Source organism: Candidatus Pantoea deserta (assembly GCF_003813865.1).
GTDB classification, from domain to species: domain Bacteria; phylum Pseudomonadota; class Gammaproteobacteria; order Enterobacterales; family Enterobacteriaceae; genus Pantoea; species Pantoea deserta.
In genome coordinates this window covers 56,764-113,879 of record NZ_RMVG01000007.1, presented here as the reverse complement: position 1 = coordinate 113,879, position 57,116 = coordinate 56,764, and the positions used below count along the sequence as shown (strand labels likewise).

At 56.2% G+C, this 57,116-nt stretch carries 53 protein-coding genes, 1 tRNA gene and 2 other RNA genes (1 of these 56 running past the window's edge); 23 read left to right on the top strand and 33 right to left on the bottom strand.

Annotated features, from left to right (window positions below; translation table 11 throughout):
• From dppD to BBB56_RS11270, 10 genes are all read right to left on the bottom strand, one after another.
• Positions 1-827, bottom strand: partial view of a dipeptide ABC transporter ATP-binding protein gene (gene dppD, locus BBB56_RS11320; protein WP_123801059.1) — the 5' portion only. 160 nt of this gene lie to the left of the window's left edge; the window shows 827 of its 987 coding nt (coding positions 1-827); the start codon lies at positions 825-827; its stop codon lies beyond the left edge, outside the window.
• Positions 828-838: 11 nt separating this feature from the next.
• Complete coding sequence (gene dppC / locus BBB56_RS11315) at positions 839-1,741, bottom strand: dipeptide ABC transporter permease DppC (protein WP_123801058.1); 903 nt, start codon at positions 1,739-1,741, stop codon at positions 839-841.
• Positions 1,742-1,750: 9 nt separating this feature from the next.
• The gene (dppB, locus tag BBB56_RS11310) at positions 1,751-2,770 is read right to left on the bottom strand and encodes a dipeptide ABC transporter permease DppB (RefSeq protein ID WP_123801057.1); all 1,020 of its coding nucleotides are present in this window, start codon (positions 2,768-2,770) and stop codon (positions 1,751-1,753) included.
• A 294-nt stretch (positions 2,771-3,064) separates the two neighbouring features.
• Entirely contained in the window at positions 3,065-4,675 is a 1,611-nt protein-coding gene (gene dppA / locus BBB56_RS11305; RefSeq protein WP_123801056.1) for a dipeptide ABC transporter periplasmic-binding protein DppA, read from the bottom strand.
• 1,010 nt (positions 4,676-5,685) lie between these two features.
• Positions 5,686-5,815, bottom strand: a non-coding RNA gene (locus BBB56_RS11295) — RtT sRNA.
• A gap of 34 nt (positions 5,816-5,849) precedes the next feature.
• Positions 5,850-5,979, bottom strand: a non-coding RNA gene (locus BBB56_RS11290) — RtT sRNA.
• A 34-nt stretch (positions 5,980-6,013) separates the two neighbouring features.
• Positions 6,014-6,090: transfer RNA gene (locus BBB56_RS11285), tRNA-Pro, on the bottom strand.
• A gap of 124 nt (positions 6,091-6,214) precedes the next feature.
• The gene (gene eptB / locus BBB56_RS11280) at positions 6,215-7,906 is read right to left on the bottom strand and encodes a kdo(2)-lipid A phosphoethanolamine 7''-transferase (protein ID WP_123801054.1); all 1,692 of its coding nucleotides are present in this window, start codon (positions 7,904-7,906) and stop codon (positions 6,215-6,217) included.
• Positions 7,907-8,156: 250 nt separating this feature from the next.
• A complete protein-coding gene (locus BBB56_RS11275) occupies positions 8,157-8,585 on the bottom strand; it encodes an organic hydroperoxide resistance protein (RefSeq protein ID WP_123801053.1) in 429 nt (142 codons plus the stop codon).
• A gap of 89 nt (positions 8,586-8,674) precedes the next feature.
• Positions 8,675-9,139 (bottom strand): MarR family winged helix-turn-helix transcriptional regulator, encoded by a 465-nt coding sequence (locus tag BBB56_RS11270; protein ID WP_123801052.1) that lies wholly within the window; start codon positions 9,137-9,139, stop codon positions 8,675-8,677.
• A 62-nt stretch (positions 9,140-9,201) separates the two neighbouring features.
• On the opposite strand from BBB56_RS11270, the gene BBB56_RS11265 reads away from it, so the two are divergent.
• A complete protein-coding gene (locus BBB56_RS11265) occupies positions 9,202-9,795 on the top strand; it encodes an HD domain-containing protein (RefSeq protein ID WP_123801051.1) in 594 nt (197 codons plus the stop codon).
• 40 nt (positions 9,796-9,835) lie between these two features.
• On the opposite strand, the gene BBB56_RS11260 is transcribed toward BBB56_RS11265, so the two are convergent.
• Positions 9,836-10,129: an HTH-type transcriptional regulator gene (locus BBB56_RS11260; RefSeq protein WP_033754453.1), complete on the bottom strand. Its 294-nt coding sequence runs from the start codon at positions 10,127-10,129 to the stop codon at positions 9,836-9,838.
• A gap of 524 nt (positions 10,130-10,653) precedes the next feature.
• Here BBB56_RS11260 and BBB56_RS11255 point away from each other — a divergent pair.
• A complete protein-coding gene (locus tag BBB56_RS11255) occupies positions 10,654-12,255 on the top strand; it encodes a gamma-glutamyltransferase family protein (protein WP_123801050.1) in 1,602 nt (533 codons plus the stop codon).
• 39 nt (positions 12,256-12,294) lie between these two features.
• Here the strand turns inward: BBB56_RS11255 and metF are convergent, their stop codons facing one another.
• From metF to metB, 3 genes are all read right to left on the bottom strand, one after another.
• On the bottom strand, positions 12,295-13,194 hold the full coding sequence (gene metF / locus BBB56_RS11250; protein WP_123801049.1) for a methylenetetrahydrofolate reductase: 900 nt from the start codon (positions 13,192-13,194) through the stop codon (positions 12,295-12,297).
• 210 nt (positions 13,195-13,404) lie between these two features.
• A complete protein-coding gene (locus BBB56_RS11245; RefSeq protein ID WP_123801048.1) occupies positions 13,405-15,840 on the bottom strand; it encodes a bifunctional aspartate kinase/homoserine dehydrogenase II in 2,436 nt (811 codons plus the stop codon).
• A gap of 2 nt (positions 15,841-15,842) precedes the next feature.
• Complete coding sequence (metB, locus tag BBB56_RS11240) at positions 15,843-17,003, bottom strand: cystathionine gamma-synthase (RefSeq protein WP_123801047.1); 1,161 nt, start codon at positions 17,001-17,003, stop codon at positions 15,843-15,845.
• 269 nt (positions 17,004-17,272) lie between these two features.
• Between metB and metJ the strand changes: the two genes are divergently transcribed.
• The 3 genes from metJ (at position 17,273) to BBB56_RS11225 (ending at position 21,181) form a co-directional block, all read left to right on the top strand.
• On the top strand, positions 17,273-17,590 hold the full coding sequence (gene metJ / locus BBB56_RS11235) for a met regulon transcriptional regulator MetJ (RefSeq protein ID WP_123801046.1): 318 nt from the start codon (positions 17,273-17,275) through the stop codon (positions 17,588-17,590).
• A gap of 220 nt (positions 17,591-17,810) precedes the next feature.
• Positions 17,811-19,529, top strand: a complete 1,719-nt coding sequence (locus tag BBB56_RS11230) for a ShlB/FhaC/HecB family hemolysin secretion/activation protein (RefSeq protein WP_123801045.1) — start codon at positions 17,811-17,813, stop codon at positions 19,527-19,529.
• A gap of 74 nt (positions 19,530-19,603) precedes the next feature.
• A complete protein-coding gene (locus tag BBB56_RS11225; protein ID WP_123801044.1) occupies positions 19,604-21,181 on the top strand; it encodes a filamentous hemagglutinin N-terminal domain-containing protein in 1,578 nt (525 codons plus the stop codon).
• Positions 21,182-21,348: 167 nt separating this feature from the next.
• Here the strand turns inward: BBB56_RS11225 and rpmE are convergent, their stop codons facing one another.
• Positions 21,349-21,564, bottom strand: a complete 216-nt coding sequence (gene rpmE, locus BBB56_RS11220) for a 50S ribosomal protein L31 (RefSeq protein ID WP_123801043.1) — start codon at positions 21,562-21,564, stop codon at positions 21,349-21,351.
• Positions 21,565-21,795: 231 nt separating this feature from the next.
• Here rpmE and priA point away from each other — a divergent pair, with 231 nt between their 5' ends.
• The 6 genes from priA (at position 21,796) to rraA (ending at position 28,859) form a co-directional block, all read left to right on the top strand.
• A complete protein-coding gene (gene priA / locus BBB56_RS11215) occupies positions 21,796-23,991 on the top strand; it encodes a primosomal protein N' (protein WP_123801042.1) in 2,196 nt (731 codons plus the stop codon).
• Positions 23,992-24,136: 145 nt separating this feature from the next.
• Positions 24,137-25,174: a DNA-binding transcriptional regulator CytR gene (cytR, locus tag BBB56_RS11210; protein ID WP_123801041.1), complete on the top strand. Its 1,038-nt coding sequence runs from the start codon at positions 24,137-24,139 to the stop codon at positions 25,172-25,174.
• A gap of 154 nt (positions 25,175-25,328) precedes the next feature.
• Complete coding sequence (gene ftsN / locus BBB56_RS11205; protein ID WP_123801040.1) at positions 25,329-26,252, top strand: cell division protein FtsN; 924 nt, start codon at positions 25,329-25,331, stop codon at positions 26,250-26,252.
• A gap of 90 nt (positions 26,253-26,342) precedes the next feature.
• Positions 26,343-26,873, top strand: a complete 531-nt coding sequence (gene hslV / locus BBB56_RS11200) for an ATP-dependent protease subunit HslV (RefSeq protein ID WP_071997483.1) — start codon at positions 26,343-26,345, stop codon at positions 26,871-26,873.
• A 9-nt stretch (positions 26,874-26,882) separates the two neighbouring features.
• Entirely contained in the window at positions 26,883-28,214 is a 1,332-nt protein-coding gene (gene hslU / locus BBB56_RS11195) for an ATP-dependent protease ATPase subunit HslU (RefSeq protein ID WP_123801039.1), read from the top strand.
• A gap of 159 nt (positions 28,215-28,373) precedes the next feature.
• Positions 28,374-28,859 carry a ribonuclease E activity regulator RraA gene (gene rraA / locus BBB56_RS11190; protein WP_123801038.1) on the top strand — a complete coding sequence of 162 codons (486 nt, stop codon included), beginning with the start codon at positions 28,374-28,376 and terminating at the stop codon, positions 28,857-28,859.
• Between the two features lie 55 nt (positions 28,860-28,914).
• Here the strand turns inward: rraA and zapB are convergent, their stop codons facing one another.
• On the bottom strand, positions 28,915-29,154 hold the full coding sequence (gene zapB / locus BBB56_RS11185; protein ID WP_123801037.1) for a cell division protein ZapB: 240 nt from the start codon (positions 29,152-29,154) through the stop codon (positions 28,915-28,917).
• A 419-nt stretch (positions 29,155-29,573) separates the two neighbouring features.
• On the opposite strand from zapB, the gene BBB56_RS11180 reads away from it, so the two are divergent.
• The 3 genes from BBB56_RS11180 (at position 29,574) to glpX (ending at position 33,069) form a co-directional block, all read left to right on the top strand.
• Positions 29,574-30,422 carry an MIP/aquaporin family protein gene (locus BBB56_RS11180; RefSeq protein ID WP_123801036.1) on the top strand — a complete coding sequence of 283 codons (849 nt, stop codon included), beginning with the start codon at positions 29,574-29,576 and terminating at the stop codon, positions 30,420-30,422.
• A 26-nt stretch (positions 30,423-30,448) separates the two neighbouring features.
• Positions 30,449-31,966, top strand: coding sequence for a glycerol kinase GlpK (glpK, locus tag BBB56_RS11175; RefSeq protein WP_123801035.1), 1,518 nt, complete (start codon positions 30,449-30,451; stop codon positions 31,964-31,966).
• 92 nt (positions 31,967-32,058) lie between these two features.
• Positions 32,059-33,069 carry a class II fructose-bisphosphatase gene (gene glpX / locus BBB56_RS11170; protein ID WP_123801034.1) on the top strand — a complete coding sequence of 337 codons (1,011 nt, stop codon included), beginning with the start codon at positions 32,059-32,061 and terminating at the stop codon, positions 33,067-33,069.
• Here the strand turns inward: glpX and emrD are convergent.
• A complete protein-coding gene (gene emrD / locus BBB56_RS11165; RefSeq protein ID WP_199756231.1) occupies positions 33,059-34,249 on the bottom strand; it encodes a multidrug efflux MFS transporter EmrD in 1,191 nt (396 codons plus the stop codon). The two genes, glpX and emrD, sit on opposite strands and share 11 nt — an antisense overlap.
• 289 nt (positions 34,250-34,538) lie before the next feature.
• Between emrD and fpr the strand changes: the two genes are divergently transcribed.
• The 3 genes from fpr to tpiA all read left to right on the top strand — a co-directional run bounded on the left by fpr (position 34,539) and on the right by tpiA (position 36,879).
• A complete protein-coding gene (gene fpr / locus BBB56_RS11160; RefSeq protein WP_123801032.1) occupies positions 34,539-35,282 on the top strand; it encodes a ferredoxin--NADP(+) reductase in 744 nt (247 codons plus the stop codon).
• Between the two features lie 119 nt (positions 35,283-35,401).
• A complete protein-coding gene (locus BBB56_RS11155) occupies positions 35,402-36,028 on the top strand; it encodes a DUF1454 family protein (protein ID WP_123801146.1) in 627 nt (208 codons plus the stop codon).
• A gap of 83 nt (positions 36,029-36,111) precedes the next feature.
• Complete coding sequence (gene tpiA / locus BBB56_RS11150; RefSeq protein WP_123801031.1) at positions 36,112-36,879, top strand: triose-phosphate isomerase; 768 nt, start codon at positions 36,112-36,114, stop codon at positions 36,877-36,879.
• A 43-nt stretch (positions 36,880-36,922) separates the two neighbouring features.
• Here tpiA and BBB56_RS11145 read toward each other — a convergent pair whose 3' ends face one another.
• The 6 genes from BBB56_RS11145 to cpxP form a co-directional block, all read right to left on the bottom strand.
• Complete coding sequence (locus BBB56_RS11145; protein WP_123801030.1) at positions 36,923-37,669, bottom strand: CDP-diacylglycerol diphosphatase; 747 nt, start codon at positions 37,667-37,669, stop codon at positions 36,923-36,925.
• Between the two features lie 113 nt (positions 37,670-37,782).
• Positions 37,783-38,772 (bottom strand): sulfate ABC transporter substrate-binding protein, encoded by a 990-nt coding sequence (locus BBB56_RS11140; RefSeq protein ID WP_123801029.1) that lies wholly within the window; start codon positions 38,770-38,772, stop codon positions 37,783-37,785.
• A 146-nt stretch (positions 38,773-38,918) separates the two neighbouring features.
• Positions 38,919-39,881, bottom strand: a complete 963-nt coding sequence (gene pfkA, locus BBB56_RS11135; protein ID WP_033754393.1) for a 6-phosphofructokinase — start codon at positions 39,879-39,881, stop codon at positions 38,919-38,921.
• Between the two features lie 206 nt (positions 39,882-40,087).
• Positions 40,088-40,990, bottom strand: a complete 903-nt coding sequence (fieF, locus tag BBB56_RS11130; RefSeq protein WP_123801028.1) for a CDF family cation-efflux transporter FieF — start codon at positions 40,988-40,990, stop codon at positions 40,088-40,090.
• A 208-nt stretch (positions 40,991-41,198) separates the two neighbouring features.
• Positions 41,199-41,378: a con-10 family general stress protein gene (locus BBB56_RS11125; RefSeq protein ID WP_123801027.1), complete on the bottom strand. Its 180-nt coding sequence runs from the start codon at positions 41,376-41,378 to the stop codon at positions 41,199-41,201.
• A 510-nt stretch (positions 41,379-41,888) separates the two neighbouring features.
• Positions 41,889-42,398 (bottom strand): cell-envelope stress modulator CpxP, encoded by a 510-nt coding sequence (cpxP, locus tag BBB56_RS11120; protein ID WP_123801026.1) that lies wholly within the window; start codon positions 42,396-42,398, stop codon positions 41,889-41,891.
• Positions 42,399-42,547: 149 nt separating this feature from the next.
• Here cpxP and cpxR point away from each other — a divergent pair, with 149 nt between their 5' ends.
• Genes cpxR through trmL form a run of 3 tightly spaced genes read left to right on the top strand, consistent with a single transcriptional unit; the run spans position 42,548 to position 45,128 of the window.
• Positions 42,548-43,246: an envelope stress response regulator transcription factor CpxR gene (gene cpxR, locus BBB56_RS11115; RefSeq protein ID WP_123801025.1), complete on the top strand. Its 699-nt coding sequence runs from the start codon at positions 42,548-42,550 to the stop codon at positions 43,244-43,246.
• Positions 43,243-44,622 carry an envelope stress sensor histidine kinase CpxA gene (gene cpxA, locus BBB56_RS11110; protein WP_123801024.1) on the top strand — a complete coding sequence of 460 codons (1,380 nt, stop codon included), beginning with the start codon at positions 43,243-43,245 and terminating at the stop codon, positions 44,620-44,622. The genes cpxR and cpxA overlap by 4 nt, the downstream gene beginning before the upstream one ends.
• A gap of 35 nt (positions 44,623-44,657) precedes the next feature.
• Positions 44,658-45,128 carry a tRNA (uridine(34)/cytosine(34)/5-carboxymethylaminomethyluridine(34)-2'-O)-methyltransferase TrmL gene (gene trmL / locus BBB56_RS11105; RefSeq protein ID WP_123801023.1) on the top strand — a complete coding sequence of 157 codons (471 nt, stop codon included), beginning with the start codon at positions 44,658-44,660 and terminating at the stop codon, positions 45,126-45,128.
• Here trmL and cysE read toward each other — a convergent pair.
• From cysE to BBB56_RS11080, 5 genes are all read right to left on the bottom strand, one after another.
• Positions 45,125-45,946: a serine O-acetyltransferase gene (gene cysE / locus BBB56_RS11100; RefSeq protein WP_123801022.1), complete on the bottom strand. Its 822-nt coding sequence runs from the start codon at positions 45,944-45,946 to the stop codon at positions 45,125-45,127. The two genes, trmL and cysE, sit on opposite strands and share 4 nt — an antisense overlap.
• A gap of 67 nt (positions 45,947-46,013) precedes the next feature.
• The gene (gene gpsA, locus BBB56_RS11095; RefSeq protein WP_199756230.1) at positions 46,014-47,030 is read right to left on the bottom strand and encodes an NAD(P)H-dependent glycerol-3-phosphate dehydrogenase; all 1,017 of its coding nucleotides are present in this window, start codon (positions 47,028-47,030) and stop codon (positions 46,014-46,016) included.
• A complete protein-coding gene (gene secB / locus BBB56_RS11090; protein ID WP_123801020.1) occupies positions 47,030-47,497 on the bottom strand; it encodes a protein-export chaperone SecB in 468 nt (155 codons plus the stop codon). The genes gpsA and secB overlap by 1 nt, the downstream gene beginning before the upstream one ends.
• A 37-nt stretch (positions 47,498-47,534) precedes the next feature.
• Entirely contained in the window at positions 47,535-47,789 is a 255-nt protein-coding gene (gene grxC / locus BBB56_RS11085; RefSeq protein ID WP_123801019.1) for a glutaredoxin 3, read from the bottom strand.
• A gap of 20 nt (positions 47,790-47,809) precedes the next feature.
• Positions 47,810-48,241, bottom strand: a complete 432-nt coding sequence (locus BBB56_RS11080; RefSeq protein WP_123801018.1) for a rhodanese-like domain-containing protein — start codon at positions 48,239-48,241, stop codon at positions 47,810-47,812.
• Between the two features lie 254 nt (positions 48,242-48,495).
• Here BBB56_RS11080 and envC point away from each other — a divergent pair, with 254 nt between their 5' ends.
• The 3 genes from envC to BBB56_RS11065 all read left to right on the top strand — a co-directional run bounded on the left by envC (position 48,496) and on the right by BBB56_RS11065 (position 51,882).
• Positions 48,496-49,797, top strand: a complete 1,302-nt coding sequence (envC, locus tag BBB56_RS11075; RefSeq protein ID WP_123801017.1) for a murein hydrolase activator EnvC — start codon at positions 48,496-48,498, stop codon at positions 49,795-49,797.
• A gap of 3 nt (positions 49,798-49,800) precedes the next feature.
• Positions 49,801-50,697 (top strand): divergent polysaccharide deacetylase family protein, encoded by an 897-nt coding sequence (locus BBB56_RS11070; protein ID WP_123801016.1) that lies wholly within the window; start codon positions 49,801-49,803, stop codon positions 50,695-50,697.
• 108 nt (positions 50,698-50,805) lie between these two features.
• On the top strand, positions 50,806-51,882 hold the full coding sequence (locus tag BBB56_RS11065) for a glycosyltransferase family 9 protein (protein ID WP_123801015.1): 1,077 nt from the start codon (positions 50,806-50,808) through the stop codon (positions 51,880-51,882).
• Here the strand turns inward: BBB56_RS11065 and BBB56_RS11060 are convergent.
• The 5 genes from BBB56_RS11060 to rfaD are packed head-to-tail and all read right to left on the bottom strand — an operon-like array spanning position 51,833 to position 56,900.
• Entirely contained in the window at positions 51,833-53,056 is a 1,224-nt protein-coding gene (locus BBB56_RS11060) for an O-antigen ligase family protein (RefSeq protein WP_123801014.1), read from the bottom strand. The two genes, BBB56_RS11065 and BBB56_RS11060, sit on opposite strands and share 50 nt — an antisense overlap.
• Complete coding sequence (locus BBB56_RS11055) at positions 53,046-53,942, bottom strand: WaaZ-like lipopolysaccharide core biosynthesis protein (RefSeq protein WP_123801013.1); 897 nt, start codon at positions 53,940-53,942, stop codon at positions 53,046-53,048. The genes BBB56_RS11060 and BBB56_RS11055 overlap by 11 nt, the downstream gene beginning before the upstream one ends.
• Positions 53,943-54,905 (bottom strand): lipopolysaccharide heptosyltransferase RfaC, encoded by a 963-nt coding sequence (gene rfaC / locus BBB56_RS11050; RefSeq protein WP_123801012.1) that lies wholly within the window; start codon positions 54,903-54,905, stop codon positions 53,943-53,945. It lies immediately after the preceding gene.
• Positions 54,893-55,951, bottom strand: a complete 1,059-nt coding sequence (gene rfaF / locus BBB56_RS11045; protein ID WP_123801011.1) for an ADP-heptose--LPS heptosyltransferase RfaF — start codon at positions 55,949-55,951, stop codon at positions 54,893-54,895. The genes rfaC and rfaF overlap by 13 nt, the downstream gene beginning before the upstream one ends.
• 16 nt (positions 55,952-55,967) lie before the next feature.
• Positions 55,968-56,900, bottom strand: coding sequence for an ADP-glyceromanno-heptose 6-epimerase (gene rfaD / locus BBB56_RS11040; protein WP_123801010.1), 933 nt, complete (start codon positions 56,898-56,900; stop codon positions 55,968-55,970).
• Positions 56,901-57,116 lie beyond the last annotated feature (216 nt).

Here is a 57,116-nt window from a genome sequence, read left to right as displayed (position 1 = left end):
CCCGGCACCACTCCCGGCAGCGACGCCAGACGCGCCTTATCAGCGGCAAATTCAGGCAGCGCGCGCAGCAGCGCCTGGGTGTAAGGATGGCGCGGCGCCTTAAAGATGTCACTCGCCTTGCCGCTCTCCACCACCTGACCGGCATACATCACGATAATGTGCTGCGCGGCTTCCGCCACCAGCGCCAGATCGTGCGTAATCAGGATCAGCGCCATGTTCTCCTGCTTTTGCAGGTCGAGCAGCAGCTCGATAATTTGCGCCTGAATGGTAACGTCCAGCGCCGTAGTCGGCTCATCGGCGATGAGCAGCTTAGGCCGACAGGCAATAGCCATAGCGATCATCACGCGCTGGCTCATACCGCCTGATAGCTGGTGCGGATAAACGTCCAGACGCGATGCCGGATCCGGAATCCCGACCTGGGTCAGCAGATCGATGGCGCGCTGGCGACGGGTGCGACGGTTGCCGCCCTGATGCACTTTAATCGCTTCCATTATCTGATAGCCGACCGTATAGCACGGATTCAGGCTGGTCATGGGGTCCTGAAAAATCATCGCCACTTCCGCGCCGACCAGCTGGCGGCGCTCTTTTTCAGAGATGCGCGTCAGGTCGCGCTGGTTAAACTCCAGCTTCTCCGCCATCACCTTACCGGGGAAATCGATCAGGCCCATAATCGCCAGCGAGCTGACCGATTTACCGGAGCCGGACTCACCGACGATCCCCACGACCTGACCCTGCTCAACCTGATAGCTGATGCGGTCAACCGCGCGGAACGGTGTCTTATCGTCGCCGAAATGCACCGATAATTTATCTACATTTAATAACGCCATCTCGGTGCCTCTTACTGCTTGAGTTTCGGGTCGAGGGCGTCGCGTAAACCGTCGCCCATCAGGTTGAACGCCAGCACGGTGAGCAGGATAGTCAGTCCAGGGAACGTAACGACCCACCAGGCGCTTTGCGCATACTGCAACACGTCGGAGAGCATCGTGCCCCACTCTGGTGTCGGCGGTTGCGCACCCATACCGAGAAAACCTAACGCCGCCATATCCAGAATGGCGTTGGAGAAGCCCAGCGATGCCTGCACGATCAGCGGCGCCAGGCAATTAGGCAGAATATTGACGAACATCTGACGCAGCGTACCCGCGCCCGCTACGCTGGACGCGGTCACATAGTCGCGGTTTACCTCCACCAGCACCGCCGCGCGGGTCAGGCGGATATAGTGCGGCAGCGCGACGAAGGTCAGCGCAATAGAGGCATTGACAATCGACGGGCCGAAAATGGCGACCAGCACCAGCGCCAGCAGCAGGCTCGGCAGCGCCAGCATAATGTCCACCAGACGCATAATAGTGGCGTCAATGGCGCCGCCCAGATAGCCCGCCATCAAACCGAAAATAACGCCGAGGATCAGCGACAGCACCACCACCAGACAGCCTACCAGCAGCGACAGACGCGCGCCGTACATCAGGCGCGACAGCACGTCGCGGCCAACGTCATCGGTACCCAGGATATAGCTCCAGCTGCCGCCTTCCTGCCAGACCGGCGGATGCAGCAGCGCATCGCGGAACTGCTCCGCCGGCGCATGCGGGGCCAGCACGCCGGCGAAAATGGCGATCAGCAGCATCAGCACTACATAGACCAGGCCGACGACCGCGCCTTTGTTGCGTTTAAAGTAGTGCCAGAACTCCTGAACAGGGGTCATCGGCTTAGGTGCAGCGGGTACGCTTGCGGGATCAACAACAGACATGATCGCCCCTTATTTCTTGTGTCGTATGCGCGGATTGACCACGCCATAGAGCAGATCAACCAGCAGGTTGACCAGGATAATCAGGATCGCCACCAGCAGCACGCCGCCCTGCACCACCGGATAATCACGGCGTTGCAGCGCTTCAATCAGCCAGCGACCAAGACCCGGCCAGGAGAAGATGGTTTCCGTCAGGATCGCGCCCGCCAGCAGCGTGCCGACCTGGAGACCAATCACCGTGACCACCGGCAGCATGGCGTTGCGCAGCGCATGAATGACGATAACGCGCCCGCGCGTCAGCCCTTTGGCGCGCGCGGTGCGGATGTAATCCTCGCCCAGCACTTCCAGCATCGCCGAACGCGTCATACGCACGATGACCGCCAGCGGAATGGTGCCGAGTACGATAGCAGGCAGGATCATGTGCATGACGGCATCTTTAAAGTCGCCCGGCTCGCCCCAGAACAGCGTGTCGATCAGCATAAAGCCGGTCAGCGGATTGCTGTCATCCAGAAACACGGTATCGCTGACGCGCCCGGAGACCGGCGTCAGGTTAAGCTGCACCGACACCAGCATGATCAACATGATGCCCCACCAGAAAATCGGCATTGAATAGCCGGTCAGGGAGATGCCGACCGCCGTGTGGTCGAAGATGGAGCCGCGTTTTACCGCCGCGATGACGCCGACCGGAATGCCGACGGCAACGGCGAAGATCATGGCGCAAATGCCCAGTTCCAGCGTGGCCTTGAAGCGCGGTACGAACTCATCCCATACCGGGATGCGGCTTTTGAGCGACATGCCCAGATCGCCATGCAGCACGCCGTAAATGTAATTGACGTACTGTTTCCACAGCGGCTGATCGAGACCAAAGGCCGCCATCAGCTGAGCGTGACGTTCCGGAGAGATCCCACGCTCGCCCGCCATGATCAGCACCGGATCGCCGGGGATCAAATGGACGAACGCGAAGGTCAACAGGGTAATACCGATAAAAGTCGGGATGACAAGTCCCAGACGTCGGAGTATGAATTGCAGCATAAGCCGGATTCTCAGTCTTTTCCCGCCGTTATCGGCGCGGGATTTATTGCTCACAACTCGCGTCCGGGCAGAGCTTCGGACGCGACGCAAAGTGCGTTTAACCGTCATCCTTTACTGCGCAGGCGCGGTAGCGCTTACCGCCTCTGCGCTAAATGCCAGAGACTGGTCGGCTCGTCGCCTTCCTGCAACGCAAAGATGTTGGGTGTAATTCGAAGAAGTTAGCCGAAAAAGCGGGTGTCCGAGCGGGCCTGCGCCCGCTCAGGGGGCCGAACAGATCGGCCCCGACCGCAGGAATTATTCCTGGATATCGACGTTTTCGAAGTGATGTTTACCTAACGGATCGACCACGTAGCCAGAGACTTTTTTGCTTACCGGCTCATACACCGTGGAGTGCGCAATAATCAGCGCCGGTGCCTGGTCGTGCATGACGACCTGAGCCTGCTTGTAAAGCTCGATACGTTTGTTGTGGTCTGCTTCCGCACGCGCAGGCTGGATCAGATCTTCAAACGGCTTATAGCACCAGCGTGAATAGTTGGAGCCATCTTTTGCCGCCGCGCAGCTGAACAGCGTCGCGAAGAAGTTATCCGGATCCCCGTTGTCGCCGGTCCAGCCCATCATGACTGACTGGTGCTCGCCCGCTTTCGCGCGCTTCAGGTACTCGCCCCATTCGTAGGTAACGATTTTGGCTTTCACGCCGATTTTCGCCCAGTCAGCCTGAACCATCTCCGCCATACGGCGTGCGTTCGGGTTGTACGGACGCTGAACCGGCATGGCCCACAGATCGATAGAGAAGCCATCCGGCAGGCCTGCTTCTTTCAACAGCGCTTTCGCTTTCTCCGGATCGTAGGCGTAATCCTTAATGGCGTCGTTGTAGCCCCACATGGTTGGCGGGATCAGGTTCTTCGCGGCCTGGCCTGCGCCCTGATAAACGGCATCGATGATAGCCTGTTTATTGACCGCCATGGTCAGCGCCTGACGCACCTTCACGTTATCCATCGGCTTTTTCTCGGTGTTAAACGAGAGGTAGCCAACGTTTAGGCCTGGTTGCTCCATCAGGTTGATTTTGGTGTCTTTCTTCATGCTGGCGATGTCGGCCGGGTTCGGATACGGCATGACCTGGCACTCGCCCTTCTGCAACTTGGCGTAACGCACGGAGGCATCTGGCGTGATGGAGAACACCAGGCGGTCGATCTTCGGCTTAGTGCCCCAGAAATCCGGGTTAGCTTTGTACAGGATGCGGGAGTCTTTCTGGTACTGTTGCAGCACAAACGGGCCGGTGCCGACCGGATTCAGGTCCAGCTTCTCTGGCGTGCCGGCTTTCTGCATGTTGTCGGCATACTCTTTTGACAGAATGGACGCGAAGTCCATGCCCAGGTCAGCAAGGAACGGCGCTTCCGGGCGCGTCAGAGTGAAGCGCACGGTATAGTCATCGACCTTCTCGATTTTACTGATCAGCTTCGGCATATCCATGCCTTCGAAGTATTCGTAGCTGCCGCCAGACACGTTGTGGAAGCTGTTGTTTTTGTCCAGCTGACGCTCGAACGAGAACACGACGTCGTCGGCGTTAAATTCACGCGTCGGCTTGAAATCTTTGGTGGTCTGCCACTTCACACCTTTGCGCAGGTGGAAGGTATAGGTTTTGCCGTCTTCGCTAACGTCCCATTTTTCCGCCAGACCCGGCTGCAATTCGGTGGTGCCCGTTTTGAACTCAACCAGACGGTTATAGATCGGCACAGAGCTGGCATCATAAGTCGTGCCTGAGGTAAACAGCTGCGGGTTAAAGCCTTCCGGTGAGCCTTCTGAACAGTAAACGAGGGTTTTTGCCTGAACACCGGCGGCGACGGTCATAGCAATCAGGCTCAGACCGACCTTCAGCATCCTGGATTTGGCCAGGGAGTTGATCATGCTTTTGCTCCATTGTGATGTGTTGTTGTGTGTATTGCCCGACCTCTGTTTTTTTTATGCGGTTCAGGCAGACCACTGACGTGGTCGAAAGTGCGGAGCGGTCTTGTTGTGTTTTTCCGACGCCGTGGAATCTGCCGGATCACGCCGCTTCTGCAACTCTATTGACGCATCAATTTGTCAACAGTTGCAATGAACGTCAATACAGCCGCCAGTTATTTACACAGAGTGTGAGGAGAAGCAAGCAACAGTAAAAAAAAGCTTTTTACGTCGTTTCCCAGATATTGCACAAGGCTTTTATCTTCCACCCCCTATATCTCTCTGAGCATGGCGATAAATAACAGTGATTTTCACCGCTAAAAAACATGTGTGGTTACCCGATAAATGATGAATATCTGAACGATTTAGCGTGCGTTATCGCGTCCAGGCAGTGAAAAATGCTGGATAACAGGCATAAGAAATCGACATGAAGATAAAAAACGTCATAAGAAAAATGCGTTGCGAAATAAGCGTCTGAGCCTGATACAGCAGGCCTTATTAACGGAAAAAAGGGAATAATCGGACGGCCAGGAGTCAGACAAAAGCAAAGCTGGATTTCAGGAAGTTTCGTAGAAATAGAGATTAACCTGGACGTCTGAAAATGGCTGCCATTTTACCCGCAAACGGGTGCGGTTTTCTTTTCCAGCAGATCTTTTGCGCCTTACAAAAAAACTTATGCGAATAACGTTTTTTCTTTTTATTACGGCGCTTAAATTTATTACGCGGATAAACAGACGGAAGCGCAAAGCCTCGCGCGTCAGAGACAAAAACGTCGGGAGCGTTTTCGAACAATGCAGCGCGCTGGCTCGTTTACGGGCGCGCCTTATAGACGAGGCGCATCTGTGCGGGCCGGCGAGCATGGATGTCTGAGCGACGTTGCGAACCGTCTATGCTGCGCGCGTGAGCGTTCAACTTACAGCAGCACTTTTCAGCAGGCGAAAAAAAACCTGCTTTAACAAGCAGGTTTTCTAAACTGGTCGGTGAGAGAGGATGACGCTTGTCGGCGACAAGCGCCCTGCGGGCCGTTGCTGCGCAACCTTGTCTCGCTGGCGCTCGACTCAAACCTCCTTCGGAGGTTCTCATCCTCTTTTTCTACAGGCGAAAAAAAACCTGCTTTAACAAGCAGGTTTTCTGAATCTGGTCAGTGAGAGAGGATGACGCTTGTCGGCGACAAGCGCCCTGCGGGCCGTTGCTGCGCAACGTTGTCTCGCTGGCGCTCGACTCAAACCTCCTTCGGAGGTTCTCATCCTCTTTTTCTACAGGCGAAAAAAAACCTGCTTTAACAAGCAGGTTTTCTGAATCTGGTCGGTGAGAGAGGATTCGAACCTCCGACCCCTTCGTCCCGAACGAAGTGCGCTACCAGGCTGCGCCACTCACCGATGGGGGCGCATGTTACTGCGCCGATTTCTAAGCGTCAACCGCTTTTTTACCATTCAACCGCGATCGCCTGGAAAGCAATCTAACGACAAAATTCTCTCGCCGCTCAGCCAGTTCCAGCACCGGTTACAGCGTGCCGGCATGGGATGAAGCCGGCGCCTGACACCAGTTATTCGCCGCCTTAATGCCGCCGTTCGGCGACGTATAACCCAGACAGCCCAGAATCGAATCGAACAACTCAACGTGACGATGCGTCTTGCCGACGCGCTGCTGCGCCTGCAAACGTTCGAACCTGGCGCGATTAGTGTTATCAGCCAGATACTTATCCGACGCCCATACCATCATCGGCACACGGAACTGCTCCGGCGGCGCCAGCTCGCGCGGCGTACCGTGCAGGTGGGTATTCTCGCTGATTGACTCGCCGTGATCGGCGGCATAGAACACAATGGCTTTCTTGTCGCGCAGCTGATCCAGCACGCTGTCGAGCATAGTATCCACGTACAGAACCGAGTTATCATAAGCGTTGATCAACTGCGCCTTGCTACAGGTCTCATCGACGCCCATACACTCCGGCTGATAGCGCGCAAAGCTGCGCGGATAACGCTGCGAATAAAGATAATGCGACCCCTTGGTATGCAGCACCACCAGATGCTTGCCGTGCGGGTAGCGATCCAGCGACGCCTTCAACTCAGGCACTAACAGCATATCATCGACCGACTTGCCTGCGTTGCGCGGCTCTGAGCCAATCTGCTCGCGGAAGGCGAAGTTGTTCACCTCGGCATTATCGTAAAACCACACTTCGCTCTGCATCGCGAATAGCTCAGAGGAGAAGCCCAGCTCTTTCATAACGGCAAAAATATTCTTCTCTTTCAGCGTGCGGCCTGGGGTCTCCTCCGTGCCGCCTTCACGCACAAACATGCAGCGCAGCGACAGCTTGGTCGCGGTATCGCAAGACTCACCGCGGAACGCCACCAGATTCTTCTCTTTGGAAAGCTTCGGCGTGGTATCACGGTCGTAACCCAGCATCCCCATATGGTCCCAGCGCGTGGTCTCGCCAATTACAAACACCACATAGGTATCATCAATGCCGGGCGGTGCCACATAGGTAAATTTCTTTGCCGGATCGAGCAGCTCCTGACTGTCCAGCGTCTCATCGATACGCGTCCAGGCAAACAGCCCTACCGCCGCCAGCCAGTTCGACGGCAGATAAGAGTGCGCCACTACGCCGCCATAGCTTGGCAGGTCGATATTAGTAATCTCTTCATTGGCCTTTTGCAGCTTGTCGAAATAGCGAATCGGCAGCCACACCAGCGCCACGCACAGCAACAGCAGCAATATCGGCTTCAGACGCTGTCCCGGCGTGCGCAGCTGCTCGATAAGCGTCTGGCTGAGGTTGTTACGCCAGATCATCAACAGCGGCAGCGCGCTGACCGCAACCATCCACAGCACAAAGTGCAGGCCGACCACCTCTTTTGACAGATCGACGTCCGTGGTCATCACCGACGCCACAATGCCGTAGCCGATTACCACGTTGAAAAACGCCATGTAATAGGCCGCCGCGACAGAAATCAGCACCAGCAGCGTGGCCAGAATACGATAAAAACGCTTGCCGCCCAGTGACAGCAGACGCATCAGGAAAAAGGTCAGCACGACGATTGCCATAACTTCAGTGACGGCCGTCAGCCAGTTAGTCAGGGTGGATTTGGTTAAAAAGCCGTCAAAGCGACGGTAAAAGATCGGCAAATTCAGCAAAATGCCGATGTATAACGCCAGCAGCAACGACAGTTTTTGCTGCGTTATCGTCTTTATATAATTCATCTTAAAGGTGTTTCCCGGGGCTGGAGCAGAATATTGAACGCTATTGTGACTATCGCAACGTAGAAGAGTTCGCTTTTTCAGCGCAAAAACGCAGCGATTACTTGATCAACAGGAACAATCTGAGCGGGGGTGGATGGCTCTTTCACGAAGCGGCACAGTAGAACATAAATTAACCAGACTGACCAGTAAAGAGAGAGGCGAGGAGCACGACGGGCAAAAAATAACGGACCCGCGCAGGGGTCCGCAAAACTTAACGAATAATATTCAGCGTCACGTCGATATTGTTGCGCGTCGCGTTAGAGTACGGGCAAACGATATGCGCGGCATCAACCAGCTTCTGGGCTTCCGCTGCGTCCATCTCCGGCAGATGAATATTCAGCTTCGCCTCGATGCCGAAACCGTCCGGAATCGGACCGATGCCAACTTCGCCTTCAATCCACGCGTCTTTCGGCATCGCGATTTTGTCGCGACCGGCTACGAATTTCATCGCGCCGAGGAAACAGGCAGAGTAACCGGCAGCAAAAAGCTGCTCCGGGTTAGTGACTTCGCCGCCTGCGCCGCCCATCTCTTTCGGCACGCCCAGCTTCACATCCAGCACGCCGTCAGAAGAGGTCGCACGGCCATCACGACCGCCGGTTGCTTTGGCTTTTGCGGTATACACAACTTTTTCTAAAGACATAACTTCCTCTCTGTATTATGCGATTTAATCGTACACGATTAATAAAAGTGTAGCAGGTGTTACAGCGGGCGCGAACGCCCGGTAAATCATTAACGCGATCGGTTTAAATTATCGCGCAGTAAATCAAGCTCGTTCTTAAGCGCCAGCAGCGTGTCGTCGTCACAGGCGGTTGCGCACTGGATCGCTTCTGGAATAGCGCTTGCCCGGCTTTGCAGCGCACGGCCCTGCTCTGTCAGCGTAACCACAACCTGACGCTCGTCCTGACGCGAGCGCTGGCGATGAATAAGCCCTGCGCTCTCCAGTCGCTTCAGCAGCGGCGTCAGCGTGGCGGAATCGAGAAACAGCTGCTCGCCGATTTCAGACACGGTGAGATCGTCTTTTGCCCAGAGCACCAGCATCACCAGATATTGTGGATAGGTGATATCGAGCTGCGACAGCAGCTGCCGATACACTTTGTTCATCGCCAGGTTAGCAGAATAGAGCGCGAAACAAAGCTGTTGATCGACCAATAGTGGCGTCGTCTTCACTTTTTTGTCATTTTGATTACTGTTCATGGAAGTGAATATAAATAGCGCGCTAGATAATTGCAAGCAACTTTTCACACGAGGGTTTTTGCATGCTGGAATCTCTGGAAGAGCAGGCACGACGCTATGCGACACGCGCTCATGCTGAAGCCGGTCAACGGCGAAAATATACTGACGAACCCTATATCGTTCATCCGGCGGCCGTTGCGGAACTGGTACGCAGCGTTAGCGCGGACGATGCGCTGCTGGCGACAGCCTGGCTGCACGATACGGTGGAAGATACAGACACCACGCTGAACGATATCGAGGTCCATTTTGGTCCCCGCGTGGCGCAGCTGGTTGAAATGCTCACCGACTGCGCCCAGCCGCAGGCCAAAAACCGCGCGGCGCGTAAGCTGGCGCATTTTCGCCATACTGCCAGCGCCTCGCCCGAAGCGCAAACCATTAAACTGGCTGACATTATCGATAATACGCGCGCTATCGTGCGTTTCGATCCCCATTTCGCGCGTGTTTATCTGGTCGAGAAGCGTATTCAGATTGGTCTGCTGAAGCAGGGAGATGCGCAGCTGTGGCAGCAGGCGAGCACCATTATCGAACAGGGCATTATCCAGTTGAGCGAACCGCCCTACAGCGTGCCGGAAAGCTGGTTCGTCAGACAGGCGGCGAAATATAGCGGCCTGAGTTAAAAAAAAACCCGCCATTGGCGGGTTCTCTTTTTTTCTTTTTTTAGTCCAGTAACTGCCGTCCGAGGTAGGGGTTGGCATGCAGCAATTTCATCAGTTTTTGCGCCGTTGCAGAAGGACGTGTCCGGCGCGCTTCCCAGCTCTTCACTGAGGAGACGCTGACGCCCATTACTTTGGCGAATTCATCGACTTTCATACCGGTTAGTTCACGCAGGCGCTGCGGCTCTGGCATGGCGGGCTGAAGCTGAATTTCAGTTGTGGCAGGTGTTGCATCACGTGTTAAAACAATCTGCTCAAGGCTGCTGAGCAATTCAAAAACAGGATCTTTTACTTCCATAGAGAACTCCTTAAAACTCACTATGAATCACGTGAAAGTAGAGGTAAAACCAATTGGTTCACACACCGGTTATGGCAGGCTGCATCCCGCAAGGGTTTATGGTTTTTGTTAGTAAAACCCTTAAGGGACACAGCCTGATTTGCACCGTCTGATTAAGTTGTTTATCTAATGCAACATATCGTCGGGATTCTAAGTATGGATAGAGACCTGACTATTTGCCGCGTGAATGTTGATTATTTTTTTGGCGAAAAATCACCTTTCCGCTATAAGCAAAACAACCCATTGATCGCTAACGGCTAACCTGCCGCGCCTCGCTTAAAAAAAGCGCAAAAATTGCAAAAAATGCGCATCGTTTACACTGCTACAGTAGCGCTGCCCGCCTAAAAAACAGGCAAAATTCGCGCCAATCTGCAAAACCTATGCTTTTTTCCTGTTTCATCTCACGGTCAGATTGCAGCAGGATGACAACTGCACCGCCGCGGCGCACCTTCCTGGCGCAGCTGCTCTTTGCTAAGGATACGGAAATGCATTCAGAGTATGATTTTCACGCCAGCTACCCGTCGCATCGGGTGCCGATGATGGGCCATAACGCTGTCGCGACCTCTCAGCCGCTGGCCGCTCAGGCCGGTCTGCGCATGTTGCAGCAAGGGGGAAACGCCGCTGACGCGGCCATCGCGACGGCGATGGCGCTTACCGTACTGGAGCCGACCGGCAACGGCATCGGCAGCGACGCTTTCGCCATTATCTGGGATGGAAAAGAGCTGCATGGCCTGAACGCCTCTGGCCGCGCGCCCGCAGCCTGGCATCCCGATCGTTTTGTCGGCCGCAGCCGTATGCCGGAAATCGGCTGGGAAGCCGTGATCGTGCCGGGCGCAGTCTCCGCATGGGTCGCGCTGGCCGAGCGTTTTGGCACCCTGCCGCTGACCACCCTGGCGCAGCCGGCTATCGACTATGCGCGCAACGGCTTTCCGGTTTCGCCGCTGATCGCCGAACTCTGGCAGCGCGGCTACGACAAGCTCCAGCATCAGCCGGGTTTTCGCGAGTGCTTTGCGCCGGACGGCCGCCCGCCGCGCGCGGGTGAACTGTTCCGCAATCCGGCGCAGGCGGCAACGCTGCAAAAAATCGCCGCAAGCCGAGGCGAAAGCTTTTATCGCGGCGAACTGGCGGAAAAAATTGTCGCCTTCGCCCGCCAGCACAACGCCGCGCTGACGCGGGAAGATTTGCATAATCACCGCCCCGACTGGGTTAAGGTGCTGTCGCAGCCGTTTGCGGGCGGTTCGGTGCAGGAGCTGCCGCCTAATGGCCAGGGCATCGCCACGCTGATTGCGCTGGGCATTCTTGAGCAACTCGACATTGGCCGCTATCAGCCCGACTCCCTGCCCTGGCTACACCTTTCTATTGAGGCGATGAAGCTGGCGCTGGTCGATCTGGAGCGTTATATCAGCGATGAAGATCATCTGGAGTTTCCGGCGGAACAGCTGCTGAGCGAGAGCTATTTACGCCAGCGCGCGGCGCTAATCGATCCTGAACGCGCAGGCGATTTTACCTTTGGCGAGCCGCAGCAGAGCGGCACCGTCTACCTCAGCACCGCTGACGCCAGCGGCATGATGGTCTCGTTTATTCAGTCAAACTTTATGGGTTTCGGCTCAGGCGTGGTCGTGCCTGAGACCGGCATTAGTTTGCAAAACCGCGGCGCGGGCTTCTCGCTCGATCCCGCGCATCCTAATGTGGTGGCAGGCGGCAAGCGCCCTTTCCATACCATTATCCCGGCCTTTGCGCTCGACGCGCAGGGCGCGCCGCTGATGTCCTTTGGCGTCATGGGCGGCCCGATGCAGGCGCAGGGCCATCTACAGCTGGCGCTGCGTATTATGCTGCATAAGCAGAATCCGCAGGCGGCGATCGACGCGCCGCGCTGGCGTGTGGTTCAGGGACGCCATGTGGTGTTTGAGGCATCGCTGGAGCGCAATACGCTGGCGGCGCTGCGTCGGCTGGGCCATCAGGTCACGCTGGAAGATCCGCTTCAGGGCTACAACTTTGGCGGAGCGCAGGCGATCGTGCGCGACCCGCAAGGCTTTTATATCGCCGCGACGGAGAGCAGAAAAGATGGTCAGGCGGTGGTGTTTTAAGAGGGCGGCGGGCAGCCGCGAGGCGGCCCGGCAACAACATCAGGCGGCGGCGATAACCGGACGCACGCCCAGCGTATGGCAAATGGCGTAGCTCATCTCCGCGCGGTTCAGCGTATAGAAGTGGAAATCTTTCACCCCTTCGCGCGACAGGATTTTGACCATGTCCATCGCAATATTGGCACCGACCATTTTGCGCGTCTCCGCATCGTCATCCAGCCCCTCGAACATCGCATTCATCCAGCCCGGCACGCGTACATTCGTCATGGTGGCGAAGCGCGTGAGCTGTTTGAAGTTGGATACCGGCAGGATGCCCGGCACGATCTCCACGTCGATACCTGTCGCCACGCAGCGATCGCGAAAACGCAGGTAGCTTTCCACATCAAAGAAAAACTGGGTAATGGCGCGGCTGGCACCCGCATCGATTTTGCGCTTCAGGTTAATCAGATCGGCCTGCGCGCTCTTTGCTTCCGGATGCACCTCCGGATAGGCGGCCACAGAAATATCAAAATCCCCCACCTCTTTTAGCAGGGAAACCAGATCGCAGGCATACATATCGGGTTTGCCGCTGCTCGCAGGCAGATCGCCGCGCAGCGCCACGATATGACGAATGCCGCTGTTCCAGTAATCCTGAGCAATGGCGCGCAGCTCTGCGCGCGAGGCGTCGATACAGGTCAGGTGCGGCGCGGCTTCCAGACCGGTACGCTCTTTAATGCCTTTAATAATGCTATGGGTCCGGTCACGCTCGCCAGAGTTTGCGCCATAGGTCACGGAGACAAACTTTGGCTTCAGGCTGCTGAGGCGATCGATGGAGTGCCACAGGGTCTCTTCCATTTCACTGGTGCGGGGCGGAAAAAATTCAAATGACACATTAATTTGCCCGTTCAGCTCTGCCAGGCTCTGATTCAGCGCTTCGCGCTGGTTGGCATGAAAGAAACTCATCCTGCGTACCTCGTTAAAACGTCGGTTAAAAAGCTGCCTGCGAACATCCATACGTTTAGACGTCCAGATGCACAAAATGAACCAATCTTATGAGGGCGTCAACTGAAAAGTGATAAAGAGGCGTGACAAAAATTCAAACAAGATGAGGGAAATTCATACGAAGCAAAAAGGCAGGCTGAGCGCCTGTCACGAGGACAGGCGCCAGAAAAATTACAGCAGCTGGGCAAGTCGATGAATATCCGACTGAATGGCGCCCGCCGTCACGTCGCGCCCTGCGCCTGGTCCACGGATAACCAGCGGATTGTCGCGATACCAGCGGCTCTCGATCGCGAAGACGTTATCGCACGGCAACAGCGCCGCCAGCGGATGCTCCGGGCGCACCGCTTCAACCCCTACGCGCGCTTTACCGCTGGCGTCAAAACGCGCGACGTAGCGCAGCACCAGCCCCATCTCCTGCGCCGCTTCCAGCCGTTGCAGCATCTGATCATTGAGCGCGTCGCCATGCTCGAAGAAATCGTCGATCGAGCCTTCTTCGCAGCCCGCCGGCACCAGCGATTCAACGCGGACCTGTTCCGGCTCGATGTTATAGCCCGCCTCACGCGCCAGAATCACCAGCTTGCGCTTCACGTCCTGGCCCGACAGATCAACACGCGGATCCGGTTCGGTTAATCCCTGCTGCCACGCCTGGTCTACCAGCTCGGTAAAAGGCACCGTGCCGTCGAACTGCAAAAACAGCCAGGAGAGCGTGCCGGAGAAGATCCCGCTGATGGCTAAAATCGTATCGCCGCTGTCACGCAGATCGCGCACCGTGTAGTTGATGGGTAAACCTGCGCCCACCGTCGCGTTATACAGCCAGTGACGGCCGGTTTTCGCAAACGCATCGCGGATTTGACGCCAGGTCTGGCTGTCAGAGGCGCCCGCGACTTTATTGGCGCTAATCACGTGGAAACCGTGGCTGGCAAAATCAAGATACTGCTGCGCCAGCGGCGTGCTGGCGGTCACGTCAAGCACTACCAGATCGTCGAACGGGTGAGCGCGCATCCACAGGAACAGCGACTCTTCGTCGCGCGCTTCCGCTTCGTCGTCAAAGAAGGCCAGCGCGCGGCTGGCATCAAGGCCCTCATAGCTCAGCAGGCTACGCTGGCTGTCCGCCACGCCCGCGAGCACATATTCAAAACCGGTACGCGCCGAGAGCGCTTCCTGCTCGCGCGCAAACAGCTCCAGCCAGCGCGAACCGATATTACCTTTACCGAACAGCATCAGGCCGATGCGCTTTTCCGCCCGGAACAGGGACTGATGCAGCCCCTGAATCAGCGACTGCGTCGGACCGACGCGCAGCACCGCCACCAGACTGATATGATCTTCCGACTGCCAGACGAACTCGACCGGCTGATCCTGAATCTCCTGCCAGAAGCGATGGCTGTGCAGCGGATTGCGCGTCACGCCCGCGCCCACCAGCGCCACCATCGCCAGACCTTCGCGCAGTTGCAGATGCGCCGGCAGGCCTGCATCCTGGAGCAGCTGGAACACGCTGTTGACCACTTCCGAGGTATAGCAGAGTTGCAGTAGCTGACGATCAGGGTGTACGCCGGTCGCCAGCGGCCGCAGCTGCGCGCGCGTAAGATGCTGCTCGACCTCTTTATGCAGCGCGACGAAATCATGCTGCTCCGGTACCTGTACTTCAATCAGGCAGACGTCATCATGGCTGGTGACGATACGCGCGCCGGTGCCGGAGGCCAGTACGCGTTCGATGCGCGTCGACCCCTGCTCCGGCTGATAGCTACAGCGCAGCTGGAGATCGATGTCGCTGCCGGAAACCGGCTGCAAGGTACGGGTATGCAGCACGGGCGCCGCAAGACGCGCCAGCTCGCTGGCTTCGTCGAGACGCAGCAGCGGCAGCAGACAGGCGTCGGACACTTTGCGCGGATCGGCGCTGTATACCCCGGCGACGTCGCTCCAGATGGTGACGCGGCTGACGCCAGCCAGCGCGCCAATCTGCGTCGCAGAGTAGTCCGAACCATTGCGACCCAGCAAAACCGTTTCGCCCGCGTCGTTGCGGCTGATAAAGCCGGTGACCACGATGCGCTGGTGCGGATGCTGCGCCAGCAGGGTTTGCAGCAGCGGCCAGGATTTCCCCTCATCGACCTGCGGCTGAGCGGCGCGTTCGGCGCGCAGAAAGTCGCGCGCGTCAAGCCAGCAGGCATCAATATCGCGCTGGCTCAGCACCGCCGCCATCAGCCGCGCCGACCACACTTCGCCGTGACCGACCACTTCGGCGTAGATCGCATCGTTGATAGCGCCGTCCAGCAGCGCCGCCAGTTTTTCCAGATCGCGAATAAAAGAGGCGGTGAGGGGTTCAGCATATTCAGCAGGCAGCAGCGCAGCGATCAGCTCGCTGTGATAGCGCCGTAAAGACTGTTGCACCTGATGCGCCGCCAGGCGATCGCTCTGGCTGAGCTTTAGCCAGCTAATCAGCTGGTTGGTCGTCGAGCCAGCCGCTGACACCACCATTAAATCACCGGGCCGACTGTAGTCCGCCATAATGGTGGCGACGCGCTGATAGCAGCGCGCATCCGCCAGGCTGCTGCCGCCAAATTTATGCAACTGTTTACTGTCTGGCGTTGCCGCGCCTGCTGAAATCGTCATCTTTAACCCTCAGATGCCGTCCGGAATGCATTGTCCAGATCGGCTATTAAATCTTCGTGATCCTCAATACCCACAGAAACACGCAGCAGAGTTTCGGAAATACCCGCCGCTGCGCGCGCCTCTGCGGACATGCCTGCATGTGTCATGGTCGCGGTGTGGGAAATCAGGCTTTCGACGCCACCGAGCGACTCCGCCAGCGTAAACAGCTGTAGCGCTTTTAGAAAACGACGCAGCAGCGCTTCGTCGCCGTCCAGCTCAAAACTCAGCATCGCGCCAAAGCCCCGCTGCTGACGCACGGCATATTCATGCCCGGCATTTTCCGGCAAGGAGGGATGATACAGCTTTTTCACCAGCGGTTGCTGTTGCAGATATTCCACAATTGCCAGCGCGTTGCGCTGCGCCGCAGCCATACGCGGGGCCAGCGTCCGCAGACCGCGCAGCAGCAGATAACTGTCGAAAGCCGCGCCGGTAACGCCGATATTATTGGCCCACCAGGCAAGCTCGGTCGCCAGCGCCGGGTCTTTGGCGATCACCGCTCCCGCGACCACGTCGGAATGGCCGTTAAGGTATTTGGTACAGGAATGAATCACCAGGTCCGCGCCCAGCGCCAGCGGATTTTGCAGCGCCGGACTCAGGAAGGTATTGTCGACTACGCTGACCGCGCCCGCGCTGCGCGCCGCCTCGCAAATAGCGGCGATGTCTACCACGCGCAGCAAGGGATTGCTTGGGCTTTCCACCAGCACCAGCTTCGGTTTTTCCGCCAGCGCCGCCTCCAGCGCGGCACGGTCGCCCTGGTCGACGAATTTCACGCGGTAGGCGCCGCGCTTCGCAAGGCTGTCAAACAGGCGATAGCTGCCGCCGTAGCAGTCATGCGGCGCAACAAGCAGATCGCCAGGCTTCAGGAACACTGTCGTCACCAGATGAATGGCCGACATGCCGGTATTCGTTAACACCGCGCCGGCGCCCCCTTCCAGTTCCGCCAGCGCGCGCTGTACCACATCGCGCGTCGGGTTGCCGCGGCGTGAATAATCGTGCGCGCGCGGCTCGTTGAAATCCAGGAAGTTATAGGTGCTGGAGAGATGAATCGGTGGGACAACACAGCCATATTGCTCGTCATCATTCAAACCGCTGCGAACTGCGATGGTTGCCTGTTTACGCGTCATGGTGCATTCCATTCCTGAAAAGATTAACAAAGAGGCAACAGAATAACACCCCACGATTAGACGTCAATACATCTGGACATCTAAATGTCTTTGCGTATAGATTGAGCAGAAAGGCTTTACCCGCTAAAATTATCCCCTGATTGCCTGCGTTCTGTGCCCTTTTCATGCTCAGAATGAAGAAACCCAGCAGTTCAACAGGTCAGGCACGGTAAAATCGGGCATAATCCACGGATTTCCCCACTTTTAACTTTTATTGATTAAGGTAACCCATGGCTGAATGGAACGGCGAATATATCAGCCCTTACGCTGAACACGGTAAGAAGAGTGAGCAGGTCAAAAAGATCACAGTTTCTATCCCATTGAGCGTGCTGAAGATTTTAACGGATGAGCGTACTCGTCGTCAGGTCAACAACCTGCGTCACGCGACAAATAGCGAACTGCTGTGCGAAGCCTTTTTACACGCCTTTACCGGACAGCCTCTGCCTGACGACGTCGATCTGCGCAAAGAGCGTAGCGATGAAATCCCGGAAGAAGCGAAAAAGATCATGCGTGAAAAGGGCGTCAATCCCGATACCTGGGAGTATTAATTTTTCCGTCCTGGCGGCAGATTATCATTTGAGAACCTGCCGCCAATATAAGATCTGCTAATAATAATAATTCTATCCAGCGAAAATAAATCTATTTTCCAGTGCCGACTTAAATTTAACATATAGACCAAAATTAAAAACAAAACAAAATACGCCTCTATTGTTCGCGCAATGCAAAATAAGTAAACTCCAGCGCTAAATTATTCTACTGGCGCAACACATGGAAAAATATTTAAACACAAGGAGTGTTAGCTTTGTTTTTGCCCTTAGCTTTTTCCTGATAAATTCAGCATCCGGCGCGGAAAAAAACTCATCTGACAATAAAAGTTCCGTGCTAAATGATCAATCAATCCGTCAGGTTGAGCAGGATAAAATTCGTCAAAAAGCCTTGCAGAGTCAAAATACCAACAATCGTTCAACTCAGCAAGAAGCAAATAAAAGCCGTATCTTTTTTCCCAGCGAATCGCCTTGTTATCCGATAGAGGAGGTCACCTGGACACAAGATAGTGCTTCATTACATTTAAAAAGCCTGAGCTATTTTACTCATCAGGCACAGGGGAAATGTCTGGGCGTAAACGGCATAAGATTACTTGCCAACACTTTGCAAAATGAAATTATTCGACTTGGCTATATTACTACACGAGTTAATTTGCCTCAGCAGGATTTAAAAAGCCAGAGGTTAAGGTTTGATATCGTTGCTGGCAAAGTAGGGAAAATTCAGCTGACAGAGAGCAGCCCGGATTATATCAACCTGAAAACGACGCTGCCCCTGCGCGAAGGCGACGTATTAAATATTAGCGAACTTGAGCAGGGGAGCTTTAATTTACGGCGAACGCCAGGAAGCGAGGTGAAAATCGATGTTGTTCCAGGCGAAGAACAGGGTCAGAGCAATATCGTAATCGACCGCCATCAGGACAAACGCTGGCAGGTTAGCGCCTGGGCTAACGATGCAGGCAGCAAAACGACCGGCCGCTATCAGGGCGGAGCAGCGCTTTATCTTTATAATATGACGTCGCTTAATGACACCCTGCTCTTCTCTGCTGGTCGCGCTTTAGCCCCGCGCAATAAGCCAGAAGGTAGCGATAACCGTGCGATTGGCTACTCTGTGCCCGTTGGCTTCTGGTGGCTGGACCTTTATGCGAGTCAGAGCAGTTATCAGCAACATATTCAGGGCACGCTGTCAGACTGGATGCTTAACAATAAAAACAGTTACTACAGTGCTCAGATAAATCGCCTTCTGTCTCACACCGTTCATCAGCAAACCACTGGCGGATTACAACTATTTAATGCGAAAACGCACTATTATTATAACGATTACGAACTTGCCAGCATGCAGAAAAAGAGTGCAGGCTGGAAACTGATCGTTGAACATCAGCGCTATTTTAACAATGCTATTGTTTCTGGCACGTTAAGCTATCAAAAACGCATGCCGTGGTTTAACAGTGGCAACACTGTTGAGCAAAAAAACGGATTAATCAGCAGCGAAGGGCGGATAATCAATCTGGATATTAAAGCAGCTGTTAATTTTACGCTCTACGGCCAAAATTTTAACTACTCTCCTTATTTAAAATTACAGCTGTCGCCTGACACGCTTTCTTCGCTGGATCGAATGGCGTCAGGCAATCGTTGGAGCGTACGTGGCTTTGATGGTGAATATAGTTTACAGGACAACCAGGGATGGTTCCTGCGTAATGATATCAACTGGATTCCGGACGGAAAAGACTATCAGCCTTATACAGGCATAGATATAGGTCAGACATGGGGCCACTACAACCAGCAGTATTATTCTGGAAATACATTAATCGGTAGCGTTCTCGGCGTACGTGGGGAAATTTTTAAAACCGGTTATGATTTTTTTGCCGGATTGCCATTGTACAAACCTGAAGGATTTATAACTGATCCTCTGACGCTAGGGTTTTCGCTGCAATGGAAATATTAACAGAGGAGATTATCAGAGCACATTTCAACTATCTGTTTTCATGGAATAACATCTAAAACATTAAAGGAAAAACAATGAGACGCTATAAATTTAACGCACTATTCCTGGCGACGTCAGTCATGCTATCGCATGCCGTATTTGCTACCCCTTCTACCTATACTCATGCCAACGGTTCTACGGTTGTTAACATTAACAACGCCGATGCTAACGGCCTTTCACATAACATGTGGACGGACTTCAACGTTAATAACAAGGGCATGGTGCTGAATAACAGCCTCAACGATCTGGTGCGGGAAAACGGCGACATTGCTAAGAATGGCAACCTGACAGCTGCGGCAAAGGTGATCCTGAACGAGGTCATCTCCAATAAAGCCAGCCAGCTTAATGGTGCGATTGAGGTCGCCGGTCAGACTGCCGATGTGATTGTTGCCAACCCAAATGGCATTACCTGTAAAGGCTGTAGCTTCATTAATGCCAGCCGCGCGACCTTGACTACTGGCAAGCCGGTCTTTACCGATGGCGCATTAACCAGCTTCAACGTGCAGAAAGGAACAATCACCCTGAATGGGTTAACCAACGCGCAGAGCTACACCGATATTTTAGCCGAAAGCATCAAGATTAACGGCCAGCTCCAGACCGGCTCGTTAAAGGCGATCGCAGGTAAATATAGTTATGACACCACTACCGGCACGGCCGTCGCTGATGGCTCATCCTCTAATAAAGTCGGTATTGATATCAGCGCGCTGGGAGGCGTAACCGCTGGGGTGATCCAGCTACAGACCACTAAAGCAGGGTTGGGCGTCAATAACAACGGCATCCTGTCAGCCGATGCTATTCAAATTTCATCGAATGGGGTACTGAATAATAAAGGCACCCTGGCAGGCAAAACGTTGCTCGTCTCCACCGCGAACAAATTCAGCAACAGCGGGTCGCTGGAAGGAAACACGATTCAACTGGTTTCGGCGCATGAGCTACACAACACAGGCACAATAAAGGCCAGCTCAGCCCTTTACGCCGCCAGTGCGGGCCAGATTACCAATGAAGGGACAATAAAGGGTTCGTCTTTAAATCAGCTGATCTCTTATGCGGGAGATATTTCGAATAGCGGCACCATTAGCTCAGAGGGTACGGTTTATCTTATGAGTGGTTTTGCGCCCGTTACCAGCAATGGTTATGCCCCTTATGCCGATACCAGCATCAGCAATAATGGTAAAGGCGTGATTATGGCGACGAACGGCGTAACCATGAAGGCGGTGAAATCTATTAATCTCAATTCAGGCAATCTTTTGTCACAGGGAGAGTCCTATCTGACCGCCAGCGAGATTAATAATCGCATGACCGTTGACGCTGAAAACCTGACGCTGTACTCGAATGATTTCGTTAACTCAGGGAAGATAACCGCCACCGGCCAGCTGACCGTCACCGGTATTGACAGCATCACTAATACTGGAGTATTGAAAGGCGAAAATTTAACGTTGAACACTAATGGCAAGTTAAATACTCAATTCTGTAAGCTGTGGATAGTTTGCCAGCCAGGTACGCTCTCTGCCGAGTCAACGCTGCAAATCAACGCGCCTGCGATTACCAGCATTAACAATATTGGCGGCAACGTGGTTGCGCCGATTCTTGAGCTGAACAAATCCAGCATCTAACGATCTCTGTTGCCGGCGCTCACCGCGTCGGCATTTTATTTTATAAAAGGCAGTAAGCAGGAAGAGAGCGTTCAGGGAATTTCAAGAAAGAAAGCAGGAAGAGATTGAAGCAGAATGGGGAAGAGAGAGAGCGGAATGGCCCTGACGAGCCATTCCGTTTTGAAAACTTATTTTTTAACGCCCGGCACGCTGAAACGCTTGTTGAAGCGGTCAACACGGCCACCGGTTGCAACTTCACGCTGCTTGCCGGTATAGAACGGGTGGCATTTACCACAAACGTCCAGGTTCATGTCGTGTGCCATAGTAGAGCGAGTGTGGATCACGTTACCGCAGGTGCAAGTGATGGTCACAGCTTCGTATTTCGGGTGAATACCTTGTTTCATGGGAGAACCTCATAAAAGGCCGTGTCGCTCTCCGTGCCAGGCTAAAACCTGCACAGCACCACACGCGGTTGAACATTAATGTTTAGGCTCTGGCGAGAGCTTTCTCACCAAAGGCGGCATACTATACAGAAAATAACCGCTTTACGCAAATCCTCTGCAAGATACCCGCTGGTCGCGCCAGCGTGTACACTAGGCGTCCCGCTATGACCCATTGACCGGAAAGAGATCGCCATGCCCGTCGTTCAGGTTGCCCTGCCCGTTCCGCTACCTCGTCTGTTTGACTATCTGCCGCCGCACGGCGCGCAGCCGGTCACAGGCGGGCGCGTCAGCGTACCCTTTGGCAATCGTAAAATGATCGGTATCGTGGTGGGTTTTCGCGCGCAGAGCGACCTGCCGGAATCACAGCTCAAGCGCGTCGCCGACGTGCTGGACAGCGAATCGCTCTTTCCGTCTTCCCTGTGGCGTCTGCTTAACTGGGCGGCAGGCTATTATCACTCTCCCGCTGGCGAAGTGCTGAGCCATGCGCTGCCGGTTCTGCTGCGTCAGGGGAAACCGGCGCAGGAGGCGCCGCTGTGGCAGTGGGCCATTACCGAACAGGGCCAGGCCACCGCGCCGGAAAGCCTGAAGCGCGCGCCAAAGCAGCAGCAGGCGCTGGCCGCGCTGCGTCAGCAGCCGCTCTACCGCCATCAGGTCGCCGACCAGGATCTTACCGAGACGGCATTGCAGGCGCTGCGCGCCAAAGGATTATGCGATCTGCGCGAACACCAGCCGCAGCGGCAGGACTGGCGCGCAACCTTTGCGATAAAAGGCGAGCGTTTGCGGCTCAACACCGATCAGGCGATGGCCGTCGGCGCGATCCGCAGTGAAGATGAGCAGTATGCCGCCTGGCTGCTGGCGGGCATTACCGGTTCTGGCAAAACCGAAGTCTATCTGAGCGTGCTGGAGAATGTGCTGGCGCGCGGCAAACAGGCGCTGGTGCTGGTGCCCGAAATCGGCCTGACGCCGCAGACGATCGCCCGCTTCCGCGAGCGCTTTGACGCGCCCGTCGACGTGCTGCACTCCGCGCTCAACGACAGCGAACGCCTTGCCGTCTGGCTGCGCGCGCGCCAGGGCGAAAACGCCATTATTATCGGCACGCGCTCTGCGCTGTTCACGCCGCTGGCGCGCCCTGGCGTCATCATTATTGATGAAGAGCATGACAGCTCGTATAAACAGCAGGAGGGCTGGCGCTATCAGGCCCGTGACCTGGCGGTGTTTCGCGCGCGTGAAGAAAATATCCCGATCGTCATGGGTTCCGCGACCCCCGCGCTGGAGACGCTGCACAACGTGCGCAGCGGCAAATACCGCCAGCTTGATCTGACGAAGCGCGCCGGCAATGCGCGGCCGGCGCTGCAACAGCTGGTCGATCTTAAAGGCCAGCAGCTTATCGGCGGGCTGGCGCCGGCGCTGATCGGCAAAATGCGTCAGCATTTGCAGGCGGATAATCAGGTTCTGCTGTTCCTGAACCGTCGCGGCTACTCGCCCGCGCTGCTCTGTCACGACTGCGGCTGGATTGCGGAGTGTCAGCGCTGCGAACGTTACTACACCCTGCATCAGCAGCAGCGCCAGCTACGCTGCCACCACTGCGACAGCCAGCGTCCGCTGCCTAATCAGTGTCCGCAGTGCGGCTCTACGCACCTGCTGCCGGTTGGCGTCGGCACGGAACAGCTGGAGCAGCAGCTCGGCACGCTGTTCCCCGGCGTGCCGGTCTCGCGCATCGATCGCGACACCACCAGCCGTAAAGGCGCGCTGGAGCAGCATCTGGCCGACGTGCATCGCGGCGGCGCGCGCATTCTGGTCGGCACGCAAATGCTGGCTAAAGGCCACCACTTTCCCGACGTGACGCTGGTGTCGCTGCTGGACGTGGACGGCGCGCTCTTCTCCGCCGATTTTCGCGCCGCCGAACGCTTCGCGCAGCTTTATACCCAGGTCGCGGGCCGCGCGGGCCGCGCCGGGAAACAGGGCGAAGTGCTGCTGCAAACCCACCATCCGGAACACCCGCTGCTACAGACGCTGCTGCATCAGGGGTATTTCGCGTTTGCCCAACAGACGCTGCTGGAGCGTCAGTCGGTGCGGCTGCCCCCCTGGACCAGCCACGCGCTGTTTCGCGCTGAAGATCACGATAATCAGCAGGCTGCCGAATTTTTGCAGCAGCTGCGCAATTTACTCGACGCCAGCCCGCTCAAGGATAGCGCCATGTGGCTGATGGGTCCGGTTCCGGCGTTGCAGCCGAAGCGCGGAGGACGCTGGCGCTGGCAGCTGCTGGTGCAGCACGCGTCGCGTAAACGCCTGCAGCAGCTGCTCAGTAGCTCGCTGCCGTTGATTGCCACCCTGCCCGCCGCGCGCAAAGTCAAATGGACGCTGGATATTGACCCCACCGAGAGCTGAGCCTGCGAGCCAGATCGAAAAAAGTCGCACAAGTCACAATTTTTATGCAAATTAAGTAACAACCCGGCCGCGCAATCGTTAACAATGTGCGCGGTGTGGCATTTTATTGCCACAGCTATCCCTCGAACGCGTCAGGAGTACAGTGTTGGAACACAATCCCCAAACGCCCACCGCCACGATGAAAGACGTGGCCGAGAAAGCGGGCGTTTCAACCGCGACCGTCTCGCGCGCGCTGATGAATCCGGAAAAGGTGTCGGCGGCGACGCGACAAAAAGTCGAGCAGGCGGTGGCTGCCGTCGGCTATGCGCCGCACGGTGTGGCGCGCAACGCCCGTCGCGGCGAGACGCAGACGATTCTGGTGATTGTGCCTGACATCTGCGATCCCTTCTTTAGCGAAATTATTCGCGGCGTAGAAGTCACGGCGGCGCAGGAAGGCTATCTGGTTCTGATTGGCGACTGCGCGCACCAGAACCAGCAGGAAAAAAACTTTCTCGATCTGCTGCTGACGCGCCAGATCGATGGCATGGTGCTGCTCGGCTCGCAGATCCCTTTCGATCCGCTGAATGAGGAGCAGCGCAACTTGCCGCCGATGGTGATGGCGAATGAGTTCGCGCCGGAAATGTCGCTGCCCACCGTACATATTGATAATCTGACGGCCGCTTTCGAAGCGGTAAATCATCTGTTGCAGCTGGGCCACCGTCAGATCGCCTGCATCGCCGGTCCGGAAGAGATGCCGCTGTGCCAGTACCGCACGCAGGGCTATATTCAGGCGCTGCGCCGCAGCAACCTGACCATTGACCCTGGCTATATTGTGCGCGGCGATTTCAGCTTCGAAGCAGGCGCGCAGGCGCTGAAGCAGTTAATGGCGCTGCCGCAGCCGCCGCGCGCGCTGTTTTGTCACAGCGATATGCTGGCGATCGGCGCAATGAACCAGGCCAAACGCCTCGGCCTGCGCGTGCCGCAGGACCTGTCGATCGTTGGCTTTGACGATATTGAACTGTCGCGCTACTGCGAACCGCCGCTTACCACGGTCGCGCAGCCGCGCTATCAGATTGGCCGCGAAGCGATGCTGCTGCTGCTGGATGAACTCCAGGGCAAACGGGTAAATAACGGTTCGCGTCTGCTGGATGCCGAACTTACCGTGCGCGGCAGCACGGCCCCGGAAATTAAGCGCGAGAAATAACCGCTGTTTTCCGGTATTTTCAGTAGATTCTTAAGGCGAACACTGCTGGTCAAAGTTCCGACCCTTGAGTAACATGGCGGACTCCTTGCCGGGCGGTCTTTCAAAGCGTTTTCGCCCAGTTGGCACGATTTTTTTGAAGGGTATCAGAACGAGAGTGGCACAGAGAGATTACGTAAGCCGCGGGCGTTCAACAGGGACGCGTCGCAAAAAAAGCAGCACCAGCCGTGGAAAGAAAAGTAAAGGCGGCTCAGGTGTTTCCAAAATTATGGTGGTACTGGCCGTTGCGGTGCTGGTGACCTTTGCCGGTGGTTTATGGTTCCTTGCGCATCATAAAAAAGAAGATGTGCCGGTGATCCCGGATCATAAAGCCAACGGCAACGGTCTGCCGCCGAAGCCTGAAGAGCGCTGGAAATATATCAAAGAGCTGGAAAACCGTCAGGTCACGGTGCCTACCCCAACGGAACCGTCGGCGGGCGGCGAAATCCAGTCGCATACGCAGCTCACTGATGAACAACGACAGCTGCTGGAGCAGATGCAGGCGGACATGCGTCAGTCACCGACGCAGCTGAATGAAGTGCCGTGGAATGAACAGACCCCGGCGCAGCGTCAGCAGACATTGCAGCGTCAGCAGCAGTTGCAGATGCAGTCGCGCCAGCAGCAGACGCCGCAAAGCGCTCCGCCGCGCCAGACGCAGACGATGCCGCAGCAGAGCGCCCATCCGTCTCAGACGCCGTCGCAGAGCACGCGTCAGGCGCCGCCGCCGCGCCAGACGCAAACCCAGCAGCCTGCGCCTGTTACGCGTGAGCCTGCCCAGGAGACCGCAAAGAAACCGGCGGAAAAACCGGCCTCTTCGCAGCGCTGGATGGTGCAGTGCGGCTCGTTCAAAGGCACCGACCAGGCGGAATCCGTGCGCGCCGGTCTGGCGTTTGAGGGTTTCGAAAGCCGTATTACGACCGGTGGCGGCTGGAACCGCGTGGTGATAGGGCCCTTTAAAGATCGCAGTAGCGCCGACAGCACGCTGAAGCGGCTGCGCGGCAACGGTCATTCAAACTGCATTCCGCTTTCCGTCGGGGGTTGAATCCCGCCAAACCCGCCCCATATCTGGTTGCATGATGCGCCGCGCCCTGCCGCGCGGCGCTTTTTTTCTACTGCAACAAGGGGTCTGCCCGTGACAACAATAGTAAGCGTACGACGCAACGGACGAGTCGTTATCGGCGGTGATGGCCAGGCAACGCTCGGCAATACCGTGATGAAAGGCAACGTAAAAAAAGTGCGTCGTCTTTACAACGATAAAGTGATTGCCGGTTTCGCTGGCGGCACAGCAGATGCCTTCACGCTGTTTGAACTCTTCGAACGAAAACTGGAAATGCATCAGGGTCACCTGGTGAAAGCGGCTGTCGAACTGGCGAAAGACTGGCGTACCGATCGCATGCTGCGCCGTCTTGAAGCGCTGCTGGCGGTGGCGGATGAGAACGCCTCGCTGATCATCAGCGGCAACGGCGACGTTATCCAGCCCGAAAACGATCTGATCGCCATTGGTTCCGGCGGTCCTTTCGCCCAGGCCGCAGCGCGCGCGCTGCTGGAAAACACCGAGCTGGGCGCGCATGACATTGTCGCGAAATCGTTAGATATTGCGGGCGACATCTGCATCTACACCAACCACAATGTTAACTTCGAAGAACTGCCGTCCAGGGCGTAAGGATTAAACATGTCTGAGATGACTCCTCGCGAAATCGTCAGCGAACTGAATCGCTTTATCATCGGCCAGGACGGCGCAAAACGTGCAGTCGCTATCGCGCTGCGTAACCGCTGGCGTCGTATGCAGCTTGACGAAGAGCTGCGCCACGAAGTGACGCCAAAAAATATTCTGATGATCGGCCCGACTGGCGTCGGTAAAACCGAAATCGCCCGTCGCCTGGCGAAACTGGCCAACGCGCCGTTTATTAAAGTGGAAGCCACCAAGTTCACCGAAGTGGGTTACGTCGGTAAAGAAGTGGACTCGATTATTCGTGACCTGACCGACGCTGCGGTGAAAATGGTGCGCAGCCAGGCGATCGAAAAGAACAAATACCGCGCCGAAGAGATGGCGGAAGAGCGCATTCTTGACGTACTGATCCCGCCCGCCAAAAACAACTGGGGCCAGCCGGAGCACAGCAGCGAACCTTCTGCGGCGCGCCAGTCGTTCCGTAAGAAACTGCGCGAAGGCCAGCTGGACGATAAAGAGATTGAGATCGATCTGGCTGTCGCGCCAGCAGGCGTCGAGATTATGGCGCCTCCAGGTATGGAAGAGATGACCAATCAGCTTCAGTCGATGTTCCAGAATCTGGGCGGCCAGAAGCAGAAGCCGCGCAAGCTGAAAATCAAAGACGCGATGAAGCTGCTGATCGAAGAAGAAGCGGCCAAGCTGGTGAATCCCGAAGAGCTGAAACAGGATGCGATCGAAGCGGTAGAGCAGCACGGTATCGTGTTTATCGATGAGATCGACAAAATCTGTAAGCGCGGCCAGTCGTCTGGCCCGGATGTGTCGCGTGAAGGCGTACAGCGCGACCTGCTGCCGCTGGTAGAAGGCTGTACTGTGTCGACCAAGCACGGCATGGTGAAAACCGACCATATCCTGTTTATCGCCTCAGGCGCGTTCCAGGTCGCCAGCCCGTCCGATCTGATCCCGGAACTGCAAGGTCGTCTGCCGATTCGCGTCGAGCTGCAAGCACTGACCGTAAACGATTTCGAGCGCATTCTGACCGAGCCGAACGCGTCTGTGACCGTACAGTACAAAGCGTTGATGGGGACCGAAGGCGTTAACGTCGAGTTTACCGAAGATGGTATTCGCCGTATCGCGGAAGCGGCATGGCAGGTAAACGAAACCACTGAAAACATCGGCGCGCGTCGTCTTCACACCGTACTGGAGCGTCTGATGGAAGATATTTCCTATGACGCCAGCGATCGTCACGGCGACTCTGTGACCATTGATGCCGAGTATGTCAGCAAGCATCTGGATGAGCTGGTGGCGGACGAAGATCTCAGCCGCTTTATCCTGTAATCGACTTTTCTCTGCGCTTGCACAAAGTCCGGCCAGTTGGCCGGGCTTTTTTTATCTGCATGCTGCTGATGCAGCGCCTTTTTTTCCACTGATGATTTTGCCAACAATCCGCAACTGACGGTATACTTACCGCTCCTGTGGCAAACAGATGGAACCACCATGAAATACGATACCTCTGAACTCTGCGACATCTACCATGAAGACGTGAACGTTGTGGAGCCGCTTTTTTCAAACTTCGGTGGCCGCACCTCATTTGGTGGTCAGATAACCACAGTGAAATGTTTTGAAGACAACGGCCTGCTCTACGATCTGCTGGAAGAGAACGGTCGGGGTCGCGTGCTGGTTATCGACGGCGGCGGATCGGTACGTCGTGCGCTGGTTGACGCGCAGCTGGCTCGCCTGGCGGTAGAAAACGAATGGGAAGGCCTAGTGGTTTACGGTTCTGTGCGCCAGGTGGACGATCTGGAAGAGCTGGAAATTGGCATTCAGGCGATTGCGGCCATTCCGGCGGGCGCAGCGGGCGAAGGCATTGGCGAAAGCGACGTGCGCGTTAACTTCGGCGGTGTGACTTTCTTCTCCGGCGACCATCTGTACGCCGACAATACCGGCATGATCCTCTCCGAGGATCCGCTCGACATCGAGTAACGTCGGAAACGAAAACGGGAGCGCGCCGCTCCCGTTTTTCATTCTACTGAGGCGCTTACACCTCTTCCATTTTTCCCAGCAGTGCACGCAGGCGATCCTGCCACAGATGCTGCTCTTCCTTCAGCTGCTGATTCTCGCGCACCAGCGAGTCATGATTGCCCGCCGCCTGCTGCGCTTCGTTTTTCAGCGTGTTGTTCTGCTCTTTCAGCTCTTCGATTTCCATCTGCAACAGGGTGATGGTATCAATCGCCTGCTGAACTTTCGCTTCAAGTTTCTCAAATACTTCAAATGACATCTTTCTGACCTCTCCTAAATTCTCGCAGGGCGTTGATGATGCCAGCCTTAGCGCGTGACGCCCTGTATCAGCCAGGCCAGCAACAATGTTTCCGATTGTATGTAGCCTGATAGCGCAAGTCCAGCGACGCGGGACCTGCGGCCGCAGTCTGTAACACTTTTCGGCTTATGCCTGGCCGCTTGCCGTCTGGCCTGAAGGGCATTCAAAGCGAGGCGGCGCAGGTGATGAAATGATGTTTCATGAAAGGCAAAAGGCGCGAAAACGCGCATTTTTTTGACCTGGTACACAGATTTCGATTTCGCTATTTCTCGTTTATGCTCGTTAACGATAAATTTACACCAGCCCTACAAGAGAGCTGGGAAACTCATGGAATGAGAACAAAAACTGATAAAATTTAACCTCGCTTCAGGAACACCACTATGAGTCAGACAACGAACACGCTGAAAGGTCAATGCATTGCCGAATTTATCGGAACCGGTCTGATTATCTTTTTTGGCGCAGGCTGCGTAGCCGCGCTAAAACTGGCTGGCGCCGCTTTCGGTCAATGGGAAATCTGCATCATCTGGGGTCTTGCCGTCTCAATGGCCGTTTATCTTACCGCTGGCGTATCGGGCGCGCATCTTAACCCTGCCGTCACGGTCGCGCTCTGCCTGTTTGCCAGCTTTGACGGGCGCAAAGTGGTGCCTTACATTCTGGCGCAAATCGCAGGCGCGTTTTGCGCGGCCGCGCTGGTTTATGGTCTCTACTACAGCCTGTTTTTCGATTACGAGCAAAGTCATCAGATGGTGCGCGGTACGGTTCAGAGCCTGGACCTGGCCGGTATCTTCTCTACCTACCCTAACCCGCATATCAGCGTGGGACAGGCGTTTCTGGTTGAGCTGGTGATTACCGCAGTATTAATGGCCGTGATCATGGCGCTGACCGATGATGGCAACGGCGTGCCGCGTGGCCCGCTGGCTCCGCTGTTGATCGGCCTACTGGTCGCGGTGATTGGCGGCTCTATGGGACCGCTGACGGGCTTTGCCCTTAACCCGGCGCGTGATTTCGGACCTAAGCTGTTCGCCTTCTTCGCTGGCTGGGGTAACGTGGCCTTCACGGGCGGCAAAGATATTCCTTACTTCCTGGTGCCGATTTTTGGCCCGTTAGTCGGAGCCTGTCTGGGTGCCTTTAGCTATCGCGCGCTGATTGGCCGCCATCTGCCGGGTGCGGCGTTGGCCAGCAGCAAAACAGAAAAACCGGTCGCACGCGCTGAGCAGCGTAAAGCGTAAGTTTCACTTTTCATCGGGAATGCATTATGACGACTACCACTGATAAAAAATACATTGTAGCGCTCGACCAGGGCACCACCAGCTCACGCGCCGTTGTGCTGGATCATGACGCTAACATCGTTGCGGTATCCCAGCGCGAGTTTACGCAGATCTATCCAAAAGCCGGCTGGGTTGAGCACGACCCGATGGACATCTGGGCATCGCAGAGTTCGACGCTGGTCGAAGTGCTGGCCCATGCGGATATTCGTTCTGATGAAATCGCCGCAATCGGCATCACCAACCAGCGCGAAACCGCTATCGTCTGGGATAAAGAGACCGGCAAACCGATCTATAACGCCATTGTGTGGCAGGATCCGCGTACCGCGGACTACTGTAACAAACTGAAAAAAGAGGGGCTGGAAGAGTATATCCAGCATACCACCGGCCTGGTGATTAACCCCTACTTCTCCGGCACCAAGGTGAAGTGGATCCTTGACCATGTGGAAGGCGCGCGCGAACGCGCGAAGCGCGGCGAGCTACTGTTCGGCACCGTGGATACCTGGCTGGTATGGAAAATGACGCAGGGCCGCGTGCATATCACCGACCACACCAACGCCTCTCGTACCATGATGTACAACATCCACAAACTGGAGTGGGATCAGCGCATGCTGGAGATCCTCGACATTCCGCGCGAAATGCTGCCGGAAGTGAAAGGTTCTTCAGAAATTTATGGCCAGACCAACATCGGTGGTAAAGGCGGTACGCGTATTCCGATCGCCGGTATCGCAGGCGACCAGCAGGCGGCGCTTTACGGCCAGCTCTGCGTGCAGCCGGGCATGGCGAAAAACACCTACGGCACCGGCTGCTTTATGCTGATGAACACCGGCACCGAAGCGGTGACCTCTTCGCACGGCCTGCTGACCACTATCGCCTGCGGCCCGCGCGGCGAGGTGAACTATGCGCTGGAAGGCGCGGTCTTTATCGGCGGCGCGTCTATTCAGTGGCTGCGTGACGAGATGAAACTGATTAGCGACTCCACCGACTCGGAATACTTTGCCCTGAAGGTGAAGGATACCAACGGCGTTTATATGGTTCCGGCCTTTACCGGTCTCGGCGCGCCCTACTGGGATCCCTATGCGCGCGGCGCTATTTTCGGCCTGACGCGCGGCGCTAATGCCAACCACATTATTCGCGCGACGCTGGAATCGATCGCCTACCAGACGCGTGACGTGCTGGAAGCGATGCAGAATGATGCCGATACCCGTTTGCAATCGCTGCGCGTAGATGGCGGCGCGGTTGCCAACAACTTCCTGATGCAGTTCCAGTCTGACATTCTCGGCACGCGCGTTGAGCGTCCGGAAGTGCGTGAAGTCACCGCGCTGGGCGCAGCCTATCTGGCAGGCCTGGCCGTCGGCTTCTGGAGCGATCTGGAAGAAGTGCGCGCGAAAGCGGTGGTGGAACGCGAGTTCCGCCCCAGCATCGAAACCACGGAGCGCAACGTTCGCTACGCAGGCTGGAAGAAAGCCGTGGCGCGCGCGCAGTCATGGGAAGACCACGAAGAGTAGTCGATTTACCTCTCGCCCGCGGACTCTGCCGCGGGCTTTTTTTTGCCCTTCCGCGCTGTGCTACACTGCCCTTTTTTCATCAGGTGCAGGCCATGAAACGAGAACTCGCCATAGAATTTTCCCGCGTAACTGAAGCTGCGGCTTTAGCAGGCTATCGCTGGCTGGGGCGCGGCGACAAAAACGCGGCTGACGGCGCCGCCGTCCACGCCATGCGACACGTCCTTAATACCCTGGAGATTGACGGCCAGATTGTGATTGGCGAAGGGGAGATCGATGAAGCGCCCATGCTCTATATCGGCGAAAAGGTCGGCAGCGGGCGCGGCGATGCGGTAGATATTGCGGTCGATCCTATCGAAGGCACGCGCATGACCGCCATGGGTCAGGCCAATGCGCTGGCGGTGCTGGCCGTCGGTGATAAAGGCAGCTTCCTGCACGCGCCTGATATGTATATGGAGAAGCTGATTGTCGGCCCGGCGGCGCGCGGTCATATCGATCTTAACCTGTCGCTGGAGACCAACCTGCGCAATATCGCGGCCGCGCTGAATAAGCCGCTGTCCCAGCTAACGGTCTCCATCCTTGCCAAGCCGCGCCACGACGGCGTTATCGCGCAGCTGCAACAGCTTGGCGTGCGCGTATTCGCCTTTCCAGACGGCGACGTAGCGGCCTCAATCCTGACCTGTATGCCCGACAGCGAAGTCGATGTGCTGTACGGCATCGGCGGCGCGCCGGAAGGCGTGGTGTCGGCAGCGGTTATCCGCGCGCTGGATGGCGATATGCAGGGGCGTCTGCTGCCGCGTCACGAGGTTAAAGGCGAGAGCGAGGAGAATCGTCGCATTGGCGAACAAGAGCTGGCGCGCTGCGATGAGATGGGCATTAAAGCAGGCGACGTGTTACCGCTGGCGCGAATGGCGCGCAACGATAACGTAATTTTCGCCGCCACCGGCATTACCAGCGGCGACCTGCTGAAAGGCATTACGCGTCAGGGCAATATCGCCACCAGCGAAACCCTGTTGATACGCGGTAAGTCGCGCACCATCCGCCGCATCCAGTCGATCCACTATTTAGATCGCAAAGACGCGGCGCTGCATCCGTTTATCCTGTAACCGTACCGCGCTCGCTTTCAGGCTGTCGCGACAGCGGCAGCCAGCAGAGCAGCATCACCAGCGCTGTAGCGAACATCAGCATGCCCAGGCTGAACTGGTCGCGTTGCGGCAGCAGCGCAGACGCCCAGGCGACCACGCCCGATCCCAGGTTCTGCAAGCCGCCGATCAGCGCGCCCGCGCTGCCCGCCAGCCACGCATAGGGCTCCATCGCGCCGGACGTCGCCAACGGAAACAGCATGCCGGCGCCAAAGAAGAACAGCGCGGCTGGCACCAGCAGCGTCCAGATATTCATCACGCCAAACCACGCCGGGATCCACATCAGCGCGCCCGCCAGCAGGCAGCTGTTTACCCCGGTCCACATCAGGCTATGCCAGGAACGCGCTTCGCGGCCGGCAAACCACGCGCCGAAAAAGGCAGCGGGGATCGGCAGGATAAACAGAATACTGACGGTGAACGCATCCAGCCCCAGCACGCCGCCCAACAGCACGCCGCAGCTCGCTTCGAATACGGCGATACCCGCCAGCGCGCCGATCAGCAGCACAATAAAACGCACAAAGCTGGCATCGCTAAGCAGACGCTGATAGCGCCGGAAAAACGGCGTGACCTCGCCGCCGTGCGGACGCGTCTCCGGCAGCCAGCGCATCATCGCGCCCGTTACCGTCACGCAGAGCAGCAGCAGGAAGGCGAAACAGGCGTGCCAGCCAAACAGCTTCGTCAGCAGCGCGCCTATTACCGGCGCCAGCAGTGGGCTGACCAGCAGCCCCATATTCAGCAGGCTGTTGGCCTGACGCAGCGCAACGCCAGCATAGAGGTCTCGCGGCATGGTGCGCGCCATCACGCCCGCCACGCCGGTGCCCAGCCCCTGAACCGCGCTGCCCAGCACCAGCACATTCAGCGACGGCGCCAGCATAGAGGTGACGGCGCCGGTCATAAAGATCGTCATGCCGGCCAGGATCACCGGACGGCGACCCACGCTGTCAGAGAGCGGGCCGTAGATCAGCTGCGATCCGCCATAGGTCATCAGATAGGCCGCCATAACGCGCTGTAGCGTGCCGTCATGCACGTTAAGCGCCTCAGCCATGCTGGCCATCGCCGGGACATAGATCGTCTGCGCCATCTGCCCAACCGCCAGCATAAGAATCAACATCAGCAGCAGCGACCGATTTTCCATCTTCTTCATCGACATCTCAGTCCGGGAAACAAGGTTAATACAGCAGCAAAACGCGCTGTAGCGAGATAATGGCGGGCAAAATATCAGGATTACGTGACAAATCGAGAGGCAGGCGCAAAGCTGTCCGCGAGAATTCGTCAAGTTTTCGTACCACCCTGTCAACGGACAGCAACATTGTGTTCCGGCGTGCGGCGCATTTGTCGATTAGAGCCTAAAAACGGGCGCGCCAGTGGAAAATCCGCCGTGCAGCCGCGATGATAGTTATGTGCCTGAAAAATCAACGACCGGGAGAGTAGAGATGGCTGAGTGGGTCAATGCGCAAGTAAAGGAAGTGAAAAACTGGACGGACGCACTGTTCAGCCTGCGGGTGCATGCGCCGATCGATGCCTTCACCGCCGGGCAGTTTGCCAAGCTGGCGCTGGAGATAGACGGGGAACGCGTACAGCGCGCCTACTCATACGTTAATGCGCCCAGCGATCCCCTGCTGGAGTTCTACCTGGTGACGGTACCGGAAGGCAAACTGAGTCCGCGCCTTCAGGCGCTCAGGCCGGGAGATAACCTGATGGTGACCAAAGAGGCCGCCGGCTTTTTCGTGCTGGATGAGATCCCGCCGTGCAACACCCTGTGGATGCTGGCGACCGGCACGGCCATCGGTCCTTATTTATCTATTCTGCAACAGGGCGAGGGGCTGGATCGCTTTGAGCATATCGTTCTGGTGCACGCGGTGCGCTACGCTGCCGACCTGAGCTATCTGCCGCTCATGCAGTCACTCCAGCAGATCTACAACGACAAGCTGCGTATTCAGACCGTGGTCAGCCGTGAAACCGCGCCCGGCTCGCTGACTGGCCGCGTGCCGGCGCTGATTAACAGCGGCGAGCTGGAGCGCGCAGTGGGTCTGCCTGTGGACGCGGAGTCGCATATTATGCTGTGCGGCAATCCGCAAATGGTGCGCGACACCCAGCAGTTGCTGAAAGAGACGCGCGATATGCGTAAACACCTGAAGCGCAAACCCGGACACATCACCAGCGAGCATTACTGGTAAGGCCCTGTTGCTGTGCGGTTAATCTCATTTTTCGTGAAATTATGACCGCAGCGCTTTTGACTTTTACCGGTAAAACCCGTTCTAATTTGCAGCAAAGTTTACTGGTCAGAGCCAACGAAATGAAGAATTTGCCCGGCGCGCTGCTGCTGAGTGTTGCGCTAACGGCCCCGGCATTTGCCGACAATCTACCGCTGCGCGAACGCAGCGGATCCGTGCCTGCCGCACCCTATCTGCTGGCGGGCGCGCCAACCTTTGATATGACCATTGGTCAGTTCCGCGAAAAATATAACGCGGCCAATGCCGATCTGCCGCTGATGGAGTATCGCGCCATCGACAGCCGAAACGACAGCAGCCATCTGACGCGGGCGGCAAGCAAAATCAGCGAAACGCTTTATGCCTCCACCGCGCTGGAACAGGGAACCGGCAAGGTAAAAACCCTCCAGCTGACCTGGCTGCCCGTGCCGGGACCGGATCAAAAGGTCTCTCAGGAAAAGGCGATGGCCTATATGGCGGCGCTGCTGCGTTTTTTCGTCACGGGATTATCCCCGGACGAGGCGCGACAAAAGCTCACGGCGTTACTCAGCGAAGGCAAAGGGATGCGCTACTTTTCCCGCACTGAAGGCGCGCTGCGTTTCGTGGTGGCCGACAACGGCGACAAGGGGCTCACCTTCGCCATCGAGCCGATAAAACTGACGCTGCCCCCTGCCGATCAGAGCGGCAAAAATGACGAAAAGCAAAGCCATTAACCTGAGAGATCTCTATACTGTCTGGCAGTCCAGGCTGCCTGTCGGCAGTTTAATTTAATGAATCGCGTAACGCGGAGGATAGAATGCGACATCCATTGGTTATGGGTAACTGGAAACTGAACGGCAGCAAGCAGATGACGAGCGAGCTGATTGACGGCCTGCGCAAAGCGCTCTCCGGCGTTGATGGCTGCGGCGTAGCGATCGCACCGCCCGCTATCTATCTCGACCAGGCAAAGCATGCTATCTCCGGCAGCCATATCGCGCTGGGCGCGCAGAATGTTGACGTGAACCTGTCCGGCGCGTTCACAGGCGAAACCTCCGCCGACATGCTGAAAGACATCGGCGCGAAATACATCATTATCGGCCACTCTGAGCGCCGTACTTATCATAAAGAGAGCGACGAGTTTATCGCGAAGAAATTCGCCGTGCTGAAAGCGGCGGGCCTGGTGCCGGTGCTGTGCATCGGTGAAACCGAAGCGGAAAACGAAGCGGGCCAGACGGAAGAAGTGTGCGCGCGCCAGATTGACGCCGTGCTGGAAACCCAGGGCGCAGAAGCCTTTAACGGCGTGGTTATCGCCTACGAACCCGTCTGGGCGATCGGCACCGGCAAATCCGCGACGCCAGCGCAGGCGCAGGCGGTGCATAAATTTATTCGCCAGCACATCGCGAAGAAAGATGCGGCGGTCGCTGAGCAGGTCATTATTCAGTACGGCGGTTCCGTTAACGACAAGAACGCCGCAGAGCTTTTCACTCAGCCAGACATCGACGGCGCACTGGTTGGCGGCGCGTCGCTGAAAGCCGATGCGTTTGCCGTTATCGTCAAAGCTGCGGCAGAAGCTAAAAAGGCGTAATGCCGCGAATGAACCACAGAGGCGGCTCCAGAGCCGCCTTTTTTTACGGCTGCAAAATCCGGCAGCTGTGATCCTGCAACTCTTCCGCCGACCCGCGATTCAGCAGCAACCAGTTACGCTCCAGCGCCATCAGCGCCAGTCGCCCATCCGGTAGCGCCGCCAGCGCGACGCCATATTTGCCCAGTTCGCCGCGCGCATCGGGGACCTCATTCGCCATGCGAATAAACACGCTCTGCTGCGCCAGCTCCGGCAGCGTAAGCGTGCGTATCAGATAGTTGTGCTGAGACAAGGTTTCAGGCTGCCAGCGGCTGGAGAGCGCAGGCGTCAGTTGATCCAGCCTGTGCCGCACGTCGGGGCGCAGACAGGAGATATGAATATGCAGCTGATTCTGCGTGCGGCCGTATTCAGCGTTAATCGCCAGCGACAGCGCGCTGTCCGCGATGGGCGCGCCGCGCCGCGCCGCCAGCTGCGTGCGCGCCTGCCAGGCGAAGGCAAAGAAGTTGGGTGTGGCGGGCTGCAACAGCGCGGGACTTTCCATACCGGTGATTTTTGCCAGCGGGATCAGTAAATACTGTAGCGGCCCGTTAAGATCTTTTAGCAGCGCATAGCCTTCTTCAGGTTCGACGCGCTGGCAGGGCGCTGGCATTCCCGCGGCGCGCTGGTGCGGCTCGCATTTTTCACTGACGATTTGCCACAGCGCATCGCTGTTTTTTTGCAGGTGAATGGCGGCAATGACCAGGCCGCTGATAAGGATAAATAACAGCACGGCAATCAGACGACGCCCCTGCATAGCCACGCTCCTCTCCAGTCATGTGCCTGTATCCTCGCCTGCCTGCGCCTTATTGTCACGGACAAATAAAAACGGCCAGCACGCTGGCTGACCGTCTTTACTGCACAGGACGATTAGGGCTTCATGACCTGATCGTAGGTACCGCCATCGGCGAAGTGCGTTTTCTGCGCCTGCGTCCAGCCGCCGAACTTGTTGTCGATAGTAAAGAGTTTCACCGGCGCGAAGGCGCTGGCAAATTTCTTCGCCACTTCCGCGTCACGCGGGCGGTAGAAGTTTTGCGCCGCAATGGTCTGGCCTTCTGGTGAATAGAGATACTTCAGATAGGCATCCGCCACTTTACGCGTGCCCTGCTCGTCGACCACTTTATCCACAACGGAAACCGTCGGCTCAGCCAGAATGGACTCGCTCGGCGTAACGATGTCGAATTTGTCTTTACCCAGCTTTTCAACCGCCAGGTAGGCTTCGTTTTCCCAGGCGATCAGCACATCGCCAATGCCGCGCTCAACGAAGGTGTTGGTTGCGCCGCGCGCGCCGGAGTCCTGAACCTCAACGTTTTTAAACAGCGCTCTGACGTAAGCCTGAGCTTTCGCCTGATCGCCATTGTTTTGATCCAGCGCCCAGCCCCATGCCGCCAGGTAGTTCCAGCGCGCGCCGCCTGAGGTTTTCGGGTTTGGCGTGATCACAGAAACGCCTGGCTTGATTAAATCAGGCCAGTCATGAATACCTTTTGGATTGCCTTTGCGCACCAGAAATACAATGGTGGACGTATAGGGCGCGGAATTGTCCGGCAGGCGTTTCAGCCAGTTTTTATCAATGCGGCCGCGCTCGGCAATAGCATCAACGTCAGACTGAAGCGCCAGCGTAACGACATCGGCACGAATGCCGTTAATAACGGAAGTGGCCTGCTTACCTGAGCCGCCGTGCGACTGGCGGATAACCACATTATCGCCGGTCTCCTGCTTGTAGTGCGCCGCGAAAGCCTTGTTGTACTGTTCATACAGCTCGCGCGTAGGATCGTAAGAGACGTTCAGCAGCTGGTAATCCTTTGCCAGAACGCTGGCAGAGGCCAGCAAAAGGGTAAGACCGATACTCCACTTGTTCATTATGCACTCTCCCGATGTCATCAGGCCCGTAGCGTGACATAAACTATTTTAGAGCTAAAAGAATTAAAAATAAGGTTTTATAACCGGCAGGAATATGATGAGCAGAACAAGGGCGCGCAGGTCGTGCGCGCCGGGCAGAGCGGAACTCAGTAAAGTTTTTTCGCTGTTTCCAGCCAGTCGCGTTTAAACGGACGCTTCATATTTTCGATGGCGTCGATAATGTCGTGATGCACCATCTTCTCGTTCTGGATACCGACGCAGCGACCGCCGTAGCCCTGGAGCAGCAGCTCGATAGCGTAAGCGCCCATGCGCGAGGCGAGGATACGGTCATAAGCGCAAGGCGCGCCGCCGCGTTGAATATGGCCCAGCACGGTCGCGCGCGTTTCGCGTTTCGTTTCCGCTTCAATGTATTTTGCCAGATCGTCGATGTCGCAGATGTGCTCGGTAATCGCCACGATAGCGTGCTTTTTCCCTTTGGCGATACCGGCTTTAATCTCCATCACCAGCTCTTCGCGGGTGTAGGGGATCTCTGGCAGCACGATAAATTCGCAGCCGCCCGCGATGGCCGCCGCCAGCGTCAAATCGCCGCAGTAGCGGCCCATCACTTCTACGATAGAGATGCGCTGATGTGAAGAAGAGGTATCGCGCAGGCGGTCGATCGCTTCAACCACCGTTTCCAGGGCAGTGAAGTAGCCGATGGTATAGTCCGTGCCGGCGACGTCGTTATCGATGGTGCCGGGCAGACCGATGCAAGGGAAGCCCATTTCGGTCAGACGTTTTGCGCCCATATAGGAGCCGTCTCCGCCGATGACCACCAGCGCATCGATGCCGCGCTTTTTCATATTCTCAATCGCGACCTGACGCACTTCATCGTTACGGAACTCCGGAAAGCGCGCCGAGCCAAGAAAGGTTCCGCCGCGGTTAATCATGTCCGATACGCTGTAGCGGTCGAGATTAATCATGCGGTCTTCGTACAGGCCCAGATAGCCGTCATAGATACCAAAAACTTCCAGTCCTTCGCTCAGCGCTGAGCGCACAACACCGCGAATGGCTGCGTTCATGCCTGGGGCGTCGCCGCCGCTGGTCAATACACCAATTTTTTTGATCATGACAACCTCTGGATTGTTAAAACGAAAAGTTAATCCTGCCTGTCGTGCGCCGCCAAGCGGCAACTCATTATGCGCGACCCGTGATGGCAGATAGTATATCAAAGGCTTGCTGCTGAATTGATTCAGGTCAGACAAGTTTTCACTAAATTTTTTGCAGTTATGTTAGCGCTTCGTCATTTTAATTAGATGTAACTGATTCAATTCGGTTAAAAGCCAGCAGAATTTTGCTGCTCAATCGGCACGACCGAGCAGGGATCCTGGTGAATAATCACATCCGAGCCGGGAAAGCGCTTAAGCAGCGCTTTCTCAACCTGATCGGCAACGCGATGCGCCTGCACCAGCGGTAAATTGTCATCCAGTTCAAGGTGCAGCTGTATAAATTTCGTCGGTCCCGACTGGCGCGTACGCACGTCGTGAACCCCTTCCACGCCGGGCCAGTTCAGGGCAAGCGTCAGAATAATATTGTGCTCTTCTTCAGGCAGCGCGCGGTCCAGCAGCGACTGCACCGCGTCATAGCCCATACGCAGGGCGCTATACAGAATAAATGCGCCGATACCCAGCGCGAACAGCGCATCCGCGCGAGCAAAGCCGTAGCTGCTCAGTCCCAGCGCAATCAGGATAGCGCCGTTCATAATCACATCAGACTGGTAGTGCAGCATATCGGCACGAATTGCCTGACTCTGCGTATGGCGCACAACCCAGCGCTGAAAGGCCACCAGTAGCAACGTTGAACAGAGCGCGATCAGCGTGACTACCACCCCGACCAGCGGCGCACGCAGGTGATTGGGAGAGGCCAGATGCTGGATGCCCGTTAAAAACAGGAACAGCGCGGATCCGGAAATAAACATGCTTTGCGCCAGCGCGGCCAGCGACTCTGCTTTGCCGTGACCAAAAGTGTGGTTGGCGTCCGCAGGCTGCAACGCATAGCGAACAACGAGGAGATTCGTCAGCGAGGCGGCAATATCGACCAGCGAATCAACCAGTCCAGCCAGCAGGCTAACCGAGCCGGTATACCACCAGGCAAAAATTTTCACGATCAACAGGCTGGTTGCCAGAACCGTCGCGGTAAGCGCAGCGCGCTTGACCAGACGAGCATAGGTGGGCTGCATAATTTACTCCCTTGCCATGACTGGCATGCCCCCGACACAAAGGAATGGTGAAAGTTTATCATCTGCTGCGTCGTTACGCCTAAACATGAGATAACCGGGAGGGGGAAGTGAAGGATGCCGCATAATAAAAACAAACCCCGCCCTCAAAGAGGACGGGGCGCTGTTTCCCGGCCGGGAAACACACGATTACAGCTTCGCTCTACAACAATCAGGAAGAGCTGCGGCCGCCGCCGTGGCTGCTCTGACCGCCTTTTTTGCCTGCTTCAGAGGCTTTTTCACGGTCATTCTTGAAGTTACCGCCGCTGTGTTGTCCGCCTTTTTTACCAGCTTCAGAGGCTTTTTGCGGGTTTTCTGCGAAATTGCCTGAACCACCACGATGTTCTGCCATAACTTACTCCGTTAATATATTCAGATTGATTTACGTAATGTGGTTAATGCACTCCATTTATATTCCCGGGATGTGCGCCTTCCTTGCTGCGACAGGATTAATTGTAGAAGCGGTCAGCGATAATTCAAGAAAAAGAAAAATAATAATAAAACTTTGATTATAAATGAATTTTACACCAAGCCGCAAAATTTACTTTCTTATGATCATATATTTAAATAATTAATCGCCTCGCTTAAAATATTATAAGCGCCTCGCTTAACGATATATTAACCAGACATAACTTATGCCTTCGCGTAAATAACCGAGGCGCTATAAGCGGTTATTTTGTTAATTATCTTTTTATTTTAGGGTGTTAGTACCCTTCTTAAATGAAGTGTTAATCCCTGCGCCGCCGTTTTCGCCAGGCGTTGACATTGCCGCCGGAAGCGCGCAAAAAGGCAAAAAAAACCCCGCCGTCATGGCGGGGAAGACAGGGATGGTGTCTATGGCAAGGAAAACAGGGATACTATGTTACTGGTTACTGCTGGTACTACTCACTGCATGCAGCGATGACGCTGGCTGCAAATTTGAGAGCTTGCGTAACTCGCTGAGACGCCGCTCATAATTCTTTTGCAACGTGGCCTGCTGGGCCGGCGTTAGCAAGTGGTACATCTGGTTACGAATGCGCGCCATCTCGACATGCTGTTCTACCTGCGCCTGCGCTATTTTTTCTGCCTGCGCGCGGATAGCCGCTTCGTTAAATTTGTCTGCCGTAATCAGGTCATGCATGCTTTCGATGTCGCCGATGCTGACGGGAGGACGTTCATATCGCGCCTGCTGCATCAGATCCCGCATCTGTTGACGCTGTTCTTCCGTCAATTCAATGCCATCGAACATGTGGCTTTGTGGATTTTGCGTCATACTGCCTGTCGTCAATCCACCGTGATGCATGTTGTCAATCGTCGTCGTGTCTGCTTCTTCTGCGCTGGCATGATTGAGAACCATCGCTGAGGCAAGGACGACGGCGGTTACTGTACGCATCGTTTACTCCAGTTCGTTCCGTTTTACGATTCAACGAGAGCCAGTGTACGGCGACAGCTGCAAACATCCGTCAGGGGGTGTAAAACTACGTAAAGCGTTGGATTGACAAGTCAGGAACACGGTATTTTGCCTGCGGAGGGCAATAAAAAATGAATAAAATCCTGTTGGTTGACGATGACCGCGAATTAACTTCGCTGCTTAAAGAACTGTTAGAAATGGAAGGATTTGAAGTGGTGGTAGCCAGCGACGGCGAACAGGCGTTAGGCCTGCTGGATACCTCTATCGATTTGCTTTTACTCGACGTGATGATGCCGAAAAAGAACGGTATCGACACGCTAAAAGAGCTACGACAGCAGCATCAGACGCCCGTTATTATGTTAACAGCGCGCGGAAGCGAGCTGGATCGCGTGCTGGGCCTCGAACTGGGCGCAGATGACTATTTGCCTAAGCCTTTTAACGATCGCGAGCTGGTGGCGCGTATACGCGCGATTCTGCGCCGTTCTAACTGGAGCGAACAGCAGCAACAGCATGACAATAGTTCGCCGACGCTGGAAGTAGACTGCCTGCGTCTTAATCCAGGCCGCCAGGAAGCCAGCTTTGACAACCAGACGCTGGATCTGACCGGCACGGAGTTTACCCTGCTCTATCTGCTGGCGCAGCATCTCGGTCAGGTCGTCTCGCGCGAGCATCTGAGCCAGGAAGTGCTTGGCAAGCGGCTGACGCCGTTCGACCGCGCCATTGATATGCATATCTCTAACCTGCGCCGCAAACTGCCTGAGCGTCGTGATGGCCATCCGTGGTTTAAAACGCTACGCGGACGCGGCTATCTGATGGTCTCGGCGTCATGATTGGCAGTCTGACTACCCGCATCTTCGCTATCTTCTGGTTAACCCTGGCGCTGGTGTTGATGCTGGTCTTAATGGTGCCCAAGCTGGATTCTCGCCAGATGACCGCGCTGCTGGACAGTGAGCAGCGCCAGGGCACCATGATCGAACAGCATGTTGAAGCCGAACTGTCGCAGGATCCCCCTAACGATCTGATGTGGTGGCGACGCCTGTTCCGCGCTATCGAAAAATGGGCGCCCCCAGGCCAGCGCCTGCTGCTGGTCACCAGCGAAGGCCGGGTAATCGGCGCGCAGCATAACGAAATGCAGGTGATCCGCAATTTTATCGGGCAGTCCGATAATGCAGACCATCCGCAGAAAAAGAAGTATGGCCGCATTGAAATGGTCGGTCCCTTTGCCGTACGCGACGGCGAAGACAATTATCAGCTCTACCTGATTCGCCCTGCGACCAGCTCGCAGCTCGACTTCGTGAACCTGCTGTTTGACCGCCCCCTGCTGCTGCTGATTGTCACTATGCTGATCAGTTCGCCGCTGCTGCTCTGGCTGGCCTGGAGCCTGGCGCGTCCGGCACGCAAACTTAAACATGCGGCCGATGAAGTCGCCAGCGGGAATTTGCGTCAGCATCCGGAACTGGAATCGGGTCCGCAGGAGTTCCTGGCGGCAGGCTCCAGCTTCAACCAGATGGTGAGCGCTCTCGAAAGAATGATGACCTCGCAGCAGCGTCTGCTGTCGGACATCAGCCATGAGCTACGCACGCCGCTAACGCGGTTGCAGCTGGCCACGGCGCTGCTGCGCCGCCGCCATGGCGAAGGCAAAGAGCTGGAGCGTATTGAAGTGGAAGCACAGCGTCTGGACGGCATGATCAACGATCTGCTGGTGCTGTCGCGCACCCAGCACAAGAATGCGCTGGTTAGCGAGGCGATGAAAGCGAATCAGCTCTGGAGCGGCGTGCTGGAGGATGCGAAGTTCGAAGCCGAACAGATGGGTAAGCAGCTCGACGTACCCTATCCGCCCGGACCGTGGCCGCTTTACGGCAATCCGCATGCTCTGGAGAGCGCGCTGGAAAATATTGTGCGTAACGCGCTGCGCTACTCGCATTCGCATATCACCGTGAGTTTCTCGGTCGATATCAGCGGGCTGACCGTGCACGTTGACGATGATGGCCCTGGCGTAAGCCCGGAAGATCGCGAGCAGATTTTCCGTCCGTTCTATCGGACCGATGAAGCGCGCGACCGGGAGTCTGGCGGCACCGGACTAGGTCTGGCAATTGTGGAAACCGCTATCCAGCAGCATCGCGGCTGGGTAAAAGCCGACGACAGCCCGCTTGGCGGTCTGCGGCTGACGCTCTGGCTGCCGCTCTACTCCTCCAGTCGACAATAATTTGTTATGCTCCGGCCCCTGTTATCGGGGGCCTTATGCTTAACATCGTCTTATTTGAACCAGAAATCCCACCTAATACCGGCAACATTATTCGCCTCTGCGCTAACACCGGCTTTCGTCTGCATTTGATCGAACCGCTCGGCTTTGCCTGGGACGACAAGCGTTTACGTCGCGCCGGTCTCGACTACCACGAGTTTACGGCGATTCAGAAGCATGCCAGCTACGCGGCGTTTCTGCACGCTGAGCAGCCGCAGCGGCTGTTTGCGCTGACCACGAAAGGCACGCCAGCGCACAGCGCGGTGAGTTATCAGGAAGGCGACTACCTGCTGTTTGGACCGGAAAGCCGCGGACTGCCGGCCGAAATTCTGAATGCCCTGCCCGCAGAGCAAAAGATCCGCATTCCGATGCGGGCGGAAAGCCGCAGCATGAATCTGTCGAATGCGGTGTCAGTGGTGGTGTATGAAGCCTGGCGACAGCTGGATTATGCGGGCGCGCGCCTCAGCTAAATACCGTCGCCGAACTCAAAGCCCGGTATGGTCCCGTTGAAGTGCTGATCCATATCCATTGAGGGTTTGTCGCTGGCCGGTTTACCTACAATGCGCGCCGGTACGCCTGCGGCGGTGGTGTGCGGCGGCACTGGCTGCAATACCACCGAGCCTGCGCCGATTTTCGCGCCGCGTCCCACTTCGATATTGCCGAGGATCTTCGCGCCCGCGCCAATCATCACGCCTTCGCGGATTTTTGGATGACGGTCGCCGCTGGTTTTGCCGGTACCGCCCAGCGTAACCGATTGCAGAATCGACACGTCATTTTCCACTACCGCCGTTTCGCCGATAACGATACCGGTTGCGTGGTCAAGCATAATACCGTGTCCAATGCGCGCCGCTGGATGGATGTCGACGGCGAACGACACGGAGATTTCATTCTGCAGATAAACCGCCAGCGCGCGACGCCCCTCGTTCCACAGCCAGTGGCCGATGCGATAGGCCTGTAGCGCATGGAAGCCTTTCAGGTAGAGCAGCGGCGTCGAATACTTGTCTACCGCCGGGTCGCGCTGACGCACGGCCTGAATGTCATGTGCGGCTGAGGCTATCATCGACGGATCCTGGCGATAGGCTTCCTCCACGATTTCGCGAATCGCGATAGCGGGCATAATGGGGTTGGAGAGTTTGTTCGCCAGCATGTAGCTCAGCGCGCTGCCGAGATTTTCGTGCTTCAACAAGGTCGCATGATAAAAACTGGCCAGCATCGGCTCACAGTCAGCCAGCGCGCGCGCTTCCGCTTTAATATTGTTCCAGACCAGTTCCAACTCATCAGACGACATTGCTGTTTTCTCCCGATAAAAAAAGCGCCTGAATGGCGCTACAGGTGATGACGCTGTGCATCCCGCATCAGCTTGTGCTGTTTTCGTCCTTCCTTGTACGGCCTAACAGGCTCAATGCTGCCTCTCGCGCCGGTTTTCCGCAATAGAGCACCTGATAGATTTGCTCGGTAATCGGCATTTCTACGCCGACGCGCTCAGCCAACGCTTTGACTTCTTTAGTGTTTCTGTAGCCTTCTACAACTTGTCCGATAATGCGCTGCGCATTATCCACCTCTTCGCCCTGGCCCAGCATCAGGCCAAAGCGACGGTTGCGCGACTGGTTATCGGTACAGGTCAGCACTAAATCGCCTAAGCCTGCCATGCCCATAAAGGTAGTCGGATCGGCGCCCAGCGCTGCGCCAAGACGGCTCATTTCGGCCAGGCCGCGCGTAATCAGCGCCGTGCGCGCATTGGCGCCGAAGCCGATGCCGTCGGAAATGCCCGCGCCGATGGCGATAACGTTTTTGACGGCGCCGCCAAGCTGCACGCCTGTAAAGTCGGGATTGTTGTAGACGCGAAAGCTTTTGCCGCAGTGCAGCTTTTGTTGCAGGTCATCGGCGAAAACTGCATCGGTTGCCGCCAGCGCAATCGCCGTCGGCAGGCCTGCCGCCAGCTCTTTGGCGAAGGTTGGCCCGGAAATGACTGCGAGTGGAATATCCTCGCCCAGAATCTCGCGCGCGACGTCCTGCAACAGCCGTCCCGTCTCTCTCTCCAGCCCTTTGGTCGCCCAGACGATGCGCGACTCCGGACGCAGGTGAGGCTTAATCTGGCTCAGCACCTCGCCAAAGACGTGGCTTGGCACCACCACCAGCAGATCGCGGCTGGCCGCAATGGCGCTGGCTAAGTCAGGCTCAAGCTCAAGATTGTCGGGAAAAGGGACGTCCGGAAGAAAGGCGCTATTGCAGCGGTCCGCTTGTAACTGCGCGAGATGCGCGGGATTATGTCCCCACAGCAGCACAGGATTGCCGTTGCGGGCTAAGGTGATGGCCAGAGCGGTGCCGTAAGAGCCGGCACCGATGACGCTAATCGAAGCGTGAGTACTCATCAGGCATCCTGATGTGGTTCGGCACCTTCACCTTGCTGCTGTTGCAGATAGTTCATGAACAGCGCGTCAAAGTTTACCGGAGCCAGGTTAAGCTGCGGGAAGGTGCCACGAGACACCAGACTGGTGATGCATTCACGCGCATACGGGAACAGGATGTTCGGGCAGTAAGCGCCGAGGCAGTGCGCCATTTGCGTGCCTTCAATGCCGCTGATGGTGAAGATACCCGCCTGCTGCACTTCACACAGGAAAGCGGTCTCTTCGCCAACGCTGGCGGTCACGGTCACGCGCAGGACCACTTCATAAACTTCGTCAGCCAGCTGTGATGACGCCGTATCCAGATCCAGCTTCACTTCCGGTTCCCACTCTTTCTGGAAAACCTGCGGTGCGTTCGGCGCTTCGAAAGAAACGTCTTTGGTGTAAACGCGTTGAATCTGGAATTGCATTTCGTTGGTGTTATGTTCTGACATCTGACTAAGTCCTGTGAGTTGAAAAGTCCTGCGCCGTTTACGCCTGTAGTAACGGATCTAATCCTTCACGGCCATCCAGCGCATAAAGGTCGTCGCAGCCGCCGATATGCTGCGCATCAATGAAAATTTGAGGCACGGTGGTGCGGCCGCTGCGCTTGATCATCTCTTCACGTTTCGCGGCATTCCCGTCGATAGGGATCTCCTGAAATGTCACACCCTTTTGACTCAACAGCGCCTTCGCCCGGTGGCAGAAAGGACAGGTCGCTTTGGTGTAAATCTCAACATTGGCCATATTACGTACCTCAGTGAATGTTATTTTCCGCGTACCAGCGGAAGGTTTTCTCCGCTCCAGCCGCTGATGCCGTCTTTCAGTACGGTCACACGGCTAAAGCCGGCGGCGCTCAGTTTTTCAGCCGGTTCGCTCGCGCTCTGGCCGGTCGCGCACACCACAATTATGGGCTGAGCTTTATGCTTTTCCAGCTCGCCGAAGCTGCCTTTTTTAATGTCCGCCGCCGCTACGTTCAGCGCGCCCGAAATATGTCCTCTGCGGTAATCGTCACGCGACCGCACGTCCACCACTACCGCCTCTTCTTTGTTGATCAGGCGGGTTGCTTCACCGCGGCTGATCGTTTTCACCTTAGAAAACATCCCTTTAAAGGTGGTTACAATCACCAGAACCAATAAAACGACCCATGCCAGACTGAGGATGGTGTGATTGCTTGCAAACTGCATAATTTCTTGCATGAGGGGTAAAGACTCCAGACCGGGCTAATTAAGCTAAAAATAAGGGTTCTGAGTATACCTGCGCCACTTCTCATGTACAGACGCTAAGCAATCAGAGTTACGATTTGTGCGTCATTTTCCAAAAAAAATTGCCGTATCGCAAAAATGGCGCAACGCTTATTCGGGTTTAAGGTAAATACCGACATCTTTGGAAAAGGAAATCCCGCGGCGTTGCGCTGGTAAGCGGCTGTTCATCGTGGAATAATCACTGGCCTATGAAGGGAAAAGCGACTGTTTTAGCCACAAGGACCTGTTACAGCGGAAAACAACGCCCGCTGCCTGAACGCCTGTCCACGCTCTCTTTCAGCCTGCTCTGCGCGGGCGCTCTGTTATTGCCGGTCGCCGCGCACAGCGCCGACGACAGCAAATCCCAGTTGAAATCTATTCAGCAAAATATCGCCGAAAAAGAGAAAAGCGTAAAAGCGCAGAAGCTTCAGCGCAGTAAACTGCTCGACCAGCTGCAAAGCCAGGAAAAGGTCATTGCCCAGGCCAGCCGTCAGCTGCGTGAAACCCGCAACGGCCTGAACGCGCTCAATAATGACATCAGTCAGCTGACCGCCTCGATCGCGCGCCTGGAGAAACAGCAGGCGCAGCAGGAACAGTTGCTGTCACAGCAGCTGGATGCCGCCTTCCGTCAGGGAAAGCATAACGGCGTGCAGCTTCTCCTCGGCGGCGAAGAGAGCCAGCGCAGCGAACGTATTCTCGCCTATTTCGGTTATCTCAACGACGCCCGTCAGCAGAGCATTGACGCCCTACAGAAAACACGTCAGACGCTGGGCGAGCAAAAAGCCTCGCTTGAGCAGAAACAGCAGCAGCAAAAAAATCTGTTAGCCCAGCAGCAAAGCCAGCAGGAAAAACTGCAACAGGCGAGCGCAGCGCGTAAGAAAACGCTGGACGCGCTGGAGAATGCGCTGGAAAAAGATCAGGCCGATCTGGTGGAGATGCGCCAGAACGAAAGCCGTTTACAGGACAAAATCGCCAGGGCTGAACGCGAAGCGCGCGAGCGAGCGGCGCGCGAGGCGCGCGAAGCGGAAAAAGTGCGTCAGCGTCAGGCGCAGGCGAAAGCCAAAGGCTCAACCTATCAGCCTACGCAGAGCGAACGCGAGCTGGTGGCGCGCACCGGCGGTCTCGGTCGCCCAGGCGGCCAGGCATTCTGGCCGGTACGCGGTCGTATCGAACACCGCTTCGGCGAGCAGTTGCAGGGCGAACTGCGCTGGAAAGGACTGGTCATCGATGCGCCGGAAGGATCGGAAGTGAAAGCCATCGCCGACGGGCGCGTGCTGATGGCGGACTGGCTCCAGGGGTACGGGCTGGTGGTCGTGCTGGAGCACGGCAAAGGAGATATGAGCCTCTACGGCTATAACCAGAGTGCGCTAGTGAGCGTAGGTGCTCAGGTGAAGGCGGGACAGCCTGTCGCCCTGGTGGGCACCAGCGGCGGACGCGGAACGCCATCGCTCTATTTTGAAATCCGACGTCAGGGACAGGCCGTCAATCCACTCCCGTGGTTAGGAAGATAAGTTTTGTTGCAACGTCGCCATCTCACCGCTGTTATCGGCGGGCTACTGTTAAGCTGCGCCGCCCATGCGGGCAAGCTCGCCATTGTTATTGATGATTTTGGCTACCGCCCTTCCGAAGAGAACAAAGTGTTGCAAATGCCTGCCGCGATCTCTGTCGCGGTATTGCCTAATGCCCCTGCTGCGCGCCAGATGGCGACCAGAGCGCATCAGGCCGGGCATGAAGTGCTGATCCATTTGCCGATGGCGCCGCTCAGCAAGCAGCCGCTGGAGAAGGATACCCTGACGCCAGAGATGAGCAGCGAGGAGATTGCGCGCATCCTGCGCAGCGCGGTCAACAATGTGCCTTATGCCGTGGGACTCAATAACCATATGGGCAGCAAAATGACGTCCAGCCTGCCCGGCATGCAGAAAGTGATGCAGGCGCTTAATCAGTATAATTTCTATTTTCTCGACAGCATGACCATTGGCAACAGCCAGTCGGTGCCCGCCGCGCAGGGCACGCGCGTGAAGGTGCTAAAACGTCGCGTATTTCTGGACGACAGTCAGGACATCAACGCCGTGCGTCAGCAGTTCGCGCGCGCCGTGAAGCTGGCGCAGCGCGATGGCTATGCTATCGCCATCGGTCACCCGCATCCGAATACGGTGCGTGTGCTACAGCAGATGCTGCCAACGCTGCCCGCAGATATTACGCTGGTGAGTCCAGGTCAGCTGCTGAATGAGGCGCTGCACGGCGGCGCGGCGCCGGTAAAACCGCAGCCGCGTCCATCCAGACCAGGCTTTACGCCGCCAGGCGTGTGTAAGGTGCAGTCGCAGCCGGTTCCGGCGACGAAGGCGCTTGGGGTGGTGTGGGAGAGCGTGACTTCCGGCGTGTTTGCCGACACCGTCAGAGATCTGTTTTAGAACGGACCTGAAATCTCGCATAGCTTGTTATCCGTTGCGCATCCCTTATGATAGATGCGCAACGTTTCTCTCTTACTGTTTTTGTGAAAACGAACGTATTTCATCCCGATGAAGACAAAAAAGAAGATATTTTTTATCAACGCCGTTATCGCGCTCTACTCGCTGTTTAACGGACACAGAAACAAAGCCGCGCTGAGCCGCGATCTTGAGTTTACGCGTATCGCCATTTATTCCACGACGGCGCTCGGCGATCTGCTATTTAATACGCCGGCGATTAAAGCGATAAAAAAACGCTACCCACAGGCAAAAATCTTATTTGTGACCAGTCAAAAGAACAGCGCGCTGGTGAAGGGAAGCCCGTGGTTCGATCAGGTTGAGGTCTGGGATAATAAAATTAAAAACATGCACAGACTGCTAAAAAAGCTCTGGGCGTTTAAACCTGAAATTACCTTTATCCTGCATGCGAACATCTATTATGACGTTCTGTGCGCAAAGCTTTCCGGCTCAACCTATATTGTTCGCGATAATTATGTGCAGGAAACCACTGCCTTTAATCGCTGGCTGGATTACTACTCGCTGCCGCAAGATACCCATATTATTCAGCGAAAGTTAAATACGCTGGCGTATGTAGGCTGCGACACGACGGACATCAGCATGGCTTTCCCGATAGACATTGCCATGCCGCCAAAACCCAGCGACAGACGCCGTATCGGCTTTCAGATGGGCGCGTCCAAACCCGATCGCTGTTGGCCCGTAGAGCATTTCGCGCAGCTGGCGACGTTAATTCTGGCCGACGATCCTCAGGCAGAGATTGTCTTAACCGGCGCGCGTCAGGATGCGGGGCTGGAACAGGATTTTATCCGGCGTTTGCCGGAAGCGCTGCATAGCCGCGTAACCTCGCTTATCGGTAAAACCAGCCTGACGGAACTAATCCAGCAGCTCGGCACCTTTAGCCTGCTGGTTACAGGCGACACCGGCCCGTTACATCTCGCCATTACGGCGCAAACGCCGACGCTTAGCCTGTACGTCGGCGCTAACCCGCGTCACACCGGCCCTTATCAGGATCCGCATCTGCACAAAACCCTGCGCATTGAGCCGCAGGTCGGGGACGATAAAAAAGTGCCGCTGCGTAAGATTAGCGCTGAATCTGTTTTCGCGCAGATCCAGCCGCTGTTGCATCCCTGACGCTTTGCCGCTGCTGGCTGACGCGACGACCAGCCATCGCGATGCCCAGCGGCAACCAGAACAGCATCCAGGATTCGCTGGGCGAGCCAATAACGAACATGCCCTGGGTAATAAAAAACATTAGCGAAAAGAGATACAGCATCGCCTCCAGCGTCATCGCTTCGTGGAAGCGCCGCCAGGCGCAGCGCAGTCCCGCGACGATAATGCCCGCCAGCAATACCAGACCCACAATGCCGCCCTTAAGCAGCGTACCTAAATAGACGCTGTGCGTGGTTGTCACCACCGCGCCCAGGCTGTTGGTAAAGGAGAGCGTTTTATCAAAACCCCAGCCAAACCAGATTTTTTGTTCCGCAACCTCTACAGCATAATGCCAGATGCCAAAGCGCACATAGCTCTGCTGATAGGCGTCGATTAACCGCTGAGAGTATTCGCCGCCATAGCCCGTGCAGTAGAAAAACAGGCCGATAACCACGACGCAGGCGGCGATAGAGAGAATATGCCGCAGATGAATATGCTTATATTGAGCAAACAGCAGAAAAGAAGAGACGATTAGCGCCAGCAGCGGGCCGCGACTTTGCGTCAGCAACAGGCCAATAAACAGCAGCGAAGCGGGCAGATACGCCCAGTGTTTACCGCTTTCGCGCGCGATGATCATGGCGCTGATAAGGCCGATGGCAAAATAACCGCCCAGATCGATGACGTTGCTGGGCGCGCTAAAGAAGCCATGCTCAAGCCGCCCGGTCAGCAAGGTGCTTTTATCGACAAAAATAAACGTCAATATAAGTAAGGTAAAAGTGGAAGCAAATATCAGCGAGTGGCAGGTTAACACACCATAATTTTTAATCAGGTGGTTAATCATCAGTAAAAAAAACAGAATATAGATGCCATGCTTCAGCGCAGAGGAGAGCTTCCCCTCGCCATCGCTCCATAAGGTACTCAGGCTAAAATAGAGCAGGAACAGGCTGACCGCGAGCAGCGGCAGCTTTAGATCCTGTATAAATACCTTAAACCGCTGCCGGTCAGCTAAAAAAACGATCGCCATCAGAATTAATGACAGATAAAAAAAGTTGCTTACTTTTCCCTGAGAGGGAAACATGGGCATCAGGAATAGAAAGACCATAAAGGAAAAGGAGGCGATTTTTACCATCAGCATACGTCTGGACTCAGAGATCATTCAGCGATACCTTTTTAAAAATATGACTTTCCAGCGCGCTGTCCGGCGACAAGTTATAAACCACAATATTTTCCTCTTTCATTATTCGACTGGCATGTGAAAATGACGGTTTAATCAGTGACAAGAAACAGGTTTCCAGCAGACTCGGCATGACGTCCGCCGCATTTTCATAAAAACGCGGCGAAGAAAAGTTGTTCATATCTACCCCGGCGATCAGGATAGTCGGCGCGCCTAAATAATGCGCGATTTGTAGTGCCCAGTAGGCGACGGTGCCCGCATCGACCACGCCCTGGCGAATATCCCGGCAATAACCGATTTCGCTGTTTTCAGCATCGACTACGAGTCCGGAAAGCTGCTGGCTTTTCCTGGCGTAGTCAGCGGGCTTCACCAGCGGCTGAAAAACCTTGTGTCTTATATCTTCGACAATAGCGAGACGACATTTCACGGCGTCGCTGCCCAGCGCGCAGAAAATATCATGCAGACACTGAACGGTAATAAACAGCAACAGATCGCGGTCCTGTACGATCTGCCGCACGATTTCCTGCCGGTCCGCGACGAAATCACGATCCACAATCACGTAGTAGTCGAATTTAATGCGATCGCGCAGATGGTAAGCGCCGTTAACGCCAAGCGAGGTAAACTGCGACAGCTTTTGCTTATCCAGCGTTTTCACCGAGGGTCCGGTAGCCACAATAGCCAGAGGCTCGCGATGGGTGCCGCGTAGCGCTGACAGATCTTCGATAGCGATCGGCTTACCTTTCCAGACCAGCGAACGGATATGCCCTTCCGGCGCGCGGGTTATCCTGACGTGCGGCCAAAGGTTTTCGCTGTGTCGGTAGCTGCGTGGATGGGTGTAACGGTAAATCTGCTTCCAGAGCGAGCCCATTCAGAGTAATTCCCTGAGCTTAACCAGAACATCTTCAGCGCTGATTGAATCCATACTGCCGCTGCTCGCTTTTATCGCCTGCTGATTCTGGCCATAACCGCCAATCAGTCCCGGATCGGTTGGCCCATACAGGGTGATATTTGGCCGATCCAGCGCCGCCGTCAGATGGCTCAAACCGGTATCCACCGAGACGATCGCTCTGGCGCCCGCCAGCTCGCGAGCCACCGCTTCCAGCGTCAGCTTTGGCAGCACCTCGACAGAGTCAAACCCTTCCGCCAGCCGCTGCGCGCGCTGGTGTTCATGTTCCGCGCCCCAGGGCAGCTTGATACGCAGCCCCGAGGGCTGGAGCAGGCCGATCAGCTCGCGCCAGTGACTTTCCGGCCAGTGCTTGTTGTCGCGCGTGGTGGCATGCAGAAACACCAAATAAGGACGCGTATCCTGCGACACAGCCTGTAGAAAGTGCGCGGCGATAGCGTAGTCGCCCTGGGTTTGCGGTTTTTCATAGCCGAGACTCTTTGCGAACAGCTCACGCGTGCGCTCTACCGCATGCTGCTTTTTATCGATCTCATGGCGTTGATCGTACCACCAGCTGGCAAATGGCTCACGGGCGCTGCGGCTATCCTGGCCGTGCTTTACCCCTCTTGCCAGTCGGGTCACCAGCGCGGCGCTTTTGATCAACCCCTGCGCGTCAATGACCACATCATACTGGCGCGACTGGAGATCGCGTTTGAAGCGCACGCGCTCTTCGCGCTGCTGACTGCCGAACCAGTGTTTGCGCCAGCGGCGGATCGCGACAGGCAAGACCTTATCCACCGCCGGATGCCAGCCAGGGATCTGGGCAAAATTCTCTTCCACTACCCAGTCAAAGCGGATGCCGGGGATCGCCTGCATGGCGTCTGTTAAAGCGGGAAGCGTGTGAAGCACATCGCCCATTGAGGACGTTTTGACGATCAGGACGTGCATGACGTCTCCTGCGGATGCGCCAGCAGTTCGCTCAGCGCCTGGTGAACGCGCTGCGGCTGGATGTCGATCAGGCTCTGGTGATAGCCCTGCTCGGCATCGCCTTTACGGACCTTATGATAGCCGGTAATCAGCCGAATAATGCGCACCTGTTTTGACAGCGGCGGCGTAAAGTCGGGACTGCTCGGCCCGTACAGCGCCACCAGCGGACGATTCAGCGCGGCGGCGATATGCATCAGACCGGAATCATTGCTGACCACGGCATCGCAGCGCGCAATCAGGATCACGGCCTGCTCAAGCTGGGTTTCGCCGGCCAGATTGCGGCAATATGGGCGCGCCTCAGCGGGGAGCGCCGCGATAATCTCGTCGCCACAGGCTCGATCCTTCGCCGAGCCGAACAGCACCACCTGTTTGCCTTCCGCGATCAGCTGCTGCGCCAGCGCGGCATAGTGGTAATGGGGCCAGCGTTTCGCCGGACCAAATTCCGCGCCGGGACAAAAACCGATCAGCGGCCGTTCCGCCGCCAGCTGAAACTGAGCGGCGGTCTCGATCATCTCCTGCTCTTCAACCTGAAGCTGCGGCCAGAGCAGCGGCTGAGGCAGCTGTTGCGCCGACGCGACCGGCGCGTCGTACGCCAGCGCGATATAACGCTCCACCATCAACGGAAACGCGGCTTTATCCAGCACCCGCACGTCGTTAAGCAAGCCGTAGCGCATTTCGCCACGCCAGCCGACGCGACGCTTAATGCCGGCGAAGAAAGGCACCAGCGCAGATTTGAACGAATTTGGCAGGACATAGGCGCGATCGTAGCCGCTGGCGCGCAAGGCGCGACCGATGCGGCGGCGCTCGCCGAGCGCCAGCGCGCCGTGCCCCAGCGGCATCGCCAGCGCCAGGTTAACTTCCGGCATGCGCGACAGCAGCGGACGACACCACGCGGGCGCCATCACGTCGATTACCGCATCGGGATGCTGCGCCTTGAGGGTGCGATAGAGACTTTGCGACATCATCATATCGCCGACCCACGACGGGCCAATGACCAGAATTTTCATCGCTGGTACGCGTTCCTTATGCGCTGCGGTTCAGCCAGGCCATATATTCAGCCACGCCCTGCGCCACGGTTTTAAAGGGTTTGTCATAACCCGCCGCGCGCAGGTTGGTAAGATCGGCCTGGGTATAAGCCTGGTAGCGACCTTTTAGTTTGTCCGGGAAGGGGATGTATTCGATCTGCCCTTTCTGATGGAATTTCAGTACCGCATCGGCCACTTCCTGGAAAGATTCCGCCCGGCCGGTGCCGCAATTATAGATGCCGGAAATGTTATTTTCCCAACACCACAGATTCACCGCGACCACGTCATCGACATGGATGAAGTCGCGCTTAAAGCCGTCGCTGCCCTCAAACAGTTTCGGGTTTTCACCCGCAGCGATTTGCGTGTTGAGATGGAACGCGACGCTTGCCATGCTGCCTTTATGTCCTTCACGCGGGCCATACACGTTGAAGTAGCGGAAACCGCATACCGGCGACTCCGCTTCCGGCAGGATCTGACGCACATAGTGGTCGAACAGCATCTTAGAGTAGCCATAAACGTTCAGCGGCTGCTCATATTCGCGTTTCTCGATAAAGTTGTCGTTGCGGCCGCCGTAGGTCGCCGCAGAAGAGGCGTAGAGAAAGGGGATCTCACGTTCCAGGCAGTAGTGCAGCAGATCTTTGGAGTACTGATAGTTGTTATCCATCATGTACTTGCCATCCCACTCAGTGGTGGCGGAACAGGCGCCTTCATGGAATACCGCCTCAATTGGGCCAAAATCCTCGCCCGCTGCGATATAGGTGAGAAACTCCTCTTTATCCATGTAGTCGCTGATGTTGAGATCGGCCAGATTGACGAACTTCGTGCCGTCTTTCAGGTTGTCCACGACCAGAATATCGCTAATGCCGCGATCGTTAAGCGCCTTGACGATATTACTACCAATCATTCCTGCGCCGCCGGTGACGATAATCATGTGCTGTACCTTAAAAGTTGTGGGGGTGAAACGGATGGTTTCACGCGCTAATGTCTCACATCATAACATTACATCACGGTCCAGGCAGCCAGATGACTCCGACACGGCGCAACGTCCCCTCTTCTGACGTGAACTATGCTGCAAAATTAACATTCTCCTGGTCGATTTATCGTTAGCGCGCTTGCTGTTCAGTAAGATGTGCCAAATTTCCGCGAC

Excerpts from the sequence above, each read along its gene's own strand:
- BBB56_RS11255 (WP_123801050.1), top strand. The coding sequence starts at position 10,654 with ATGCATTCAGAGTATGATTTTCACGCCAGCTACCCGTCGCATCGGGTG.
- rfaC (WP_123801012.1), bottom strand. The coding sequence starts at position 54,905 with ATGCACGTCCTGATCGTCAAAACGTCCTCAATGGGCGATGTGCTTCAC.
- tpiA (WP_123801031.1), top strand. The coding sequence starts at position 36,112 with ATGCGACATCCATTGGTTATGGGTAACTGGAAACTGAACGGCAGCAAG.
- cpxP (WP_123801026.1), bottom strand. The coding sequence starts at position 42,398 with ATGCGTACAGTAACCGCCGTCGTCCTTGCCTCAGCGATGGTTCTCAAT.
- rraA (WP_123801038.1), top strand. The coding sequence starts at position 28,374 with ATGAAATACGATACCTCTGAACTCTGCGACATCTACCATGAAGACGTG.
- BBB56_RS11055 (WP_123801013.1), bottom strand. The coding sequence starts at position 53,942 with ATGGGCTCGCTCTGGAAGCAGATTTACCGTTACACCCATCCACGCAGC.
- trmL (WP_123801023.1), top strand. The coding sequence starts at position 44,658 with ATGCTTAACATCGTCTTATTTGAACCAGAAATCCCACCTAATACCGGC.
- BBB56_RS11245 (WP_123801048.1), bottom strand. The coding sequence starts at position 15,840 with ATGACGATTTCAGCAGGCGCGGCAACGCCAGACAGTAAACAGTTGCAT.
- cpxR (WP_123801025.1), top strand. The coding sequence starts at position 42,548 with ATGAATAAAATCCTGTTGGTTGACGATGACCGCGAATTAACTTCGCTG.
- rfaF (WP_123801011.1), bottom strand. The coding sequence starts at position 55,951 with ATGAAAATTCTGGTCATTGGCCCGTCGTGGGTCGGCGATATGATGATG.
- BBB56_RS11140 (WP_123801029.1), bottom strand. The coding sequence starts at position 38,772 with ATGAACAAGTGGAGTATCGGTCTTACCCTTTTGCTGGCCTCTGCCAGC.
- glpX (WP_123801034.1), top strand. The coding sequence starts at position 32,059 with ATGAAACGAGAACTCGCCATAGAATTTTCCCGCGTAACTGAAGCTGCG.
- BBB56_RS11155 (WP_123801146.1), top strand. The coding sequence starts at position 35,402 with ATGAAGAATTTGCCCGGCGCGCTGCTGCTGAGTGTTGCGCTAACGGCC.
- zapB (WP_123801037.1), bottom strand. The coding sequence starts at position 29,154 with ATGTCATTTGAAGTATTTGAGAAACTTGAAGCGAAAGTTCAGCAGGCG.
- metJ (WP_123801046.1), top strand. The coding sequence starts at position 17,273 with ATGGCTGAATGGAACGGCGAATATATCAGCCCTTACGCTGAACACGGT.
- priA (WP_123801042.1), top strand. The coding sequence starts at position 21,796 with ATGCCCGTCGTTCAGGTTGCCCTGCCCGTTCCGCTACCTCGTCTGTTT.
- grxC (WP_123801019.1), bottom strand. The coding sequence starts at position 47,789 with ATGGCCAATGTTGAGATTTACACCAAAGCGACCTGTCCTTTCTGCCAC.
- BBB56_RS11065 (WP_123801015.1), top strand. The coding sequence starts at position 50,806 with ATGAAGACAAAAAAGAAGATATTTTTTATCAACGCCGTTATCGCGCTC.
- BBB56_RS11225 (WP_123801044.1), top strand. The coding sequence starts at position 19,604 with ATGAGACGCTATAAATTTAACGCACTATTCCTGGCGACGTCAGTCATG.
- dppC (WP_123801058.1), bottom strand. The coding sequence starts at position 1,741 with ATGTCTGTTGTTGATCCCGCAAGCGTACCCGCTGCACCTAAGCCGATG.
- dppB (WP_123801057.1), bottom strand. The coding sequence starts at position 2,770 with ATGCTGCAATTCATACTCCGACGTCTGGGACTTGTCATCCCGACTTTT.
- BBB56_RS11080 (WP_123801018.1), bottom strand. The coding sequence starts at position 48,241 with ATGCAAGAAATTATGCAGTTTGCAAGCAATCACACCATCCTCAGTCTG.
- emrD (WP_199756231.1), bottom strand. The coding sequence starts at position 34,249 with ATGAAGAAGATGGAAAATCGGTCGCTGCTGCTGATGTTGATTCTTATG.
- metF (WP_123801049.1), bottom strand. The coding sequence starts at position 13,194 with ATGAGTTTCTTTCATGCCAACCAGCGCGAAGCGCTGAATCAGAGCCTG.
- eptB (WP_123801054.1), bottom strand. The coding sequence starts at position 7,906 with ATGAATTATATAAAGACGATAACGCAGCAAAAACTGTCGTTGCTGCTG.
- BBB56_RS11180 (WP_123801036.1), top strand. The coding sequence starts at position 29,574 with ATGAGTCAGACAACGAACACGCTGAAAGGTCAATGCATTGCCGAATTT.
- BBB56_RS11060 (WP_123801014.1), bottom strand. The coding sequence starts at position 53,056 with ATGATCTCTGAGTCCAGACGTATGCTGATGGTAAAAATCGCCTCCTTT.
- envC (WP_123801017.1), top strand. The coding sequence starts at position 48,496 with ATGAAGGGAAAAGCGACTGTTTTAGCCACAAGGACCTGTTACAGCGGA.
- BBB56_RS11275 (WP_123801053.1), bottom strand. The coding sequence starts at position 8,585 with ATGTCTTTAGAAAAAGTTGTGTATACCGCAAAAGCCAAAGCAACCGGC.
- BBB56_RS11125 (WP_123801027.1), bottom strand. The coding sequence starts at position 41,378 with ATGGCAGAACATCGTGGTGGTTCAGGCAATTTCGCAGAAAACCCGCAA.
- secB (WP_123801020.1), bottom strand. The coding sequence starts at position 47,497 with ATGTCAGAACATAACACCAACGAAATGCAATTCCAGATTCAACGCGTT.
- BBB56_RS11270 (WP_123801052.1), bottom strand. The coding sequence starts at position 9,139 with ATGAACAGTAATCAAAATGACAAAAAAGTGAAGACGACGCCACTATTG.
- BBB56_RS11145 (WP_123801030.1), bottom strand. The coding sequence starts at position 37,669 with ATGCAGGGGCGTCGTCTGATTGCCGTGCTGTTATTTATCCTTATCAGC.
- metB (WP_123801047.1), bottom strand. The coding sequence starts at position 17,003 with ATGACGCGTAAACAGGCAACCATCGCAGTTCGCAGCGGTTTGAATGAT.
- glpK (WP_123801035.1), top strand. The coding sequence starts at position 30,449 with ATGACGACTACCACTGATAAAAAATACATTGTAGCGCTCGACCAGGGC.
- gpsA (WP_199756230.1), bottom strand. The coding sequence starts at position 47,030 with ATGAGTACTCACGCTTCGATTAGCGTCATCGGTGCCGGCTCTTACGGC.
- BBB56_RS11265 (WP_123801051.1), top strand. The coding sequence starts at position 9,202 with ATGCTGGAATCTCTGGAAGAGCAGGCACGACGCTATGCGACACGCGCT.
- pfkA (WP_033754393.1), bottom strand. The coding sequence starts at position 39,881 with ATGATCAAAAAAATTGGTGTATTGACCAGCGGCGGCGACGCCCCAGGC.
- hslU (WP_123801039.1), top strand. The coding sequence starts at position 26,883 with ATGTCTGAGATGACTCCTCGCGAAATCGTCAGCGAACTGAATCGCTTT.
- cysE (WP_123801022.1), bottom strand. The coding sequence starts at position 45,946 with ATGTCGTCTGATGAGTTGGAACTGGTCTGGAACAATATTAAAGCGGAA.
- BBB56_RS11230 (WP_123801045.1), top strand. The coding sequence starts at position 17,811 with ATGGAAAAATATTTAAACACAAGGAGTGTTAGCTTTGTTTTTGCCCTT.
- fpr (WP_123801032.1), top strand. The coding sequence starts at position 34,539 with ATGGCTGAGTGGGTCAATGCGCAAGTAAAGGAAGTGAAAAACTGGACG.
- fieF (WP_123801028.1), bottom strand. The coding sequence starts at position 40,990 with ATGCAGCCCACCTATGCTCGTCTGGTCAAGCGCGCTGCGCTTACCGCG.
- dppA (WP_123801056.1), bottom strand. The coding sequence starts at position 4,675 with ATGATCAACTCCCTGGCCAAATCCAGGATGCTGAAGGTCGGTCTGAGC.
- BBB56_RS11260 (WP_033754453.1), bottom strand. The coding sequence starts at position 10,129 with ATGGAAGTAAAAGATCCTGTTTTTGAATTGCTCAGCAGCCTTGAGCAG.
- cpxA (WP_123801024.1), top strand. The coding sequence starts at position 43,243 with ATGATTGGCAGTCTGACTACCCGCATCTTCGCTATCTTCTGGTTAACC.
- rfaD (WP_123801010.1), bottom strand. The coding sequence starts at position 56,900 with ATGATTATCGTCACCGGCGGCGCAGGAATGATTGGTAGTAATATCGTC.
- rpmE (WP_123801043.1), bottom strand. The coding sequence starts at position 21,564 with ATGAAACAAGGTATTCACCCGAAATACGAAGCTGTGACCATCACTTGC.